Origin of the sequence: Haloarchaeobius sp. FL176, from assembly GCF_024609245.1 — an archaeon.
Classification (GTDB): Archaea; Halobacteriota; Halobacteria; order Halobacteriales; family Natrialbaceae; genus Haloarchaeobius.
Window position 1 is genome coordinate 220,746 of sequence record NZ_JANJYH010000001.1, and the last position, 57,671, is coordinate 278,416.

Annotated in this window: 50 protein-coding genes (2 of these 50 cut by a window edge); 29 read left to right on the top strand and 21 right to left on the bottom strand. The window is 69.8% G+C overall.

Annotated features, from left to right (window positions below):
- The 13 genes from NO978_RS01175 to NO978_RS01235 all read left to right on the top strand — a co-directional run.
- Window positions 1–565: the end of a hypothetical protein gene (locus NO978_RS01175; protein ID WP_257297677.1), read on the top strand. 1,316 nt of this gene lie to the left of the window's left edge; the window shows 565 of its 1,881 coding nt (coding positions 1,317–1,881); its start codon lies off the left edge, out of view; it ends in the stop codon at window positions 563–565.
- A 227-nt stretch (window positions 566–792) separates the two neighbouring features.
- Entirely contained in the window at window positions 793–2,400 is a 1,608-nt protein-coding gene (locus NO978_RS01180; RefSeq protein WP_257297678.1) for a cell division protein FtsZ, read from the top strand.
- 6 nt (window positions 2,401–2,406) lie between these two features.
- Window positions 2,407–4,005: a hypothetical protein gene (locus tag NO978_RS01185; RefSeq protein WP_257297679.1), complete on the top strand. Its 1,599-nt coding sequence runs from the start codon at window positions 2,407–2,409 to the stop codon at window positions 4,003–4,005.
- Window positions 4,006–4,164: 159 nt separating this feature from the next.
- On the top strand, window positions 4,165–5,640 hold the full coding sequence (locus tag NO978_RS01190; RefSeq protein WP_257297680.1) for a cell division protein FtsZ: 1,476 nt from the start codon (window positions 4,165–4,167) through the stop codon (window positions 5,638–5,640).
- The gene (locus NO978_RS01195) at window positions 5,637–5,909 is read left to right on the top strand and encodes a hypothetical protein (RefSeq protein ID WP_257297681.1); all 273 of its coding nucleotides are present in this window, start codon (window positions 5,637–5,639) and stop codon (window positions 5,907–5,909) included. Before NO978_RS01190 ends, NO978_RS01195 begins: the two co-directional genes overlap by 4 nt.
- Window positions 5,906–7,015: a hypothetical protein gene (locus tag NO978_RS01200; RefSeq protein ID WP_257297682.1), complete on the top strand. Its 1,110-nt coding sequence runs from the start codon at window positions 5,906–5,908 to the stop codon at window positions 7,013–7,015. Before NO978_RS01195 ends, NO978_RS01200 begins: the two co-directional genes overlap by 4 nt.
- Window positions 7,012–9,138, top strand: a complete 2,127-nt coding sequence (locus NO978_RS01205; RefSeq protein WP_257297683.1) for a hypothetical protein — start codon at window positions 7,012–7,014, stop codon at window positions 9,136–9,138. The genes NO978_RS01200 and NO978_RS01205 overlap by 4 nt, the downstream gene beginning before the upstream one ends.
- Window positions 9,138–10,337, top strand: a complete 1,200-nt coding sequence (locus NO978_RS01210; RefSeq protein ID WP_257297684.1) for a hypothetical protein — start codon at window positions 9,138–9,140, stop codon at window positions 10,335–10,337. The genes NO978_RS01205 and NO978_RS01210 overlap by 1 nt, the downstream gene beginning before the upstream one ends.
- A gap of 2 nt (window positions 10,338–10,339) precedes the next feature.
- Window positions 10,340–13,408, top strand: a complete 3,069-nt coding sequence (locus NO978_RS01215; protein ID WP_257297685.1) for a carboxypeptidase regulatory-like domain-containing protein — start codon at window positions 10,340–10,342, stop codon at window positions 13,406–13,408.
- A 3-nt stretch (window positions 13,409–13,411) separates the two neighbouring features.
- Window positions 13,412–14,482, top strand: coding sequence for a hypothetical protein (locus NO978_RS01220; RefSeq protein WP_257297686.1), 1,071 nt, complete (start codon window positions 13,412–13,414; stop codon window positions 14,480–14,482).
- The gene (locus NO978_RS01225; protein ID WP_257297687.1) at window positions 14,475–17,258 is read left to right on the top strand and encodes a hypothetical protein; all 2,784 of its coding nucleotides are present in this window, start codon (window positions 14,475–14,477) and stop codon (window positions 17,256–17,258) included. Before NO978_RS01220 ends, NO978_RS01225 begins: the two co-directional genes overlap by 8 nt.
- A gap of 103 nt (window positions 17,259–17,361) precedes the next feature.
- Window positions 17,362–17,742: a hypothetical protein gene (locus NO978_RS01230; protein WP_257297688.1), complete on the top strand. Its 381-nt coding sequence runs from the start codon at window positions 17,362–17,364 to the stop codon at window positions 17,740–17,742.
- A gap of 2 nt (window positions 17,743–17,744) precedes the next feature.
- Window positions 17,745–18,455, top strand: coding sequence for a DICT sensory domain-containing protein (locus tag NO978_RS01235; RefSeq protein WP_257297689.1), 711 nt, complete (start codon window positions 17,745–17,747; stop codon window positions 18,453–18,455).
- A gap of 6 nt (window positions 18,456–18,461) precedes the next feature.
- Here the strand turns inward: NO978_RS01235 and NO978_RS01240 are convergent, their stop codons facing one another.
- From NO978_RS01240 to NO978_RS01270, 7 genes are all read right to left on the bottom strand, one after another.
- On the bottom strand, window positions 18,462–21,308 hold the full coding sequence (locus NO978_RS01240) for a PQQ-binding-like beta-propeller repeat protein (RefSeq protein WP_257297690.1): 2,847 nt from the start codon (window positions 21,306–21,308) through the stop codon (window positions 18,462–18,464).
- Window positions 21,305–22,969: an ATP-binding protein gene (locus NO978_RS01245; RefSeq protein WP_257297691.1), complete on the bottom strand. Its 1,665-nt coding sequence runs from the start codon at window positions 22,967–22,969 to the stop codon at window positions 21,305–21,307. Before NO978_RS01245 ends, NO978_RS01240 begins: the two co-directional genes overlap by 4 nt.
- 82 nt (window positions 22,970–23,051) lie before the next feature.
- Complete coding sequence (locus NO978_RS01250; RefSeq protein WP_257297692.1) at window positions 23,052–23,699, bottom strand: hypothetical protein; 648 nt, start codon at window positions 23,697–23,699, stop codon at window positions 23,052–23,054.
- Between the two features lie 12 nt (window positions 23,700–23,711).
- On the bottom strand, window positions 23,712–24,752 hold the full coding sequence (locus NO978_RS01255; protein ID WP_257297693.1) for a hypothetical protein: 1,041 nt from the start codon (window positions 24,750–24,752) through the stop codon (window positions 23,712–23,714).
- A 21-nt stretch (window positions 24,753–24,773) separates the two neighbouring features.
- On the bottom strand, window positions 24,774–25,892 hold the full coding sequence (locus NO978_RS01260) for a hypothetical protein (protein ID WP_257297694.1): 1,119 nt from the start codon (window positions 25,890–25,892) through the stop codon (window positions 24,774–24,776).
- A 72-nt stretch (window positions 25,893–25,964) separates the two neighbouring features.
- Window positions 25,965–26,636 carry a cob(I)yrinic acid a,c-diamide adenosyltransferase gene (locus NO978_RS01265; RefSeq protein WP_257297695.1) on the bottom strand — a complete coding sequence of 224 codons (672 nt, stop codon included), beginning with the start codon at window positions 26,634–26,636 and terminating at the stop codon, window positions 25,965–25,967.
- A gap of 33 nt (window positions 26,637–26,669) precedes the next feature.
- A complete protein-coding gene (locus tag NO978_RS01270) occupies window positions 26,670–27,443 on the bottom strand; it encodes an MOSC domain-containing protein (protein WP_257297696.1) in 774 nt (257 codons plus the stop codon).
- A gap of 103 nt (window positions 27,444–27,546) precedes the next feature.
- Here NO978_RS01270 and NO978_RS01275 point away from each other — a divergent pair, with 103 nt between their 5' ends.
- The 5 genes from NO978_RS01275 (at window position 27,547) to NO978_RS01295 (ending at window position 32,077) form a co-directional block, all read left to right on the top strand.
- Entirely contained in the window at window positions 27,547–28,575 is a 1,029-nt protein-coding gene (locus tag NO978_RS01275) for a hypothetical protein (protein ID WP_257297697.1), read from the top strand.
- A 52-nt stretch (window positions 28,576–28,627) separates the two neighbouring features.
- On the top strand, window positions 28,628–29,467 hold the full coding sequence (locus tag NO978_RS01280) for an alpha/beta fold hydrolase (protein WP_257297698.1): 840 nt from the start codon (window positions 28,628–28,630) through the stop codon (window positions 29,465–29,467).
- 88 nt (window positions 29,468–29,555) lie between these two features.
- Complete coding sequence (locus NO978_RS01285) at window positions 29,556–30,371, top strand: MarR family transcriptional regulator (protein ID WP_257297699.1); 816 nt, start codon at window positions 29,556–29,558, stop codon at window positions 30,369–30,371.
- An 846-nt stretch (window positions 30,372–31,217) separates the two neighbouring features.
- The gene (locus tag NO978_RS01290) at window positions 31,218–31,538 is read left to right on the top strand and encodes a hypothetical protein (protein ID WP_257297700.1); all 321 of its coding nucleotides are present in this window, start codon (window positions 31,218–31,220) and stop codon (window positions 31,536–31,538) included.
- Between the two features lie 284 nt (window positions 31,539–31,822).
- A complete protein-coding gene (locus NO978_RS01295) occupies window positions 31,823–32,077 on the top strand; it encodes an MTH865 family protein (RefSeq protein WP_257297701.1) in 255 nt (84 codons plus the stop codon).
- A gap of 84 nt (window positions 32,078–32,161) precedes the next feature.
- Here NO978_RS01295 and NO978_RS01300 read toward each other — a convergent pair whose 3' ends face one another.
- Window positions 32,162–33,019 carry a hypothetical protein gene (locus NO978_RS01300; protein ID WP_257297702.1) on the bottom strand — a complete coding sequence of 286 codons (858 nt, stop codon included), beginning with the start codon at window positions 33,017–33,019 and terminating at the stop codon, window positions 32,162–32,164.
- 101 nt (window positions 33,020–33,120) lie between these two features.
- Here NO978_RS01300 and NO978_RS01305 point away from each other — a divergent pair, with 101 nt between their 5' ends.
- From NO978_RS01305 to NO978_RS01325, 5 genes are read left to right on the top strand one after another with little or no spacing between them, the layout of a single operon-like run.
- The gene (locus tag NO978_RS01305; RefSeq protein ID WP_257297703.1) at window positions 33,121–33,972 is read left to right on the top strand and encodes an MBL fold metallo-hydrolase; all 852 of its coding nucleotides are present in this window, start codon (window positions 33,121–33,123) and stop codon (window positions 33,970–33,972) included.
- A 54-nt stretch (window positions 33,973–34,026) separates the two neighbouring features.
- Window positions 34,027–34,353 carry a putative quinol monooxygenase gene (locus NO978_RS01310; RefSeq protein ID WP_257297704.1) on the top strand — a complete coding sequence of 109 codons (327 nt, stop codon included), beginning with the start codon at window positions 34,027–34,029 and terminating at the stop codon, window positions 34,351–34,353.
- Between the two features lie 58 nt (window positions 34,354–34,411).
- On the top strand, window positions 34,412–34,846 hold the full coding sequence (locus NO978_RS01315; protein ID WP_257297705.1) for a universal stress protein: 435 nt from the start codon (window positions 34,412–34,414) through the stop codon (window positions 34,844–34,846).
- Window positions 34,846–35,313 (top strand): pyridoxamine 5'-phosphate oxidase family protein, encoded by a 468-nt coding sequence (locus NO978_RS01320; protein ID WP_257297706.1) that lies wholly within the window; start codon window positions 34,846–34,848, stop codon window positions 35,311–35,313. Before NO978_RS01315 ends, NO978_RS01320 begins: the two co-directional genes overlap by 1 nt.
- A gap of 53 nt (window positions 35,314–35,366) precedes the next feature.
- A complete protein-coding gene (locus NO978_RS01325) occupies window positions 35,367–36,950 on the top strand; it encodes a succinic semialdehyde dehydrogenase (protein ID WP_257297707.1) in 1,584 nt (527 codons plus the stop codon).
- Here the strand turns inward: NO978_RS01325 and NO978_RS01330 are convergent, their stop codons facing one another.
- Genes NO978_RS01330 through NO978_RS19870 form a run of 4 tightly spaced genes read right to left on the bottom strand, consistent with a single transcriptional unit; the run spans window position 36,951 to window position 41,654 of the window.
- Window positions 36,951–38,555: a hypothetical protein gene (locus tag NO978_RS01330; protein WP_257297708.1), complete on the bottom strand. Its 1,605-nt coding sequence runs from the start codon at window positions 38,553–38,555 to the stop codon at window positions 36,951–36,953.
- The gene (locus NO978_RS01335) at window positions 38,552–39,892 is read right to left on the bottom strand and encodes a DUF58 domain-containing protein (RefSeq protein ID WP_257297709.1); all 1,341 of its coding nucleotides are present in this window, start codon (window positions 39,890–39,892) and stop codon (window positions 38,552–38,554) included. The genes NO978_RS01330 and NO978_RS01335 overlap by 4 nt, the downstream gene beginning before the upstream one ends.
- Window positions 39,889–40,542 (bottom strand): hypothetical protein, encoded by a 654-nt coding sequence (locus NO978_RS01340; RefSeq protein WP_257297710.1) that lies wholly within the window; start codon window positions 40,540–40,542, stop codon window positions 39,889–39,891. The genes NO978_RS01335 and NO978_RS01340 overlap by 4 nt, the downstream gene beginning before the upstream one ends.
- Window positions 40,539–41,654: a DUF4129 domain-containing protein gene (locus NO978_RS19870; protein WP_257297711.1), complete on the bottom strand. Its 1,116-nt coding sequence runs from the start codon at window positions 41,652–41,654 to the stop codon at window positions 40,539–40,541. The genes NO978_RS01340 and NO978_RS19870 overlap by 4 nt, the downstream gene beginning before the upstream one ends.
- A 132-nt stretch (window positions 41,655–41,786) precedes the next feature.
- On the opposite strand from NO978_RS19870, the gene NO978_RS01350 reads away from it, so the two are divergent.
- On the top strand, window positions 41,787–42,839 hold the full coding sequence (locus NO978_RS01350) for a M48 family metalloprotease (protein ID WP_257297712.1): 1,053 nt from the start codon (window positions 41,787–41,789) through the stop codon (window positions 42,837–42,839).
- 18 nt (window positions 42,840–42,857) lie between these two features.
- Here NO978_RS01350 and NO978_RS01355 read toward each other — a convergent pair whose 3' ends face one another.
- The 3 genes from NO978_RS01355 to hutH form a co-directional block, all read right to left on the bottom strand.
- Window positions 42,858–43,634, bottom strand: a complete 777-nt coding sequence (locus NO978_RS01355; RefSeq protein ID WP_257297713.1) for an SDR family NAD(P)-dependent oxidoreductase — start codon at window positions 43,632–43,634, stop codon at window positions 42,858–42,860.
- A gap of 217 nt (window positions 43,635–43,851) precedes the next feature.
- Window positions 43,852–45,996 (bottom strand): nuclease-related domain-containing DEAD/DEAH box helicase, encoded by a 2,145-nt coding sequence (locus NO978_RS01360; protein ID WP_257297714.1) that lies wholly within the window; start codon window positions 45,994–45,996, stop codon window positions 43,852–43,854.
- A gap of 273 nt (window positions 45,997–46,269) precedes the next feature.
- Entirely contained in the window at window positions 46,270–47,838 is a 1,569-nt protein-coding gene (hutH, locus tag NO978_RS01365) for a histidine ammonia-lyase (protein ID WP_257297715.1), read from the bottom strand.
- 219 nt (window positions 47,839–48,057) lie between these two features.
- Here hutH and NO978_RS01370 point away from each other — a divergent pair, with 219 nt between their 5' ends.
- Window positions 48,058–48,507 carry a universal stress protein gene (locus NO978_RS01370; RefSeq protein WP_257297716.1) on the top strand — a complete coding sequence of 150 codons (450 nt, stop codon included), beginning with the start codon at window positions 48,058–48,060 and terminating at the stop codon, window positions 48,505–48,507.
- 5 nt (window positions 48,508–48,512) lie between these two features.
- Here the strand turns inward: NO978_RS01370 and NO978_RS01375 are convergent, their stop codons facing one another.
- Window positions 48,513–49,079 (bottom strand): hypothetical protein, encoded by a 567-nt coding sequence (locus NO978_RS01375; protein WP_257297717.1) that lies wholly within the window; start codon window positions 49,077–49,079, stop codon window positions 48,513–48,515.
- An 85-nt stretch (window positions 49,080–49,164) separates the two neighbouring features.
- Between NO978_RS01375 and NO978_RS01380 the strand changes: the two genes are divergently transcribed.
- Together NO978_RS01380 and NO978_RS01385 are read left to right on the top strand one after the other, a co-directional pair.
- The gene (locus NO978_RS01380; protein WP_257297718.1) at window positions 49,165–50,286 is read left to right on the top strand and encodes a Gfo/Idh/MocA family protein; all 1,122 of its coding nucleotides are present in this window, start codon (window positions 49,165–49,167) and stop codon (window positions 50,284–50,286) included.
- Window positions 50,287–50,288: 2 nt separating this feature from the next.
- Window positions 50,289–51,365: a Xaa-Pro peptidase family protein gene (locus NO978_RS01385; protein ID WP_257297719.1), complete on the top strand. Its 1,077-nt coding sequence runs from the start codon at window positions 50,289–50,291 to the stop codon at window positions 51,363–51,365.
- Here the strand turns inward: NO978_RS01385 and NO978_RS01390 are convergent.
- The gene (locus NO978_RS01390; RefSeq protein WP_257297720.1) at window positions 51,357–52,325 is read right to left on the bottom strand and encodes a carbohydrate kinase; all 969 of its coding nucleotides are present in this window, start codon (window positions 52,323–52,325) and stop codon (window positions 51,357–51,359) included. The two genes, NO978_RS01385 and NO978_RS01390, sit on opposite strands and share 9 nt — an antisense overlap.
- 109 nt (window positions 52,326–52,434) lie before the next feature.
- On the opposite strand from NO978_RS01390, the gene NO978_RS01395 reads away from it, so the two are divergent.
- Entirely contained in the window at window positions 52,435–53,469 is a 1,035-nt protein-coding gene (locus NO978_RS01395; protein ID WP_257297721.1) for a YihY/virulence factor BrkB family protein, read from the top strand.
- Between the two features lie 21 nt (window positions 53,470–53,490).
- Here the strand turns inward: NO978_RS01395 and NO978_RS01400 are convergent, their stop codons facing one another.
- On the bottom strand, window positions 53,491–53,772 hold the full coding sequence (locus NO978_RS01400) for a hypothetical protein (protein WP_257297722.1): 282 nt from the start codon (window positions 53,770–53,772) through the stop codon (window positions 53,491–53,493).
- A 130-nt stretch (window positions 53,773–53,902) separates the two neighbouring features.
- Here NO978_RS01400 and NO978_RS01405 point away from each other — a divergent pair, with 130 nt between their 5' ends.
- Complete coding sequence (locus NO978_RS01405) at window positions 53,903–55,087, top strand: MFS transporter (protein WP_257297723.1); 1,185 nt, start codon at window positions 53,903–53,905, stop codon at window positions 55,085–55,087.
- Window positions 55,088–55,102: 15 nt separating this feature from the next.
- Here NO978_RS01405 and hutI read toward each other — a convergent pair whose 3' ends face one another.
- The 3 genes in view from hutI to hutU are tightly spaced (each overlapping or abutting the next) and all read right to left on the bottom strand, a layout consistent with a single transcriptional unit that may run on beyond the window.
- The gene (gene hutI / locus NO978_RS01410) at window positions 55,103–56,320 is read right to left on the bottom strand and encodes an imidazolonepropionase (RefSeq protein ID WP_257297724.1); all 1,218 of its coding nucleotides are present in this window, start codon (window positions 56,318–56,320) and stop codon (window positions 55,103–55,105) included.
- The gene (hutG, locus tag NO978_RS01415; protein WP_257297725.1) at window positions 56,317–57,243 is read right to left on the bottom strand and encodes a formimidoylglutamase; all 927 of its coding nucleotides are present in this window, start codon (window positions 57,241–57,243) and stop codon (window positions 56,317–56,319) included. The genes hutI and hutG overlap by 4 nt, the downstream gene beginning before the upstream one ends.
- Window positions 57,243–57,671: the 3' end of a urocanate hydratase gene (hutU, locus tag NO978_RS01420; RefSeq protein ID WP_257297726.1), read on the bottom strand. The gene runs 1,386 nt beyond the window's last position; 429 of the gene's 1,815 nt are visible here — the last part of the coding sequence; the start codon falls outside the window, past its right edge; its stop codon occupies window positions 57,243–57,245. The genes hutG and hutU overlap by 1 nt, the downstream gene beginning before the upstream one ends.

The window sequence follows — 57,671 nt, forward strand, 5'->3', positions numbered from 1 at the left end:
GCAGTTCTTCGGCAGCCTCGCGGGTGCGCTCGACCACGGGCAGGACCGAGTGAGCCTCCCCGACGAGGTCGACTCCGAGTTCGCTCGCGACCTCGCGCCGGCCTTCGAGAGCGAGTACGGCGTCGAGTACCGCGTCGCGGACGGCCACATCAGCGTCAGCAACCGCGGTGAATCGGTCTCCACGGAGTCGACGAGGGACCGGGACCGTTCGACGGGTCGTTCGTCGTCCGCCGCCGGGGGTTCCAGCAGCGGCCGCGAGGAGTACGTCGACCCTGAGGAGGTCGTAGACGAGGTGTTGCTCCTGTTCGACGAACTGTCCACCGCCGCCGAGGCCGGGTCCGGCACCGTCCACCTGGAGACCGGCGACCTCCCGGACTACGCGGTACAGTCCGAGGCGCTGGCGGCGGTCGAGCGGTTCTGCGGCCGGCAGAACGACCTCGTGGAATCGTTCGCCGTCCCGGCTGGCGCGCCGCCGGGCATCGTAGACGTCCGTTTCACCGACCGAACCGACGCAACTGCTGCGCTGGACACGCTCTACGACCGCTTCAAGGAGCAGTACGTGTAAGTCTGAGCGGACCTCGACTGCAGTCCGGCTGCCCGCGAACGACGGCGCTGACCCGCTCTGCGTCATCTTCACGAAGTTGACTGCCCTCCCGCGGTGGACGTGAGCCCGGCTGGGACCGCCCGTTCGGCTGCCGTCCGCGAAACGTGTCTGTCGTGGTCGTTCTTTCGGCGGGCCAGTACGTTCATATCTCAGGCTACACCAGTTCCCCACAGTGACCGTCGGCTATCATGTCTGAAACATGTAAAATATGTGTCTCGCCGCGTGGGGAGTGGGACCACGACACGCTGGAGAGCCACATCGCACACGAACATCGAGACGAACCGAAGTCGGTAGAGCAGGTGTATCCGGACCTCTACGAACCGATCTTCGTCGAGGAACGCTACTGGGAGGACGAGGTCGAGGAGACGGACGACGACCCGTTCCCGGGCGGCGGCAACGGCAACGGCGCGACGGCCAGCGGCGAGACCGACTTCGGGCTCTCCTCGGTCGGGAAGAAGTGGTACGTCATCGGCGTCGGTGGGGCCGGGAACCACATCGTCGACGCCATCCTGCTGCGCCGGAACACCCTCGCCGACGAGAACGAGGACCGGGTCCGCATCTGGGAGGGTGGGCTCGCCGGGACGGGCGTGCTCAACACGAACGTCGCCGAGATCGAGGAGACGTACTACGCACAGGAGGAGAAAGGGTACAACCGCCACGACATCGTCGCGAACTGCATCATCGGCCAGGGCGTCCACAACTACGCCGGAGCCGGCTATCGCTGGGACCACGGCCGGGACTTCGTCCTCGCGGACTTCGAGGACGGTGGGAACCCGTTCCAGGAGCGCTGGGACACGAACCCGGTCGAGCTGCGCGACTCGCAGGCCGTCATGTTCGTCCACAGTGTGACGAAAGGCACCGGCTGCGGGTCGACTCCGGTCATCGCGGAGAAGCTCCGCGAGGCGGTGCTGGACGACGACAAGGTCGTCGGGAAACCCATCTTCTCGTCGGTCGTCATCCCGAGCGAGTACGCCGACCGCTCCGGACGGGCGATGGTCAACGGGGTCATCGGCATGGCCCGGACGGCGGCGAACGTCGACGCCATCATCCCGTTCGACAACCGCAAGCTGCGGGAGGCGACCCAGGACATCGAGCCACGCATCCACGGCGTCGAGCGATACAACCCGCCGGAGTTCGCCGACCTGAACAAGCCGCTGGTGGCGTTCCTGGAGGCCTTCACGATGTCCTCCATCCCGCAGGTGGTCGAGCAGGACACCGACCTCTCCGTGCGCGGCGAGGTGTTCGACCCGGCGGACAGCTTCCGGCCCGTGCAGGACAAGTACCCGTTCGACCCGGACCGGGCGTACAACCCGGCGGTCGTGCTCGCGCCGGTGCTCGGGAAGATACACGCGAGCTCGTTCGACCGGTCGAAGCTCCAGATGCTCGCCCGGAAGGCGCTGTTCCAGAACAAGCTCGCCGACTTCGACCCGACGACGGCCTGGGGCGGGACGTTCCTCATCTACGGGCCCGAGGAGAAGATGTCCAAGGTCGCGCCCCTGGTCAACGAGGGCGTGTTGACCGAGGTGCTCGCCAGCCCGGATTTCCTCGACCGCGACAACGTCGCCGGCGTCGAGACGGTGGACATCCACACGCACCAGCTGGTGACGCCGTACCTCGACGACGTCTACCTCTGGGGGACGCTCTGGAACCCCGAGATGCCGTCGCTGGAGGAGATGTACGAGCACGCGCTGACGATGAAGCAGGACGGCAACAGCCAGCTCTCGGCCGGCGTGCGTGAGGTGTGGGATCAGGTGGAACCGCTGTTCGACTGCCTCGGCCGGAAGAACATGCCCTGAGGACCCATGAGCACTGTAATCGCGACCGGCCTGCTGCTACAGCAGGTCCAGGAGACGAGCACCGGTCACTCGACGATGGTCCTCGCCGCCGCAGCCGTCGGCGCGCTCGTCGTCGGCCTCGGTGCCGGCGCGCTGGGCATGCGCCTGCTCGGCGGCTCCGACGGCTCAGACGGTTCGAGCGCGGCCGTCGCACGGTTCGCCCAGCCGCTCTCGACCGAGCCGGACGCCGACGCGGTCCACGACGAGCTGCAGACGTTGACGACGACGACCGACGCCATCCTGCGCGCGGCGAGCGACACCCCGGCCGTGGACCGCCGTGACTCCCGCTCGGACGCGCTGCAGTCGCTGGCGCGGGCGCTCTCGGGCGGCGACCTCCGCCTCACCGAACGGCCACCCGACACTGCGGGGCGTGGCGGTGGCGGACAAGAGCCCGCCGGCGGTCTCGCGGTCGACGCCGTCGCCACCGAGCTGCGCTCGGCGTGGTCGCCGGGCTCCCGGACCGCACGGGACCTGCTCGACACGTTGTCGGACCCGAACGCGCGTCGCGGCGACGCCTACGACGCGCTCGACAGGGCCGTCGAGGACCTCGAACACGCCCACCGTGTGACGGAGGCGGCAGAGCGTGCCGGGAGCGTCCGGGGACCGGACCAGGCCCGAACGTTCGACGACAGACTGCACGAGCTGGACGGCCCGCTGGCGTCGTCGCTCCGGCCGGTCTCCTCCCGGTTGGCCGACGCACTGGCGGAACTCGACGCCGAGCGCTCCAGCCGGTCGGCCAACGCGACCGCGCTGGCGGACATCTGCGACCGGGCGGAGCGCGACACGACGCTCTCGCTCCGCGGCAGTGACACGGCTGCCCGCGGCGACGACCTCGTCGAACAGCTCGAACGCGGCGACCTCTCGTTCAGCACGGGCGAGACGGGCGTCGCCGGCGTCGCGGCCACGGTCGAGTCGCGACAGTCACCCGAGAGCGCGGCGGCGGCCCGGCTGCTCGACGAACTGAAGTCGGCCGGAACGACCGACGAGGACAGTCTCAGGGCCGCGCTCCGGACCGCCACGGGCGCACTCGACGAGCACGCCGCGACGAGACAGCTCGTCTCGGGCGTCGACCGCGAGTCGGTGACCGAGCTCGCCAACTCGGTGAAGCGGGACCTCGACCCCGGTGACCCCGTCGAATCGGCGTTGCTGGAGCGTGTCGCCGACCTACAGGGCTCGCTCGACCGCGCAGGGCAGTCCGATCTCGTCCGGCCGTACGTCGTCCGGCACGAGCTCTCGTTCTACCGCGACACGCTGCTCCCGACGCTCGACTCGACCCGTTCGGACGCGGCGGCCGCGGAGACGCCGTCGGGGCTGGTGGCGCGGGTCGGCGACCGTATCGAGGAGGTAGAGGAGTACTACGAACTGCGCGACGACCACAACCACACCATCCCCAGACACTTCGTCTCGGTGGCGCGCTCGCTCCACGACGAGGGCGAGCGCCTCTCGACACGGGAGCCGGAGCGGGCCAGGGGCACGCTGACGGCGGCGCTCGAACTGCTCGATGCGACCGAGCAGCTGTACGAACGCAACCAGTTCTCCATCATGTTGCGCCGACTCCGCGGATAGGACCGGCGTACGTGCCACCGAACTGAGTCAGAGAATCATATCCTTTCTTATGATTTCGCAGGTCGCAGTTTTCCTACGAAATGCGACCGACGTGAAACAATCTGTCGGTGGCCAGTACTGTTTTATTCAAGATAGCGGAACAGACAGTCGAGTGAATCAATGACGTATCTGTTCGTGGGGGCCGGACAGGCAGGGAGTGCTATCGTCGACGCCGTGTTCGAATACACGTCCGACTCGACGCTCGGACTGTTCGGCGGCAACGACATCACAGCGCTCGCCGAACCCATGGTGTTCAATTCGACAATTCGAGACCTGCAGAACCTCTCGAACGTGGCAGAATCGGACCAGTTCGGCATCGCCGAACAGCACGGTCTCGTCGATGGAACCACCGCCGGATTCGAGGAGCGCGTCACCGGCGGTTTCGGACGCGACCCGAAGGAGGCGGACGAGGTGATGGGCGAACACGCGCACGAGGTCGTCGACCTCCTCCGTCGCCGGTTCGGCTCGGGGAGCGGGCTGGCGACCGACGGCGGCGGCCCCGGGTGGGACGAGCGGGACCGGACCGACGAATACGACGACGGCTGGGAAGAGGAGCCGGCCGACAGTCGCGACGACGGCTGGGGCGACGAGCCCGACGACGAGTGGGCCGAGGACACTGGCGGTGGCTGGGAGGACGACGAGGTCGACCGGCAGGTCGAGGACATCGAGTCCGAGATGAACGGTGAGCCACGGGCTGCCACCGAGAGCGAGGAGATCCAGTTCGCGTTCGTCTGCCTCGGTCTCGGCGGCGGGACCGGCTGTGGCATCGCGCCGCACATCGTCGACGCCATCGACGAGTACACCGACGGCCGGGCGAGCATCGTGGCGCTGGCCATCCTCCCGAACACGATGGGCCCGATGGCGAGCGGCGGCGGCGACGATGAGGGCGGCGGCGCGGGCCGACAGGCCTGGAACGCACGGTACGGCCTCGACCGGCTTGAGGACAAGGTCGACGGCATCGTGCTCGTCGACAACCAGCGCATCTCGTACCAGGCCGCGGCCGAGAGCCAGTTCGCTGAGTACAACGAGTACATCGCGGCGGGCATCTACGATCTCGTCGCCGGCCCCGTCCTCTCCGGCATCGACCCGAGCGACTACGCCGACATCGACACGCCCGACATCGACGTGCAGGACATCGTCACGTCTCTCTCGTTCGGCGTCGGGAGCAGCGATTCCAAGGCGGGCTACGCCGCGCTCGGACGGGCGGCGACGATGACGCGCTCGCTCTCGGGCTATCTCGTCCCGTTCATGGGGAAGAAGGCAATCGACAGCGCCGCTCTCGTACGGCTCGCGACGAGCAAGCAGTCCGTCTCCGATCTGGACACCGCCGACGCCCAGAAGGCGATCGGGCTCGTTCGTGCACCGTCGGGCTATCTCGCCGGCGGGAGCAAACGCATCGAGACCTCCACCATCCGCGAGTACCTTCAGGCACAGTGCGCGCTTCAGGAGGTGAACCTCGGCGTCGCACTCAACGACCGCAACCTCGCGACGGTGACGACGCTGCTGACCTACGAGCGCGAGGACATCTCCCGCATCGCTGAGATCGAGGAGAAGGCCGCGGAGTACGAGGAGCGAACCGAGGCGATGGTCCAGTGAGATCGCGTCGGTTCGCACTCGTCGGGCTGGTGCTCGCGTGTCTGTTGACCCTCACGTGGGTCGGAGGGCCAGCCGCTGCGCAGGTCGGCACGGGCGTCACCGACGCCATCGAACGTACCGACCGCGTCGCCGAACTGGAGTCCCTCGCCGAGCAGTCGGTCCTCCAGTACCTCGGCGGTGGCGGCATCGGGCTCGGCCTCGGCATCGTCCTCGGCAGCGTGGTGGTGTACCGGATACAGAAGTCGCGGATCGACGAGACCTACGAATGAACCGACGAGCCCTCCGAACGACTCTCGTCGCGCTGTGTGCGGTCTGGCTCGTTGCCGCACCGCTGGCGGGTGGCGGGGTGGCCGCCCAGCCGGGGGCGACAGCCGGCCCGGGCGACGTGGCCGTCTGCGACTCGGTCGACGCCAGCGACCCCGTCGCGGTGGCGACGGTCGCTGGCAGCGACGAACCGATCCGTGACGACAGCGCGCTCTACGCGGGCACGGTGCTCACGATACGGCTCTGTGACGCCGACGGGGTCGTCACGCCCTACGGCGAGAACGGCGCGTGGTCCATCGCCGACGGTGACGGCTACGAGATACAGAACCGGACGGATTCGAGCGTCACCATCCAACTGACCGAGGACTACGGTCAGCTTGCGGTAGCAGGGCAGCTCCGGCCGGCCGGGAAGACCGACACCGGGCCGACGTTCACCGAACCCACGCCGAACGTCGTCGAGCCGGCGTTCGGCGACGGGACGCTGTTCCTCCCGACCGCAGACGCCGTCGGGACCTACGGCGAGCGCGAGGCCAGCTACCGGACGGCGCTGAACGAGACGACAGCGGCGACCGACCGGCTCGAATCCCTCTCGGCCGCCGTGAACGGGAGCGGGCTGACCGACGCGCGGGCGACGAACGCGACGGAGACGCTCCGGGCGCTCGCCGCGGCGACGAACGCGACAGATCGGACCGCCGCCGAGTACCGCTCGTACCTGTTCCAGGTGGCCGCCGAGTCGCCGACGCCGGGGGTCGCCGTCGACGCCATCGACGCCTCCCGCGAGCGCGAGGGTACGGTCGAACAGGACGCCGACGGGGCGGTCGCGGGCTACGAGTCGGCGCTCGATGCCCGCGCGAGTGACGCACGCTCGACGATGCGGACGAACCTCCTCGTCGGGCTGATCGGCGGGCTGCTGGTCGGCGTCGTCCTCGGCGGGGTCGTCCCCTACGCGGCGGCGTCGCGGACAGAGGGCCGCATTCGGGTCGACTCCTCGGCGGAGTACAGCCGGAAGGCACAGTGGCTCCCGGTCGGCGTCGGCGTCCTCGTCCTGCTGGCGACGGTCGGGCTACTGGTTGCGACGGACGGGCTCTCGATACTCACGGTGATACTATGAAAGGACAGACTCGCGCCGCGCTCGGAATCGGCGCACTGACGGTACTGTTGGCCGCGGTGGGGGCCGGACTGTTCGTGTTCGCGAGCACGCAACTCGGCGTCTACTTCGTGGTCGGTGGCATCCCGGTCGTCCTGCTGGTGGTGGCCGTCGCGTACGTGCGCGGCGTCCTCAGCGGCGAAGACAACACGGGTCAGTACGTGGAACAGCGCACGAAACAGGTCGGTGAGTCACTGCGGGACTTCTGGCGGTCGCTCTCGACCATCGAGGAGTCCTACCCCAGGTTCGACGCGGGTACGCTCCGCTCCCGGGCGGACTCGCTCGTCTCGGACTACGAGGCACAGGGCGGCGAGTTCGACCGGGACTCCGGCTCGTTCAGCGTCGGCAAGGACGCATCGAGCGGCGAACTGCAGGAGCTCGAACGCATCGACGCCGAGGTGACGACGCTCGCCGCCGACCGCGACGACCAGCTGTACGACTTCGTCCGCGACGAACTCGACGCGCTGCACAGCGACATGGGGGCGCTGGCGGATGCCGACATCGCCGCCGAACCGGTCGCACCGCCGGAGCCGCCGACCCCGGACGAGGGGGGGCCCAGCGGGCTCTCGTACTGGGACGCCGTCAGTGAGGACCTCGAGGAGTACCGGACCGAGGCCGACGCGGCCGTCGACGAGGCTATCGCCCGCGTGCGGGACATCCAGCGGAACGCGACCGACCCCTACGACGAGGCCGCCGTCGACCAACACCTCGAGGACGCCGAGGCGGACTGCCGCGACGGCGAGTACGGCCACGCAGTCGATGCGGTCCTCGAAGCCCGGGCCACGCTCGAGAGCGAGCTCTCGGGCTCGTTCGACAAGGACCGCGAGGACCTCGACGCGTTCGTCGACACCATCCTCGACTCCGGGGCCGAGCAGTACGTCGACGCCGAGCTGTTCGACCAGGTGCGGTCGGTCCAGCGCGAACTCGACGCGCTCGACTCGGCGCTCGACGTGGGGTCACTGAGCGAGCACCGACAGACGGTCAGAACGGCGGCCCTCGACACCGTCTCTGCCCTCCAGCGGGAAGTCGACCGTCACGTGGAGCGCCTCGAGGGCGAGGACCTGCCGGCTGGCTACTACAGCCGTCCGGACGTCGCCGACGAGGACCACAGCGAGGAGCTGCGAGCCATCGGCCCCGTCCGCGACCTCGACCGCGAGTGGGCGACTGTCGTGGCCGACCTCGTGGACGCCGTGGGCACCGTGAAGACGAAGGCCACGGTCGTCGAGGCGTACGCGGACGTGAGCGAGACCATCGAGCAGGAGCTCCGACGGAACGGCAGCGTCACCGCGGACGACCTCCCGGTGCGCAACGCCGGCCAGTTCTTCGGGCTCTACTTCCGGCGCAACCCCGACGTGGAGTTCGACCCCGACGGACCTGCGCTCCACCGCGGTGACGTCGAGACGTACACCGTCGACGTGACCGTCTCCTACGACGAGGGCAGCGAGGCCAAGCGGCGAGCGACGGTGACCCTCGACGGCGGCGAGTACGACGGCCGCGAGGTCGTCGAGACACACCTCGTCGGCACCGCCACGTTCGCCGACGTGCCCTTCGGCGAGTACGAACTCGTCGTCGCACCCGGCGAGGACGACTACGGTCGCGTCGAACGGATCGTCACCGTCGAGGGCGACAGCGACCTCTCGGTCGACCTCGAACCCGTCACGCTGGTCGAGCAGCTCGTCGGCGACCGCCGGGACGAGATCGCGGAGCACGTCACCGAGTTCGGGCCACGGCTTCGCGACCGCTTCGACGAGGAGGGGTATCTCAGCACGGAGATGGCGTTCCCCATCACCGACGACTTCGTGCCCGGTCTGCTCGCCGAGTGGGCTGACCAGGAGGGGTACACCGTCACCCGAACGGACGACGGCACCGTCATCGTCTACGACGACTCGCAGCTCTCTCAGGAGATCATGAACGTCATCCAGTACAATCTCGACGAGGGGGACCGACTCAGCTACGAACGCATCCGGTCGAAGTACCTCTCGGTGCCGGTCCCGAATCCGGTCATCGAGGAGCTGGCCGCGGCGACCGGCCTGTCGGTGGAGACGACGCCGGACAGCCTGCTGAAGTCCGCCGGGGGTGAGGCCTGATGTCGCGCGGCCAGTTCACGCGCTGGGCCGTCATCGCCTCCGGTGAGGGGGGCGGTCGCATCGCGTCGCAGTTCTTCAACCGGGCTGAGAACCCCGGCATCGAGGACCGCATCCTGGTGATGAACACGAACCGGAACGACATCCGGAACACCATCGACCGTATCGACGCGAGCATCACCGACACCGGCGATATCGGGGAGAACCACGCGCTCGAGTTCGGCGACAAGCAGGGTGCGGGGAACTCGTACTACTACGGTCGGCAGGCCGCAGAGCAGGACCTCGACCGCATCACGAGCCACATCAAGCAGACGTTCACCACGGCCGATGCGTTCCTCTACGTCGCCACGCTCGGCGGCGGGACCGGCAACGGCTCCATCCCGTTCGTCGCCGACCAGTTCAAGCAGGGCCTCACCGTCAGCGAGAGCGAGCCCTGGATGGACAGCGTCATCCACGTCGCGATGGCGGTCTGGCCGTACTACTGGGAGCCCGACCAGCGACACTTCAACGCCGTGTCGGGGCTCTCTCGCCTCCTCAGGAACCGTGACGGCGGGCAGAACGCCGACATGGTGATGCTCGCGGCGAACTCGCACCTCGACGGCGAGAACGGGAGCGACTACGACCGCGTGAACGAGCTCATCATCGAGGCCGTCGACCTGATGATCGGCGCGGGCCGGGAGACCCACGGGGTCATCGACGTCGAGGACCTGGTGACCATCCCCCGCCAGTACGGCTCCTACCACTTCACGCCGGCCGTCGCCACGGAGATGAACGGCGACATCTACGAGCTGGAGTACATGTTCGACAAGGCGGCGGAGAACCCGTTCGTCCCGATGGACGTCGCCACCTCCCAGATTGTCTTCCCGGTCGTCCGCGCGCCGGAGAGCATGATCGACAACGGCGACATCACCGAGCCGGAGGTGTACCAGGCGTTCAACCAGTGGCAGAACAAGCACGACCTCAGCGTCGCCGGGCAGGCGAGCCTGACGCCGAAGCGCGGCCGCGGCTCGGACGTCGACGTGCTCCTCCTGCTGGGTGGTTTCGACCTGAGCCCGCTGTTGAATCACTCGATGGAGCAGTACGAGCAGGTCCGGGACAACCTGGCCCGTGGGAACACCGCGGGCGCGGAAGGACTGACCGAGCGCGAGGTGCAGTCGGTGCTCGACAACCTCGCCGACTATCGCGACCAGAACGAGGGGTAGCCATGTCGTGGGGAACTCGCGCGACGGCGCTGCTCGCACTCGCGGTCCTCGTCGCCACGGTGGCCGGCGTCGGGGCGGCAGCGACGGCCACCGACGGCACTGCCGCCGCGGAGGCGTCGGTCTCAGTCGAGCGGACGAGCCCGGAGACGCTCGGCGTGACCGTCGCGTTCGAGAACGGAACCGAGAACCTCTCGACGGTCACGCTCGCCATCGTGGGTGCTGACGGGACCGCCGAGACGAACGTGAACGAGACTTCCTCCGACACCTGGGAGGGTAAAATCGGGGTCAGAGACCTCGTGGGCGATTCCGAGACCGCCCCGCTCGGCGGCGCGACGGTCGTGGTCAGCGCCGATGGGACGGAACTCGGCGAGGACACGGCCGACCTCCGGTACGCCTCGCTGAACGGGACGACGGCGCGGTTCGAGGACGGCGCGGTCCACCTCACGCCCGTCGACGTGCGCGGGTTCGCCACCACCGAACCCATCCCGGTGAGCGTCGGTGACGCGACGGTGAACGCGAGCTACGACGCCGAGGTCGGCGCGCTGGTGCTCGATGGCGGCGCGCTCGGAGGCCTCGACCGGGCCGCCCTGTTCGAGGATCGGGAGATTCGCGTCGCCCCCGACGAGGACGTGACGGCGACGCCCACCTCGGTGAACCTGCGTGCCACCGCCGAGGCAGCCACCGAACTCGTGCCGAGCGGGGGCGAGGTCGCCATCTCGAACCCGCTCCTGTCCGTGCTGGACGCGGAAACGTACCATCTCGAGCTGGCGACCGAGTCACCCGACGGGCAGTTCGTCGGCCCGGTCGAGCCGACCGACGCCGGCGTCGAACTTCCCCGAGCCGCACTCGCCGCGAACGTCACCGCGACGCTTTCGGCGAGTGACGCAGACGGTCCGCGACTCCTCGACTCGTGGACGAGCCGGTACGCGAGCGAGTCCGTGACGCTGACGGTGAACCGGAGCTACTTCGCGGCCGACCGCGACGACGTGTCGTCCCTGCTGGTCCAGCACGACGACGACCTGGAGCGGCTCAGCGTCGAGCTCGCGGACGGCTACTACGCCGTCGAGAACGAGACGGGACTCGCAGCCGAGCAGCCGGTCCTGCTCGTCGTCGAATCGGACGGCGAGCGCAGCTTCGTCTCCGCCCGGACGGTCGACGGGACCGTCCCCGGCGCGCCGAGCGCGTCGACGCCCGACGGGTCGAACGGCAGTGACGGCGATACTGCGGCGACGACCACGGCGACGACCGGCACGGCTACCGCGACGAACGCGAGCGCCGGCGGCGGGCTCCTCCCCGGCAGCTACGGGTTGACGGACTGGCTGCTCGTCTTCGGTGTCGCGTTGGCGTGTGGCCTCGGAGCGACGGTCATCCTCACCGGCGTCCGGTTCATGGCCGGCGCGTCCGGCCCGAACGGCGACCCGACAACCCCCAAGGGGGCCGGCGTCGTGTTCGGCGCTGGCGCCGTACTCGGACTCATCGGCTGTGGCGTCGTCGTGTGGCTGACGGTCGCCGGCGATGGGCTGAGCGCCATCGCGCCCGGCCTCGTCGTCGGCGTGCTGGTCGGTGGCCTCGCCGCACTCGGCCTCGCCGTGGTCCTCTCGTGGCTCGACTTCTGGGACTTCGGCGGAGGCGCGGCGACGACCCCGGACCCGGTCGACGTGACGGTCACGCTCGTCGACGGCAACGGGCACCGCATCCGGGAGGGAGCCAACGTCGTCGCCAAACCGACCCGGGGAACCGGCTCGAAGACCACGAAGGCGACCGACTCCGGCAAGGTCGACATGTCGCTGCTCCCCGGAGGTTGGCAGCTCACCGCGGCGGTGGGCACCCAGCAGCGGACCGACCGGCTCGAGGTCGAGGACGGCAGGCACACCGGCGAGCGGGCGCAACTGGCCTTCCCGCGCCCCGGGGTCACGGTGACGATCACCGACAAGCAGGACGGTGAGCCGATCCCCGGCGCCAGCGTCACGGTCGAACCGGACGAGGGCGACACGGGGACGAACGACACCGGTCGGAACGGCCGCGCCGGGGTCACCCTGCCGTACGCCGCGTCCACCGCGACGGTGCACGTCGACCACCCGAAGTACCACGCGGCGAGCAACGACTGCACGCTGGCGGACGACGGCCCGCTCGAACTGAACGTGGGGCTGAGCCGGAAGACGGGGCGACTGTCGGTGACCGCGGAGGTCGACGGCGTCGCGACCGAGGGACTCCCGGTCTCCATCGGCCCCGCCGGCGACAACCGCTACCGCGTCGACGAGCGGCGGGGCTCGCGCCGGACCGACGAGCGCGGCCGGGTCAGAGCCTCGGACGTGTTCGTCGGCGACTACGTCGTCGGGCTGGACGTGGCCGGCTCGCAGTCGGACCTGTTCCGGACCCGGTCGACGGAGGTGACCGTCCGCGAGGACGACCCGACGACCGCCACCGTCCAGGCGTCGTTCGAGTGGAGGCTGCCGGAGGCGACGCGAGACCGTATCCGTCGGCTCAGGCGCGAGGTCGACGGCCTCTCCGAGCAGTCGGGGCGGGACACGGCGTTCCCCGGCTACTACGGGAGCGTCGTCGGCCGTCTGCTCGACCTGGTCGAGGCGCTCCCGCAGTACGGCCACCTGTTCGCGACCGGCGAACACCGGCCCGACGACGTGGCCGACGCGCTGCTGGACGCGGCCGAAGACGGTATCTCGCGGGTGAACACGGCGATGACCACGAAGCGCAACGTCGACATGTTCGCCGCGTGCGCCGACATGGCGAGCGTCGACCCCCAGTGGGAGGGCGACGTGCTCACCCACGAGGCGTACTTCGACTACGTCGACGCGGACGTCGACAGCGAGCTGACGGGGCGGATCGAGCGGACCCGGTCACGCATCGACGACGAACGGGCGGACCTGAGCGAGGTGGAGCCGACGACGGAGATGTGGGAGCACGCCAGGGAGCTGTTCCAGGAGACGAGACGGGAGCGCGAGCCGCTCGCGAAGGCGGCCCGGGCGCTCCTCGTCGCCGGGCTGCTGGACGCGGTCGAGCACAGCTTCGACCGCCGAGAGCTGCGGGAACGGATGAAGCGGACGGTGTTCTGAGAGATGGATGGACTGAAACTCCTCGTCGGGCTGGTCGTGTTGGCGTCTGTGACCGCGTCGCCGGCTGTCGCCGCGAGCGCGGGTGGGACACCCGGCGCACCGGCGACGGCCAGTGACGGGGTCGTGGCGACACACCAACAGCCCGACACGACAGTTGGACAGGCACGGAGCGACCAGCCGCCGGAGACGGCCGACGAGTACCTCGCGGCGTTCAACGAACTGTCGGGGACGCCCGCGTTCGAGCAGTACACGGAGTTCGAGACCATCCGGTCGCTCGCGGTCTCGAAGCTCCAGGTCGTCGAGTTCGACGACGAGACGGAGCGCGAGATGGCGACCGTGCTGTCGCTGCTCCGGTCGTTCAGCGAGAGCTACACCGCGGCCGAGAACGGCTCTGTCAGGGCGAGCCTCGAGACCGCGAACGGGACCGCACGGCAGGTACAGACGCTCGAAGAGCAGGGGCTCACGTACGCGCCGCTGGCCGACCTCGCGCTCAGCCGGTTCTACGAGAACCAGGGGGACGCGCTGCTCCAGTCGGCATCTGAGGTGACGACGACCCCCGAGAAGCTCCGGCTGCTCGAACAGGCCGCGACCGCGTTCCGTGCGGCCGGTGCCTCCCAGAAGTTCTCGCAGGTGAACCTGCGGGTCGAGGAGCTGCGCAGCCAGTACGAGCGCGACGTGGCGCGGATGAACAGCGCGGAGCAGCGGGCGAGCAGCTTCCTCGAACGCTGCTCGTCCTGTGACGGCGTGAGTGCGGTGGCGAGCGGCGAACTGTTCGGGACGTTCGCGCTGTATCTGGATTCGGGCGGCACGCTCGCGGACGTCCGTGATGCCGAAGACCGCGCGGGCGAGAACGCCCTCTCGGACCGGCAGAGCCAGCTCGCTGGTCTGCGAGGCGATGTCTCGTCGGCGCGGACGACGCTCGCGCTCGCCAGCACCGCGTTGCTGGTGGGCTACGGCGCACTCGTCGCACTGTTCGCGATGCTGGTGACCCACCGGCTCGTCGTCTGGCGGCGGACGGTCGACGCGGCGAACGTCGGTGACATCGTCGTCCTCCAGGGTGGTCGGGATGCGTAGGACCGCCGGAACCGCGGTCGTGCTCGCCGTCCTGCTGCTCGCCAGCGCTGCGGTCGCCGTGCCGGCGACGGCTGGCAACGCGGCCCTGGCAGGGCCCGGCGAGGCGGTGCTGAACGACGGGAACCAGACGGCCGACGGGGCGACCGTCGTGCCACAGACGGCCCAGCTCGAACTCCAGCAGGCGTTCCCGGGCGAGACCGACACCGACATCGCGTCTATCGAGTTCACAGCCACGAGCAACGAGACCGTCACCGCTCCGCGGGAACGCACCGACGGCGAGGTGACGTTCGAGTTCGACCGCTGGTCCGGCAACGGCGACGACGGGACGGACAACGAGTTCGACGTGGTCGCTGGCGAGACGTACGAGGTCGAGTACGAGGCGACCGGATCCTCGCAAGGGGAGTCCGGGTACGACACGACGCGCTCCGTCTACATCTCGCGGCGTGGCGGCATGAGCGGGACCCTCGAAGCGAACGTCGAGTACGTCGAACCCCGGTTCGGCGGCACCGATGCCGGGTCGACGCAGGAGGTCCGGTTCGAGGGCACGGACGAGCAGACGCTGAGCGTGACCGTCGAGTTCCGGAACAGCGGGGCCGGCGACATGGACCTCCAGTCGACCTCGGCGTCGGCCGGGGCGGACATCACGGCCTCGACCTCCAGCGAACCGAACCGGGTCGACGCCGGCGAGACCGAGACCGTCACCGTCGACATCGCCGTCGACGAGTCGATCCGGGAGGGAGTCCACTCCATCGATCTCACCCTCGAGGACAGCCTGGGCAACGTCGAGACGGTCCGGTTCGACATCGAGGTGGTGAAGGCGACCTCGGTCGAGTCGGACGAACCCGTCGTCGACCTCGGGAACGTGCTCGTCGGGACCAGCGAGAGCGTCCCGGTGACCATCGCCGAGCAGACCGGGTACGACAGCGTCGACGTGTCGGTGAGCGACCCGAGCGGCGTCAACCGGAACGCCTCCGCCTCGGTCTCCGGCCTGTCCGGCAGGCTCGGTGCCGGCGACAGCAGGACCGGCACTGCGACGGTCAGCATCGACGGCGACGCCGCCCAGCACGCCGAGAAAACCTGGACAGTCCAGCTGGATACGGACGATCCCGACGCGGAACGGAAGTCGTTCCGCATCGACGCCCGCGTCATCTACCCGGCGATGTTCGGTGACTCGACCGGCACCGGGGCCTCGTACACCTTCGACGAGCGGCGTGGCGAGTCGACGTTCACGCGTGAGGTCACGACGACCGTCGAGAACACGGGCGACCTTCCGCTGGCCATCGAGGACGTCAGCGTCGGCTCCCCGACCTTCGACGACGACTACGTCAGCGCCGATCTGACCCGAGCGTCGGACTCCGTCCCCGGGCTGGACAGCCGTGACTACAACCTCGACGTGACCCTCGACAGCGAGGTCCCCGAGGGCGACCACACGCTGGGTGTCCGGTTCACGTCCAGCAACGCCTCCGCCGGCACCCAGACCGTCGAAGTGCCACTCACTGTCGAGCACGAGACCGAGCTGGACACCGATTCCGAGCGCGTCGAGTTCGGACAGCTGGAGATCTCCCGGACGGACACCGCGACGGTGACGGTTTCCGAGGCACTCGGCTACAACGCCATCGAGAACCTCACGCTCCAGCGGGTCGACGGGCCCGACCAGGGATGGCTCACGGTCCAGCGCGACGTGCCGGAGCAACTCGCCGCCGGCTCCGAGAGTCAGACCGTCTTCGGTCTGCAGTTCGACACCGACGCCGAGGTGCTGACTCCCTACGAGTGGACGTACCGGGTCGACGGGGACGACGTCGAGCCTCGGACTATCACCGTGACCGCCGAGCCGGGCATCATCGAGGGCGAGGAGACCCACGAGCGGCTCCAGTCGTTCGGGGACCACCCCGATCTCGGCGAGTCGGCGGGGTCGATGGACGAGATGCTGACCCGGCTGGAGGAGAAGATCGAGGACGGCGACCTCGAATCGGGCCAGGACATCTCCCGCGGATTCACCGCAGCCCAGACGTTCGTCGAGTACCTCGACGCAGCCGAACGCGTCCAGGAGGTCCGCGAGTCCGAGGGGAACGAGGCGGCCCAGGACGAACTGGTCCGGTCGGCCTCGACGTACAACACCGTCGCACTGTACGTCTCCGAGCTCGAGGACCCCGAACTCCGGGACCTCGGCCAGCAGGCACTCGAGGAGGGCAACGTCGTGCTGGACGACGAGATCTCGACCCAGCGGTCGTACTACGAGGAGCGCATCGCGAGCGAGGAGACGTCCCTGCTGGAGGAGGCGATGTTCAAGCGCAGCCTCGCCCGCATCGCCGTCCTCGAGGGTGAGGACGAGCGCGCGACGCAGCTGCAGGCCGAGTCCGACGCCGCGTTCGAGGCCTACTCGGCGAACGTGAGCCAGGGGCAGGCCAGCCTCCAGGAGGCACGGTCCGCCAGAGAGAACCTCAGCGGGTCGATGCTGACCTCGGTGGGAGGGACGCCGCTGCTGTTGAACCCGGCGAACCTCGGGCCGTTCGACAAGCGGAGTGCACATATCGAGGCACAGTACGACGAGGCGATCGCACACTTCGAGGCGGTCGGCGAGCAGGAGACCGCCGACTCCATCCGCGCCGAGCGGGGCCAGCGGCTCTCGGCGCTCTCGACCGCCCGCACCGCGATGTTCGTCGTCACCGCGGGCTACGTGCTCGCGTTCCTCGCCCTGGTGCTCCACCTGATACGGGGGACGCTGGCGTACGTCTCGGACGCCAACGAGGCCGTCAGCGGCGAGTTCCTGGTCTGACCGCTCTGGAACTCGCCCGAACGCCCCGCCGTCGTTGCAGTGTCGTGAATCGGGAGCGCCCGGAACAATGTTTATCATTTTTCGTGAGCAATTTCCAGCTACGATGCCCCGGGACCACTCTGACCACCGTGCTGACGACGCCGGCGGTGAGACCACCGCGGCCGGCCTCGCTGACGACCAGCTCTACCGGGGACTCGCGGCGACCGAACGACGCCGTGTCCTCTACTCGCTGCTGTCGGTCGGCCCGGCGGACGCCCAGCAGCTGGCGACGGTGCTCGCCGGATGGCGGGCCAGCGACAGCGGCCGGTTGGTGACGGCGGAGCAGCGCGAGGAGCTGCTGACCGAACTCGTCCACGTCCACCTCCCGCTGCTCGAGGAAACGGGCCTGGTGGTCCGCGAACGGGCGTCGAGCGACATCGCGGTCGGACCGCTCGACCCGGCGGTCAGACAGCTCGTCCGCGACAGCATCGCCGCCGAGGAGTGAGGATGCTCGACCGCATCATCGAGCGTCTCACGCGGAACGACAGACGGTTCACGGTGTACGGCCGGGAGGAGGAGACCGACATCGAAGCGCAGTTCGCGGCGCACTCGGTGACGGTGGACTACCACCGGCTCCCGCCGGACGGCCCGGATCCCTTCGTGGTCGTCGAGGAGGACGGCGAGTTCGCCGGTGCCGTCCCCGTCACCGAGCTGGAGTGGCTGCTGACTCCGCCAGTCGTCCGGCCGGCCTCCCCGGCGGCGGTCTCGCCGGGCTACCGGGTCCTGTTCGAGGTACTCGACGAGACGGTGTTCACGGCGTTGAACCGTCGCCAGCTCGACGCGGTGAGCAAGGAGATAGAGGACCGTGCTCGTCGCGTGGGAGGCGGACAGCTCCGGGCCAGCTTCCAGCAGCTCTCCACGTTCGCCGACCAGGTCGAGTGGTACTGGACACTCGGCGAGGCTGGGCTGGACATTCACGTCTACGGCGCACCGGACTGGGAACCGCCGGCGATACCCGGGGTGACGTACCACGGCTACGGCGACGCGTCGACGGAACGGTACTGGGTCCTCACGTTCGACGGTGGGCCGAACCCGACGCAGGCGTGTGGGCTGGCCGCGCGAGCCGCGGAGGACTCGTTCGACGGGTTCTGGACGGACGACGCCGAACTCGTCGCGGAGATAGAGGACGCTCTGCAGGCCGCGGCCGGCGTCGACTGACCCCGTTCAGTCTGTCTGTTCGAACGGCGTCGAGATGTGGGCGGGCACGGACAGCTCCTCGGCCGGCTCGTCGCCCTCCCAGGTCGCCGTCCACCCCTCCAGATGCGACCGTTCCCACTGCTCCGGCGTGGCCGCGACCGGCCCGTCGAGTGCGAGCCGGTCCGTCTCCCCCTCGCAGGTGACCAGCAGGTCGACCGCCAGCTCGCGGTCGCTCTCGGCGGGTTTCACGTCGACGTAGTGCTCGACCGTCTCCCCGGGCTGGAGCTCCTGGATGGTCTCCTCGACGTAGATCATCTCGTTCAGTCGCTCGCCGGTTGCCGCGAGCTGGAGCTCCTGGATCGGCTCCTCGGAGGCGTTCCGCAGGTTGCAGACGACCTTGCTGTAGGTGTCGGCGACGTGGGTCTCGCGACCGATACCGGGGTCGAGCCGGTTCGCGACGGCGGTTCCGGTCCCGGCGTCACGTTCGACGGTCGCGAGCGACTGGAACCGCCTGTCGCCCCCGTACTCGATGGTGAGCGGCACCACCTCGTCGGTGTCGGCGAGCTCCGTCTCGGGTGCCGGAACGCTCCCCGACCAGCGGACCGTCTCGCCGGGTGCGACCCCCTCGCCGTGGGGGTCGATGTCCCAGGCCCCGACCCACGTCACGTCGACTCCTTCGACGGAGAGGTAGTCGTCGGTGCCGTTCTCGACGGTGCCGCGGACACGGACCGTCGGCCCGCTCGCGTCCACGCTCGCACGGACCGCGAGCGGGCCGTCGCGTACGTCGACGTCCATCGCGCCGGTCTCCGCGAGGTGACTGCCGCCCGCCGTCGCGGCGACGGGGGAGAGCTGGCTCCGGCCGCGGCGAGCGAGCGCGTGGGCCCGCTGATAGCGGCGCTCCTCGCCCCGGTCGAAAGAGCCGAGCCGGAACTGCTCGCCGTCGGCCGCGAGCGTGAGGTCGTCGATCTGGCCCTCGACCTCGACAGCGAGGTACTCCAGGAACGCCTCCGTCGCGGCCGGCTCGTCGTCGGCCACGGCGCGGCGGAGCGACACGGCCGGTGAAGCGCTGGCCCCAGCCGTGTCGCCCCAGTCCGCCTGTCGACCGTCGTGGGGCTGTCGGCCCTGGCCGCTTCGCCCGCCGGCAGGCTGCCCGCGGTCCGTCCCCGCCGAGGCACCCGCTCGCTGGTCGCGGGCACCGGGGGCGGCCCCTGCCGCGAAACTGCTGTCGAGCGAGAGGTCGTGGGTGTCCTCGACGCCAGCGCCGTCGAGTCGACCCCGGAGCACGTTCCCGTCGAGCCCGGCCGCGACGGCCCCCGGGAGAGCGACGGACAGCGTCCACGTCGCCCCCGGAGCGGCGTCGACAACGCGTTCGACCGGGCCGGCGTCTCCGATGCCCAGCAGGACGACCGAGTCCGCGACCTTCGTCTCGGTCGGGTTCTCCACGGTCACGTCCACGAACAGGAACGACCCCTCGACCGTCGGCTCGACCGACACCGTCACCGAGCCGTCGGTCGCGCTCGTGGACGCGGTCGCGACCGTCGCCCCGGTGTCGTCCACGACGGTCCGTTCGACGGACTCCCCGGGGGTGTACCGCTCGGTCAGCTCGACGCGGCTCGTCTCTCCCGGGGCGACCGCGCCGACGTGGAGATCGTCCTCGCGGACGCGGAGCTCCTGGAGTACCTCGCCCTCGTTGTGGACGAACAGCGTCGCGTGGACCGTCGCGCCCTCGACGCGGTCGACTGTCAGCTCGGCCGCGATGGACTTCTCGGGCGGCTCCGGCCGGTCGATGGCTATCGACTCGCTCGCCAGCTCGACGCCGTCGGCGGAGACACGGACCTCGGCGGTCTCCACGTCGTCGATGTCGGTCACTTCGAACTCCGCCGTCGCGCTGCCGCCCGCCGGCAGGTCGGCCGTCGTGCTCCGGCGAGCCGTCGACGCTCCCTCGACCGCGATGGTCACCGTCGTGCTCCCCGCCGTCTCGGCCTCGTTCGTCAGTTCGACGACGAGCGGCTCGCCCGGTCCGATCGCGTCGACCGGGAGAGTCGCGGTCACCGCGTCAACGTCCGCGCTCCGGCGATGGACCGACAGCGTGTCCTCGCGGTAGACACAGACGAGGTCGCCGTTCCGGGCCGGGTACACCGAGCCCGCCGGCAGGCCGTCGACCGACTCGTAGGTCCCGTCGGGCTGTACCGCGAGCAGGCCGTCGGCGGTCCGCACGAGCAGCGTCTCGTCGCCCCGTGGCGTGACCTGTGTCGGACGTATCTCCGTGCGCCAGTCGACCGTTCCGGACTCGGGGTCAACGCCCACGAGCTGGTCGGACTTCAGCGCGGCGACGACGGTGCCACCGGTGCCGCCGACGCCCGTGAGCGCGCTGCCGAGGTCCGCGTCGAACACCTGCTCCCCCTCGGCGTCGACCCCGGTGACGAACGACCACGCACCGAGCAGGAACCGGCCGTCGGCGGCGACGAACGACACGTCACCGGCCACGTCCGCGTACGGTCTGTCGACCGTCCACCGGCGGGAGCCGCTCTCGCCGTCCACGCCGACGAGGTTCCGTTCCGTGAGCACGCAGACCACGTCCGCCTCCGGGACTGCGGCGACGCCCTCGACGCCCTCGGCCGCGAGGTCGAGCGACCAGACGCGGGAGCCGCGGCCGCCCGGCGAGAGTGCGAGCAGCGCGTCGGCGGCCAGCACGTAGACGCGTTCGCCCAGCGCCACGTCGACCGGCTCGGCGTCGACGCCGAGTGTTGTCCGGTCGGTGCCCCTGACGTAGGTCAGGTCACCGTCGCCGACGAGGGCGACGTCGTCGACACCGCCGTCGCTGGCCGTGACCGACGGCAGCTCGAACGCCGCGACTTCGGCGTAGCCGCTCACGCTGCATCGCCTCCAGCGTCGTCGGCCGTCGCTCCGTCGTCGGCCGGCCCGTCAGCCGCCGTGTCGCCGGCACCGCCGTCCGTCGCGGCGTCACCGCTCGGGCCGCCGTCGCCCGCCGACCCGTCGTCGCTGCCGGGGGCGTCACTGCCGCCGGTCCCGTCGTCGCCCGCACCGAGGAGGGATTCGAGCGCAGTCGGCTCGGTGCCGAGGCGCATTCCCAGCCGCTCGGCCTGGGCCTCGACGTAGCGCTGCATCTCCGGGTAGCCCTCCAGGTCGTCGGTCTTCTCGCGAACGCTGGCGACGTACTGCCGGACCGTCTTGGGCTCCGAGGCCGCGAGCTTCTCGAGCAGGTAGTCGGTGTCGGGGACGATGGGGTCGCCGTCGATGACGCTCTCGACCAGCTCGCGCTGGAACTCGCTGCCGAGGATGCGGTCGGCGACCTCGGCCGGCGTGTAGCCGACCGACGCATCCCCGAGGCGCTCGTAGTCGATCTCGTCGGCCGTCGAGAGCGAGTCGAGCTGCTTGCGCCAGACCTCCGCCATCACCGTCTCGTCCGGCTGCGGGATGAACTGCTGGATGGGGAACCGCCGGGTCGCCGCCGGGTCGATGGTGAAGGGCATGTTCGTCGCGCCGATGACGAGCAGGTTGTCCTCGACCTCGTTCATCTCCTGGAGGAAGGCGTTCGTCAGCGAGCGCTCGTGACGCTGGAGCGAGTCGTCCCCGCGGTCCGGGATCAGCGTCTCCACCTCGTCGAAGAAGAGTACGCAAAAGCCCTCCTGTGCGATGCCGTGGGCCTTCTCGAACACCGCCGAGACGCGCTTCTCGGACTCGCCCGAGTACTTCGAGAGGATGTCGGAGCCCCGAACTTCGAGGAACTTCACCGGCCCGTAGTTGTCCTCGATGCTCGTGTTGTACATCGCCTCGTGCGCGATGGCCTCCGAGACGAGCGTCTTCCCACAGCCCGGCGGGCCGTACAGCAGCATCGAACTGCCACGGGAGGCAAAGGCCTGTCCGTACCGACGTTCGACCTCGTTGCGCGTCTCGGCGTCGAACAGCGCGAGCAGCATCCGGGCCGTCTGCTTGACCGCCGGCAGTCCGGCCACGTCCTCCTCGAAGGAGACGGTCGGCTTCTTCGGTTCGAGGTTCACCTCGACGGCCTCGTCCTCAGCGACCTGCTGGCCGCCCGCCGGGCCGCTACCGTGGGTGGGACCACCGCCTGCGGACGAGCGCGGTGACTCCGTCGCCTTCAGCTCGCGCAGCTCTCCCGCCCCGATGAACTCGATGTCGGTGTCGTCGGTCACCCGGACCGTAGTGTAGCCCGCCGGCTCGACCTTCGCCGCGGTGAACGTGGCGAGGCTGTCACCCTGCTTGACGACCTCCTCGAAGGGATGCAGGAGGTAGTTCGTCGAGCGCAGGAACGACTCCAGCTTCTCCGGGTCGTTGCCGCCGGCGTGGATCTTCACCGCGTCGCACTCGACCACGTCGTGGACCGAGGCGTTCGGGTCGACCCGGAAGTCCCGCGAGGAGTCGATGCCGCCGAACAGCTCCGCGACGTTCCGGTGCATCCGCACCTTGTTCCCGATAGTCTCGCCCGCGAGCGGGCCGTCGTCGACCGGCTTCACGAGGAAATGTGCGGACCGGTTCTTGTGGCGAATCTCCACCACGTCGCTCGCGTTACCGAGCTTCGATTCGCCTATCTTTACGTGTGAGGTCGGCTGATCTTGTCGCAGTATCGGCGTCAGATTAAGCATTGTCTCCTCCGTTCAGTCGCCCGCCGGCCCACTCCGCGAAGGAGAGCGGCCGGTCGTTCTGTCGGTCCATCCGGCGACCCACGAACGCCACGCCCGAACTCGCCCGGACGAGCACGTCCCGCAGCGACGCGAGCATTCGGTACAGGCTCTCGCAGGCGACCCGAGCGTCGGGTGCGTCCACCGCCCGGCTGCGTCGTGCCAGCGTCTCCGCCCGTTCGTGCAGGTCTTCGGTCACCGCCCGCAGCACCGCGAGCGTCGGTTCCCAGTTCCGGGCTGCCGGGCCGCTGTGCGAGAGCGGGACGACCAGCTCGCCCGCGTGGTGCTCCAGCCGCCCTGCGTCGACGAGTGCCTCGACGGAGTCGTCCCCCGTCGACGCCGCGTCGGCGTAGCGCGTCTCGAGCACCCTCGTCAGCGCACCGTCGAGGTCGTCGCCCGTCCGCTCCACCTGCGAGGGGAACGGCGCTGCGGCGACGAACGCCTCGCCCAGCTCGGCCAGCGCGTCCGTCGCCTCGTCCGCGGTCCGGTACACCGACACGTCGTCGTAGGTCGGGACCCCCAGCAACGTCTCCAGCCGCTCGTCCACCCGTCTGAGCGTACCGAAGAACGATTCAGCTCGGAGCACGGTCGACGTGGCCGACACGAGTCGCCCTCCTCACACCTCGAAGTTGACCGCGTCCGCGTCCGTCTCGACCTCCTCGTCGGCCGTCTGCTGTGCACTTTCGGCGGCCTCTTGCACGTCGCCGACGGTGTCATCCACCATCGACGCGAGGTCCGTCGCCGAGGTCTGGTCGATCTTCTCGTCGATGTCGCCGACGCCGCCGAGCTTCGTCGCCAGCGTCCCCATGTTCTCGACGATGTTCGTCGCATCGTTGGGGAACTCCCGCTTCTGGACGGCGACGACCCGAATCTCCTGTTCTTTCGTCACCAGCGCCTCCTTCGCGGAGTTCAGCATCGATATCTGGTGGGCGAGCTCGGAGGTCCCTTCCTCGACCGTCTCGAGCAGGTTCTCCTTGTCGACCTCCTTCATCTGCTTGTGGTAGATGAACTGGCGTTTGAGCTGCTGGTACCGGGTCCGCTCGCTCTCGTCCAGCTGCGACGGGTCGTCCGGCACGCCCGGGCCGTCGCCCAGCGCCTTCAGCTCCTGTGCGGTCTCCTGGATGCGCTCGTCGATGCGGTTCGACCCGGTGTCGATCTCATCCATCTTGTCCTCAAGCTTGTCCCGGGCCCGCTTGACGCGGTCTTTCGTCTCGTCGATCTTGTCGACGCAAGCCTCGATGCCGGCGGCCCAGTTCAGTGCGGCCCGCCCGGATAGTTCGTCGTCGCGCGGGTCCTGGAGCAGCACGACGTCGTTGCCGTCGAACCGGAGGATCTCCTGGTCCTCGAAGTACTCGAGCAGCGCGTCGGCCTGTCGTTCGCTGGAGACAACCTTGCCGTGGTCGTCCTCGGCCGCCGCGAGCGTCTCGATAGCGGTCTGGCGGTCGATCCGCCCGTTGCCCTCCTCCAGGTTCATCTCGCCGAGGAGGTCGCCCTTGATGATTGCCCGTACGGCGCGCTCCCACTCGCCCTCGACGTCGTCGCCGTTGGTCCAGTCCGCCTCCAGGCGCACCATCTCGTCGGTCTCGTTCACCGGGTTTGCGATGACGTAGTCGATGCCATCGACGGTCGTGGTCTCGAACGTGTATTTGCGTGGCATTGTCTGAAATCTGACTGCTGGTTACGTGTCGACGCCTCCGAACTCCTGCTCCGCGACGACATCGGCGTAGCGTTCCTCGACGGCCTCGCGGACGTACCGGTTGACCGCCGGGTCGTTGCTCACCTGCATCTCCTCGACGTGTTCCGTCGCCGCCTCCTCGAACTCCGTCGGCGACGCCGGCAGCACGTCGCGCTCCGTTTTCACGTCCGTCAGCACACGCCGTGCCTCTCCATCGACGTACGCGTCGAAATCGTCACGCATGACGACCATCTCGCGCCCGACTTCGAGGTCGAGCCGGTCGGCGAGTGCGTCTCGTGTCGCATCGACGATCTCGTCCTGCATCCCGTGGGCCTGCGACAGCACCTCGAACCGGGCCTCTATCTCGGAGCGGACGACGCCCGGGAACTCCGCGGTAGGAACCAGGTACTGCGAGTCCTGGAAGTGTGTTTCGACCTCGTCCTCGACCTCGCTCGCGACGTACCGTGCGAACTCGTCGAGCGCGCTCTTGACGAGGTACTCGCCGTCGAGGTCCACGATGAACCCCTCCTGTTCGAGATAGCGGATGACGTCGGTCGTCGCCGCCACGTCGATGACCTTCTCCAGGTCGCTGTGGCTTATCTTCCCCCGAGCGGCCTTGCGTTCGAGCTGGGAGTCCAGCCCGACGTTGCCGGCCTGCTCTTTGAGCCGTGGCCCGATGGTGTAGTAGTCGCGCTCCCCCGCCGTGATACGCGCCACGAGGTCCCGGGATTCCAGCTCGCTGGCGAAGTAGTCCACGTCGTCGATCGCCAGGTCGAACCGCGACCGGAGGGTCTCCGACGTGATAACGATTCGTTGGCTGAACACGCTCGTCAGTTCGTTGGTCACGGCGTCGGAGCTCCCCACGCTGAACGTGTCGACGTAGTAGACGCCGTCGCGGATCTGCTCCAGGTCGGAGAATTCGTCCTCCGTCAGATCACGGAGTGCCTTCTTGAGGTCCGACGTGGACAGGTTGCTCGCGTTGAGCGTGCCGGTGTCCGCGCTCTCGTACCGCTTCTGTATCTTCCCCCGCTTGTCCGTCACGTAGAGAAACCCGTAGTTGGACATCGCAACGGACCGACATATGTCTTCGAGGGCGTCGGTGTCGACCGGCAGCAGTGACATACACACGTCTATATCTATCCGAGACAAAATACTTCGGGCCGTGTGCCCCCGCACGCGCACGAGCCGAGGCGCTCAGAACTCGGTGCCCTTCCGTGCGCGCTGGCCGGCCTCGATGGGGTGGCGCTCCTTCCGGACGTTCGTGACGAGGTCGGCCACGCCGTCCAGCCAGTCCGGCCGCTCGTGCCCGCCGGTCAACACCAGCTCGAGGTCGTCGGGCCTGTCCTCCACGAGCGCCACCACCTCGTCCACGTCGAGCAGCCCGCGATTCGCCGCGTAACACACCTCGTCGAGGACGAGCATGTGGACGCCGTCGGTCGGGTCGCCGTCGAGAGCGAGCGGGGCCGTCAGGTCGGCCGCCTCGCAGCCCGCCAGTATCTCCCGGGTCCGGGCCAGCCCGCCGGCTGCCTGGGCCGCGTGCTCGTCGTCCTCAGAGCCGTCCATGAAGCCGTGCCAGCCGTAGTGGCCGGTGTTCTCGTAGGAGATACCCGGCATCGCGTCGATGGCGTTGTACTCGCCGCGGATATCCTCGACGCTGTCCGCGCCGCCCTTCATGAACTGGAGCACGTGGACGCGGTAGCCGTGGCCCGCGGCCCGGAACGCCATCCCGAGCGCCGCCGTCGTCTTCCCCTTCCCGTCGCCCCAGAACCCCTGGACGAGGCCGAACTCTTCGGGAGCGGACGGCTCGATAGCTGTCGATACCGGTCCCGCAACGTCCCGCTCGCCGCCGTGTTCGCTGTCGGTCATCGTGGTGGACTACGGCGCTTCCGTACTTGAACCTCACAGGTCGACGGCGTCGCCGACTCGAACCGTCTTCCCCCAGCTCGCCTCGGGAATCCGCGTGTTCACCATCACCCGGAAGAAGTGGTCGAACCAGTCCCGGTTCGCCCAGTCGGGCAGCGTCGCCTCGCGCCGTTCCACGAACAGCTCCCGAAAGCCGGGCGTTTCCGCGCCGGTGTCGGGGTTCCGCGTCGGGACGACACAGCGCTGGCAGGGCTGGACGCCCTCGACCCCGACGTCGCCCACGGAGAAGCTCTGCACCGAGTCCCGGTCGGCGTACAGCCGGTCCTCCCAGAACGGTTCGTCCGCCTCGACGACGACGTTCGGGCGCAGTCGGCGGAGCATCTCCTCGGTGTCGATGCCGTCGTACCAGCCTGCGATCTCCGCTGCCGTCTCGCGTGCGATGACCGTCGGGCCGTCGGCCTCGGTGTCGTCCGGCATCCCGCCCGAGGCGTCGCGGACGACGCTGACCGGGTAGTCGAGGAACTCGCTCAGCCACGCGTTCAGCTCGCCGCGCTCGGCGTCCATGCTGAACGTCGCCCACTCGTCGTCGCCGCGCTCGCGGACGGAGAACTCGCGGCGCTCGGGGTCGTAGTCGGAGGCGAGCCGGTGGAGGGCGGGCTCGCGCTTGCCGTTGACGAACTCGCGGTCGCCGTCGACGATGGCGAACTCGCGGTCGTGCCGGAGCGCGCCGGCGTTGACGTCGACGGCGTCGAGTTCCAGCGGGTCGAGTGACTTGACGGGGTAGACGCGGAGACTCGTGACGGTCGGCATGCGGGTTGGTTGGGAGCAAGGGGCATCAACGGTTCCGGTTCGTACCAGTGATGCCCGAGGATGAGGGCACCGTTTACGGTCCTCGTGAACGATGGGCTACACGATGCCCTCCCGCCAACTCTCGACGACTCGCCGTGGCGCACTGGCCGCCGTGACCGGCGTTCTCGGTTCGCTCGCGGGGTGCTCCAGCAGCCGCAGCGACGACGGCGACCGGCCGGACACTACCCGGCAGACGACACGTTCGACTGACACCACGGCACGGCGCGCCGAGGACGACCTCCTCGTGGTGCACGCAGACGGCTCGCTCTACCGGGTCGTCCGCGACCTCGCGGGCGTCTGGAACCGGAATCCCGTACCGGGAACGCCGGGCTACTGGACGCCCGGAGACCACGACATCGACACCGACGCGCGGCTCGCGGACTACTTCGCGTCACATCGCGGGCTGGCGCCGACGGGTGACTCGGGGCGACCACCGGTCCGTGTCGCCGCTGCCCCGGTTGCGGAGGAGCCCGCCTCGCGGGACCTGGTTGCCGGTCGCATCGACCTCGCGGGGGTCGGCTCGGAATCACTGGACGAGCTCTTCCGCGGCGAGGCTCCCTCCCAGTACGAGCCAGGCGTCGTCGCCCGGCATGGAAGCTGCTTCGCGGTGAGCCCGGCACTGCTGGAAGACGGGCTCGGGCCACTCACACCGGACGAGGTCCGGTCGATCTACGCTGGCGAGGTCGGAAACTGGCGTGCCGTCGGTGGGCCGGACCGCGACATCTACGTGCTCACCGGCGCCGACGTGACGCCGAGCCGGCAGATACGTCGAGGGTTCTTCGGCGGCGTCGAGCTCTCGCTGGACCGCCGGCTCAGCCGCCCCGAACACCGGCTCGACGCGGTCCGGGACCGCCGGGACGCGATAACGGACCTGCCGGCCGGTGGGACGGACCCCGAGTGGACGCTGCCTCTCGTCGTGGATGGACGGACCGTGGGGCCCAGGGATGCCCCGTATCCGACCACGTACGCCCAGCGACTGGTGGCGTGGGGACGGCTCGAACCGGCAGAGGCTGCGTTCGTCGACGCACTCCAGTCGCGTCACGCCCGGGCGTTCTTCGACAGTGAGGACTGGCTCGTCGGGGTCGCGGACTGAGCCTCCGCAGTCGCCGCCGGACGTTTATACGCTCCGGGTGTGAACCCCGGGCATGGCGACGGTCGCGGTCGACGGCCACGACATCAGGTACGAGGCAGCGGGCGAGGGACCACCGCTAGTGCTACTACACGGCGGCATCATCGACGCTGGCCCGGTCTCGTGGGGCGAGGTCATCGACCCCCTCTCGGAACAGTTCACCGTCTACGCGCCGGACATGCTCGGCTACGGCGACAGCGACGTGCCCGACGTCGACTACACCATCGACCGGCACGTCCGGACGATGGCAGGGTTCTGCGACGCGCTGGACATCGAAGAGCCGTCGGTGTGTGGGCTCTCGCTCGGTGGCGCGGTAGCGCTCGGCCTCGCACTCGACACCGACGTGGACGTCCGCAGGCTCGTCCCGACGAGCTGTTTCGGCCTCGGGACGGAGCTCCCGCGCGGGACTCTCTCGTACGCGCTCTCGCGACTTCCAGTGCTCAACCGCATCGCGGTCGCGCTGTTCCGACGGAGCCGCGGGTTCACGAAGGCGAGCCTGGGCGGTATCGTCGACGACACCGACAGCCTGTCCGAGGAGTGCGTCGACACGGTCTGGGAGTACGCCCGGAAGCCCAGCGCCTGCGTCGCGTTCCGGAACTTCAGGAAGCACGAGATGACGCGGGACGGCTACGTGACGAACTTCGCGCCCCGGCTCGGCGAGCTCGACGTCCCGACGCTGTTCGTCCACGGACGACACGACGAGGTCGTCCCCGTGGAGCTGGCCGAGCAGGCAGCGGCACGGGCGCCGAACGCCGAGCTGACCGTACTGGAGAGCTGTGCGCACTGGCCGCCGCGGGAGGCGCCCGAACGGATGGTCGAGCTCCTGACCGAGTTCTGTGCCGCGGTGGACACCTGAACCGCTCGCGGCGGTCCCGGCGACAGTAACCCAACCCAGGTGGCCGTTAGTGCAAAGCTACTTGTCATCGACAGCCCAAGCTCCGACAATGGCCCCCGACGCCGACCCGGAGGAGGAGCAGAGCGTCCTCCAGAGCAAGCGCAACGCGACGCGCTACCAGATTCTCTCGGAGATCGCAGAGCGGCAGCCGGCGGTCAGCCAGCAGGAGATCGCGGACGAGATCGGTGTCACGGCACAGGCAGTCAGCGACTACCTCCAAGACCTCGTCGAACGGGACTACGTCCGCAAGCTCGGCCGTGGCCGCTACGAGGTGACGAAGGAGGGTGTGGACTGGCTCATCTCGCGTACCGAGGACCTCCGCGAGTACGTCACCCACGTCTCCGAGGAGGTCATCGGACAGGTGGACGCGGAGACCGCAATCGCGGACGACCCCATCGAGGAGGGACAGACGGTGACGATGTCGATGCGCGACGGCGTCATGCGGGCATCGACCGACGGCGACGGCAGCGCGACGGCTGTCGCAGTCACGAGCGCAGCCCCCGGCCAGGACGTGGGCGTGACCGACTTCGAGGGTGTGCTCGACTACGAGCTCGGGACCGTCACGGTCGTCTCGGTCCCGCGGGTCGCGAAGAACGGTTCGTCAACGGTGGCACCGGCCGGCCTCGCGGACCACGCCGGGACACACGACCTGTTGGCGGTCTCCGGAACGGAGTCACTGGTCGCCTGTACCGAAGCCGACCTCGAACCCGACATCCGCTTCGGTTCCGCCGAGGCCGTCACGGAGGCGGCAACGAAAGGCCTGACCGTGCTGCTGGTGGTCGTCACGGACGAGCTCTCGCGGCACACCGACAGACTCCGCGACGGGAACATCGGCTACGAGGTCGTCGACGCGGCCGACCTCTGAGGAGGACTCCTCCCGAGAAGATTACTGTGGCGTATTCAACAGATGATGTCTACGCACTGCCACTCATACCGGTAATTTTAAGTATCAGTTCATTCCACAATCTGACACCTCAATCCCGACTCTCGACCGGGTACGGGGTACCCACTGACGATGACCCGCTCGATGCTTACCATCTCGGCGTCCGCCACCGTGGTCACTGGCGAGGCCGTCCCGTCCGGCGTGGAGGGTTCCTCCCCTGCCGGCTGCCAGCGCGGCGCTGGGGATGGTGAACCGAGCGGGATTCGTAACCCGAAGGGGTATCCCGCCGTTCGGTTCGTCTCTGCCGGCGCCGCGTGACGGTGTTGACGCGGCCCGGCGGTGTTTCTGCCGCTCCCTACGGCTCCTAGGCACCGCCGCTCGCGCCGGCAGTCGGGTTCTCCGAACCGAACTGGTTCCATCCTGACTGACCGGCGGGGTCGCGTCTCCACCTCGACCGCAGCGCCGACACACGAACCGAGCATCGACTGCAGCGTCCGCTCGCACACTCGGTGTGACGGACGCTACCGTCGACCACGCTCGCCCGTGCGGTTCGTTGCCGCCGGAGCCGGCCACCGCGGTCGGTGGGGTTCGACTCCTCGCGGGCGGCTCGCCCCAACGGGGGCACGATGTTCGCTGCCGGGGCACTCGCCTCGTCGCAGAGAGGCATCGCTGGAGATCGGGGTGTCAGTCCGACGGACTGGCACTCCCGTGAGTCACCGCAGGCCAACCTGCCACGGCTCGCACGCACGCCACACGGGCCTCGCACCCTCGCGGACGGCGCCCACCGACCTCGCGTCGGCGGCCGCGTTCGACTCGCGGCGAGGGAGTATGGCCCAGACCAGTCTCGGCCGAGAGACAGAAGCGACAGTCCACCTGCGCGTCCGCGTCCCCGACGGCGCGTCCGGCGACCTGCTCGCCGGCGCAGCGACCGTCGTCGCACGGATCGACGCGCTGGCCGACGTCGACGTCGCGGAGATCACCGGCATCACGCCGAACCTCAACGCGATCGTCGTCGACGTCCGTGCGACCGTCACGCTTCACTCGCAGGGCACCGACGACAGCACCGTTCGGGCCGACCTCGAGGACGGCACCGGCATCGAAGCCGTCCACGAGGTCGCGCTCGCGAACAGGACCGCAGCAACGGCGTAACGCGCCCACGACGCTCCGCTGCGTGCGCCTCCCGCGGTCCCCACCGCGACTGCCGACGCCGTCCCCGCCGACGACGGCCCTCCGACGGTAGCGTGCGGCCACACCGACGTGGCCGTCTCCGTCATCCCACCGCAGTCGTGCTTCTGCGGGCAATTCTGACGCCCGTGTCCGACTCACCAGCAGGGTCAAGTCCGGTCCACGCGAAGACGAGGGAGGACCGAATCAGGGGCGATCAGGAACCAACTACCCCATGATTTATTATTTATCCGTTCGAACGGGTGCCTATGGCAGATGCAGATGACCTTCGCGAGCAGATGATCGACGCCTTCGGTGGCGCTGACTACCCAATCTCCAGCCCGATGGACCTCGTGCCGGCGCTCCCGGACGGCCCGGGCACCCGCTTCGAGTCCGGTGACTTCTCCATGACCGCGATGGAGCTCCAGACGAAGCTCCCCGGCGGCGACTTCCCGTACGACGACGTGGAGTCGTTCGTCGACGACGTCATGGAGAACCTCGAAGACGCCGGTCACCTCGACTGACCGCCCCGCTACTCACTTCTTTCGACGCCACCGGTCAACAGCGACGGTGTCTGCGCGTTCGACTGCGACGAGTGAAGCGCGCCGTCAGTCGTCGCTCGCGACGTATCTGACCTGTCGGCTCTCCTGGCCGAGTATCGAATCCAGGTGGTAGGTCACGTCGTGCAGGCCGTCGCCGAGCTCGTCGTCCCCCAGCGGGGTCGTATCGAAGCCGCCGGTGTGGTCCCACGTCTCCGACGCACCCGCGGGGACGACGAACGACGCGTCGGTGACCGGGGTGTAGGCGATCCGCGGGCCGACCCGGTTCAGGCCGGCGACGAACCGGGCGTCCACGTCGCCCTCGTTCTGGACTGTGAGGGTGACCGTCGGATGGTCCCCCTGGGGGACCTTCTCGGGGACGGTGAACGACATCGACAGCTCCGGATACTCGGCGGCGAGTCTGCTTCGCAACGGCTCGCCCGGCCGCCACTCGCCGCCGGGCCAGCCGACGCGGACGTCGTCGCCGGTCACGACTTCCGGGAGTTCGAACAGCAGCCAGCCGCTCTCGTTGCCGTCGCCGTAGCTGTCGTCCTCGTGGTACTGCCGCCAGAGCTGGCTCTTTCCGGGTTCGACCGGAGAGTACGCCTCGTCGCCGTGAACGAAGGTGAACTCGTCCCGTCCGGCCGGCTCGTCGGCTGCGGACGCGTCGACCGAGAGGAACAGGTACCCACCGTCGTCGTCGTTGACGTGGATGGAGTCCGTCGCCAGCTGGACGACGGCGGGCTGGTACGACAGCAGGGACACCTCGGCCGGCGATTCCGCGGGCTGGGACGTGTCCGTCGGGTCGCTCGGTGTGTCGGTGCCGTTCGTCGTGTCCGTTCCGTCTGTCGGCTCGTCGCCGGACAGACAGCCGGCGAGTCCGGCGAGCATCGCGCCAGTCGTGGAGAGGAGGGCTCTGCGTCGCATGCAAGAGCGGGTCCCGCGTTCACGGGCATATGTCTTCTGTCGCCCCCGCCAGGCCACCACGTCGACGACCGACTTTTGCCCTCCCCACCCGAACGACGCCCATGGTCACGCAGGTCGCCCGCGACACGTACGCCCTCGACGCTCGGATGATGGGCATCCCGGACGCGATGTCGCCCTACGTCGTCGACGCCGCCGAGCCGGTCGTCGTCGACCCGGGCCCCGCCGCCGGTATCGAACACGTCATCGACGACATGGAGGCGGCCGGCGTCGACCCAGCCGAGGTCGCACACATCCTCCCGACGCACGTCCACCTCGACCACGCCGGGGCGACAGGCGCGCTGGCCGAGCACTGCCCGAACGCGACGGTCGTCGTCCACGAGCGCGGGGTCGACTACCTCGTCGACGCCGCGAAGCGCGACCGACTGTACGAGAGCGCCCGCGCCGCCGTCGGCGACGAGATCGCGACGGGCTACGGCCGGCCAGAACTCGTCGACCGCGAGCGCTGCCGCGTCGTCTCTGGCGGCGAGACGGTCGACTGCGGGGACCGCTCGCTCGAACTCGTGTCCGCACCGGGGCACGCACCCCATCAGGTGGCCATCCTCGACGGCCGGACCGGCGCGCTGTTTGCCGGGGACGCCGCCGGCATGAGCCTGTTCGGCGAGCTGCTCCCGACGACGCCCGCACCGGACTTCGACCTCGAACTGAGCCTCGAGACGGTGGCGCGGCTGCGCGAGCTCGACGTCGAAACGCTCTGCTACGGGCACTACGGCGCCCGCGACGACCCCGACGACGCGCTCGCCGCGTACGCCGAGTTGCTGCCAGAGTGGGTCGCCGCGGTCGAGGAGACCGCGGCGGCACACGAGGACCGCGACGCCATCGTCGCCGCCCTGTCGAACGAGTGGTCCTCGCCGACCATCGAACGTGACGTGGCCGGCGTGTTGCAGACCCTGTGAAGGCTACCCACGCCAGCCCAACCGACTTTGTGACTCCGTTCGTCGGTCCGGCCGATGTACGTCGTCCTGACCAGCATCCCGATCGACCCGGCACGTCGCACCGAAGCCCTCGAACTGGTCGCGGAGCTCGCCGAGCAGTCCCGCGCAGAGCCCGGCGTCGTCGCCTACCACGCAACGACCGACGTCGTCGACCCGAACGTCGTCCGGTTCGTCGAGCGCTACGAGGACGTCGCGGCGCTGGAGACCCACACCGAGACCGGGCACTACGAGCGATTCACCGACCGCCTCCCCGCGTTCGTCGACGGCGAGATGGAGACGACACAGCTGCGGGTCGACGACGAGGTGCTCAGCGCCAGCTTCGGCGTCGACGACCTCGACTGATTCCCACCGACGGAAAGTCGGGGGACGTTTTAAGCGCCTGACGGGTGTCGGTTCAGGTATGGTCGACAGAATCCTGGTCCCCTTCGACGAGTCCGAACAGGCACGGTCGGCGCTGGAGCACGCGCTGGCGACCCACCCCGACGTCGAGATCGTCGTCCTGAACGTCATCGACCTCATGGAAGCGGGCTACAGCGCGCCCTTCGACGGCGGGCTGCCCGGCTACTGGGAGGAGTGGTACGAGCAGGAGGAGGAGGTGGCCGAGGACCTGCTCGCGCAGGCCCAGAAGCTAGCAGACGAGTACGACACCGAACTGGAGACCGACGTCGTCGTCGGTCGGCCCGCTCGCGCCATCAACGAGTACGCCGACGAGCACGACATCGACCAGATACTCATCGGGAGCCACGGTCGCACCGGCGTCAGCCGCATCCTCCTCGGTAGCGTCGCCGAGGCGGTCGTCCGGCGTGCGCACTGCCCCGTGACGGTCGTCCGCTGATGTTCCCACTGAGCGGGGCGTGGAGCCACGAGGACGTGACCGCGTTCCTCGACGACGCCCGCATCCCGGTCAGGCTGGCGTGTCGCACCCCGAAGGGCGGGCTCTGGATGCTCTCGCTCTGGTTCGAGTACGACCCGGACACGGGCCAGCTGGCCTGCGCTACCGCCGCCTCGGCCGACATCGTCCGCTACCTCCGCGAGGACGACACCGTCGCCTTCGAGATATCGACGAACCGGCCGCCGTATCGCGGTATCCGCGGGCAGGGCATCGCGACAATCACGCCGGACGACGAGAAGGCACTGCTGCGCCGGCTGCTCGACCGCTACCTCGGCGGCACCGACTCCGGCCTCGCACAGTCGTTGCTCGACCCCGACCGGGAGGAGGTCCGCATCGAGCTCGACGTGACGAAGGCGTACACCTGGGACTACTCCGACCGGATGCCGTCGGACGCGCCCGCCGAGCAGTAACGTCGGCTGCAGCCTCGGACACGGTTTTACACCCCCATCCCGTAGCATCGGGCATGACCGACCTGCTGGCTGACGACGCACTCCCGTCGACGCTGAGCCGCGACCGGTTCGAACGGCTCGAGGGACTCGTTACGACGGCCGACGGCGGGCGTGACCGCCGTGCAGTCACCGAGACGTTCACCGGCGAGACCGCGGCGACCGTGACCGAGTGCGAGCCCGCGGACGTCGAGTACGCCGTCGAGCGAGCCGCCGCGGCCCAAGAGCGATGGGCAGACCGCGCCCCCGAGGAGCGCGCCGCCGTCGTGAAGCGACTGCACGACATCGTGCTCGACCGGCAGGACGAGCTGCTCGACCTCGCACAGGTCGAGAGCGGCAAGTCCCGCGCCCACGCCTTCGAGGAGGTGCTCGACGTGGCGATGACGAGCCGGTACTACGGCTACCGCGCTCCCGAGATGCTTGCGACGGAGCGACGCGACGCCGCGGTGCCGTTCCTCTCCTCGAAGGCCGAGGTCGTCCACCATCCCGTCGGGGTCGTCGGTATCATCGCGCCGTGGAACTACCCCATCACGCTCGCCATCTCCGACGCGCTCCCCGCGCTGCTGGCGGGGAACGCTGTCGTCCTCAAGCCCGCGGAGACGACCCCGTACACCGCGCTGGCACTCGTCGAACTCCTTCGCGAAGCGGGGCTGCCGCACGACCTCGTCCAGGTCGTCACGGGCGACGGTGCGGAGCTCGGCCCCTCACTGGTCGACAACGTGGACTACGTCAGCTTCACCGGCTCGACGGCGGCCGGACGCGAGGTCGCCGCCGCCGCTGGCCGGAACCTCGTCGACTGCTCGCTCGAACTCGGCGGGAAGAACTCCGTCCTCGTGCTCGACGATGCGGACCTCGACGAGGCCGTCGAGGGTGCCATCGGTGCCTGTTTCACCAACGCCGGGCAGCTCTGTATCGGCACGGAGCGCGTCTTCGTCGACGAGTCGCTGTACGACGAGTTCCTCTCGCGGTTCGTCGCCGCCGTCTCCGACCTCTCGCTCGGCGCGAGCTACGAGTACGGCGTCGACGTGGGGTCGCTCGCCTCCGGCGACCAACTCGAGACCGTCACGGAACACGTCGCCGACGCCCGCGAGCGCGGCGCGACGGTCCACGTCGGCGGCGACCATCGCCCCGACATCGGCCCGTACTTCTTCGAACCGACCGTGGTGACCGGTCTACCGGACGACGCCCGGGCCGCCTGTGAGGAGACGTTCGGTCCGGTCGTGAGCGTCGCACCCGTCGCCGGCGAGGGCGAAGCCATCGACCGCACCAACGACACCGACTACGGCCTGAACGCGAGCGTCTGGACGACGAACCGCGACCGAGGGCGGGCTGTCGCTCGCGAGATCGACTGCGGTACCGTCACCATCAACGGCGGCTACCTGGAGACCTGGGCAGCCGTCGACGCGCCGATGGGCGGCCGGAAGGACTCGGGGCTCGGCCGTCGCCACGGGAGAGAGGGACTCATGCGGTACACGGAGTCACAGACGATCGCGGCGAGGAACTACCCGGTCGTGCCGCCCATCGGCATCGAATCCGAGCTGTACGCCCGCGCCCTCAGTACGTCGCTCCGACTCTGGCGGAAGGTGCCGTTCCTCCGGTAGTCAGAGGTCGTCGAACTGGGTGAACCAGGGGTCGCGGTCGACGCGCTGTTCCGGCTCGCTACTGTCGTCACCGTCGCTCTCCTCGTCGTCGCCCGACGCGAGCGCGGCGAAGCAGACGAGCGCGAGGAGCAACAGCGCCAGTGCGCCGACAGCACGCCACCTGGGCACGTCGACGACGAGTGCGGCAGCGCCGATGAACTCGACGCCGAGCAGCGTGACGAGGACGGCGACAGCACCGACCGCGAGCACGCCCGCCGCGTGGATGACCTCACCGCGGCGGGTCTCGGCATCGCGGCCGACCTCGCGACCGACCAGGGACGCGTTCACCGAGAGGTCCCACGTCGCCAGCGCGGCGGCCACGCCGACGAACACGACGGGTGCCGGGGCGTCCCCGAACCCGGCGGCGATGGCGCTGAGAAGCAACAGCCCCGCGCCGGCGGTCGAGCCGTTCTCGGCCGAGGCGGTCGACTCGTCCCACACCAGGAACATGAACACGGGGAGCGAGACGAGGACCGCACACAGGGCCGCGACGACGAGCGCGAGGAACGTCGTTCCCATTCCGTAGGTGGCGAAGGCGACGTCGAGCGTCGACCCATCGGTGACGGGCCACTCGACGAGCCAGGCGACCGGCGGCAGCGCCGTCAGGACGCCCACGAGCACGGAGACGACGACACCGCCCGCGGCGTAGCCCAGCGTCTTCGGCGGTTCCCGGCCGATCCAGTTGACGACCACCAGCTGGCAGAGCCGGGCGACGACGACGCTCCCGAACAGCAGGATACCCGTGCCGAGCAGCGCGTGTGGCACCCACGACTGGAGGAACCATCGCACGACCGTCCCGAAGGGACCGGTCTGTGCCAGCAGGCGGGTGAACAGCGCCCGACCAGTCCCGGTGGTCGCCAGCACGAACTGGAGCCCGAGCAGGACGTAGACGCCCTTCGGCACGTCGCCGGCACGCACCCCGAGTTCGCGAAGCGCGGTCTCCCGGCGGTCGAACCGACGACGGGGGACCCACGCGTCGACGACAGCGAGTGCGCGCTCTACGAGGACGACGAGGACGAGCACCTCGACCTGGAGCACGAGGAAGCTGACGAGTGGGCCAGCTCCGACGAGGGCACCGTAGCTCGCGACGGTCACGACCGCGACCGACCGGAACAGCGCCACGTGAATCCCGGCCAGCAGGACTGTCCCGGCCACGACGACCACCAGCGACCGCGAGAGCGTGCCACCGAGCGACCGGACGAGTCCCTCGTCGATGCCGACGGTGACCGAGAGCCCGAGCAACACCAGGGAGAGCGTGCCGAACGTCGTCACGGCTGCCGCCGCGAGCGACGGCTTGTACGCCACGATGGCGCCGAGGACGCCGAGGACGCCGAAGACGAACCAGACGCTCCCGACGGCCCGCTGCCGGCTCTCGTCCTCCGTGACGCCGGTCGCGCCGCGAACGAGCGCCCCGGCACCGAGCAGCCCGAGCAGCAGCTCGGGGGTCTGCCCGAGCAGCCCAGGGCCGGTGCCGAGTCCGAGCAGGAGTGCCGCGACGGCCGCGACGGCAAGCGCGAGTCGGCTGCTGAACCGGGCCGGCTCGTCGTCGAACTCGTAGGGCGTCATCGCTGCCACCTCCGCGTCGCGCGCTCGATGGCGGCGTACAGCGGCTCGTCCGGCGACCACTCGATGACGTCGGTCGTCCGGCTCCGGAGCTGGGAGACGCGGCCCTGGCGCTTGATGGCCTCGACGACGCTCCCCGGCGTCTCCGTCGAGGTGACGTCCGGCGAGACGACCCTGAGTGCGTGGCCCGACGCCCGAAGTCGTTTCAGCAGGTCGAGCGGGGCGTCGTCGAGCAGCGGCGAGACGAACACCACCTGCGCGCCGTTGGGGACGCGACGGCGGAGCCAGTCCACCCGCCAGCCCCCGTCCGTGGCGGCCAGTCCGCCGCCGTCGGCGTCACCCGGCGACGGGTCGGGGTCGGCGGAGTCCGCAGAATCGGCGTTCGTCGCGGTTCCCGTCCCGCGAACCGGGATAGAAGTCGCGGACTGTACGTCCAGGTTGTTCCGGATGCGGGCCGCCTGTCCGTCCCCGGTGCCGGGCCGCAGGTAGCCGAGCGAGCTGCCGTACTGGGCCAGCCCGACACGGTTGCCGGCGTCGAGCAGGTGGCCGGCGATGCGCCCGGCGGCGTAGGTACCGAGCTCGACGCCGTCGGGCTCCTCGGGGCGGCGTGATACGCGCGCAGCCCGTCGCGTGTCGACCACGACGACGATGGTCGCCGCCTGGTCGGTGCGGAACTCGATGGTCCGAAGGTCGCCGCTGCGGGCGAACTCCCGCCAGTCGATGCGGTTCATCGGGTCCGAGTGGTGGTACTGCCGGATGGAGTGGAACTCGATGCCCGACCCGGTCGAGTCCGTCTCGACGCGACCCGGGTACGGGATGGTCTGGTCGGCGAGGTGCATGTCGTCGACCGGCGCGTTACACGACAGCCGGCTCTCGACCGGGAGCGTCTCGGTGACCTCGACGCCACCGCTGACGTTGCGCGCGACGACTGTCGGCTCGCCGAACGCGTGGACGCCACGGCGGACCTTCACCGAGTAGGTGAACGACTCGGTCTCGTCGGGCTGGAGCCCCGTCATGAACCGCGGTGACCCCTCGACGACCCCCAGCGTCGTGGGGACGCCGTCGACGAGTCGCAGGTCGGCCAGGGGCTCGTCCGCGGCGTTCCGGACGGTGACCGTCACCTCGACCTCGTCGCCGGGCATGGGCGACGTGTCCGAGAGCGACCGGTCGACGTCCAGGTCGAGCGTCGGTGGCCGGCTCGCGTAGCCGTACACCGCGTAGCCGAGGCCGATAGCGGCCGCGCTGAACACGACCGTGTTCTGGGCCAGCAGACCCAGCGTCCCGGTGACGAGGGCGACGGTCAAGCCGATGTTCCACCGGCCGGTATCCCGCCGTCTCATTCCGTCTCGACCTCCGTGAGGTCGGCTCGCGCAGCTATCTCGTCGACCGTGTGTTCGACGTGGCGGTCGTACGCTTCGCCGGAGAGCCAGTCGTAGAACTGCATCTTGAGGGGTGGTTCGGGTGCGTCAGCGCCACCGAGGAAGCTGCGTGCACGGGGGTCGGTCGTCCAGGTGCCCGCCTCGAGCATCGCCGCGGCTTCCTCGGGGCTGCAGTCGTGGTTGCGGGCGAGCACGCTGACGGCGGCCGCCCGTATCTCGTCCTCGACGTTGTTGCGCTCGCGAGCTTCCCACCACTCCGTCGGCCCGGGTTCGCGGAGCGTGCCGTCGACGCTCTCGATGGTCTCGTCGAGGTCGTGCCCGGTCTCGCCGACCGAGTCGTAGTTCGCCGCCTCCGGCGTCCCGAGCGATGGCGGCTCGGGGCTGGGGTCGTCCCGTCCCTGGACGATGCGGACGACGCCGAGGACGGCCGCGGCGAGGCCGAGCAACGCGATGGTGGTCCCGTTGGCGAGCGCCGTGACGGGGCCACGAAGCGACGTGAGCGGCACCGGGAGGAACGCGAGCACGAGCGCGCCGAGCAGCGACGCGCTCCCGATGGCCGTCAGAAGCTGCCGGACCGAGAGACCGAGCCAGTCGAGGATGCGCGGCGTCATCCGTCTCCCTCCAGGCGCTCCCGAATCTCGGCGAGCGCCTCGCGTGCCGTGCGCTTGCGTTCGTCGCTCCGCGGGTAGCGTCCGTACCGGACGTCGCGGAACACGGCCGTCAGCCGTTCGACAGCCGACTGCGGGAGGCCCTCGTCCACGGCAGCCCGGGCGACCTCCGCGGGGGTCTTCGATTCGTCGCGGCGGAGCGGCACGTATTCGACCATCGTCTGCCAGGCCTCGTCGATGCTCACCGGGCCCTGGTCCACGGGTTCTCCGTCGTCGGTGTCGGTCCGCGCAGCGTCGCGCGGGTCGTCCGGTTTGTCGCCGCCCCCAGAGAGCCAGTCGCGGGCCGACATCCCGGCTGTCAGCGAGGAGAGGCCGAGCGAGAGCGAGCCGAGCCCGCTCCCGATTCCCCGTGGTATCGCGACGAGGCCTTTCCCCATCGCTGTCGGGACGGCGACGAGCGCCGTCCCCACGCCGGACGCGAGGTCGTCGAGGCCGGCGAACAGGCCGCCGACAGTCCGGCCGAGGCCGTCGAGCACCTGCGGTGCCGACGCCGTCAGTCCGACGAGAACGGACATCGTCCCCTGCGGAATCGCGAGGAACGAGGCCCGCACGCGGAACGTCGGTAGCATCGGGAGATCGACGACGTACCCGTCGAAATCGCCCGTCTGCTGCCGTTGAACGTCGCCGACGACCGCGAGCACCGCCACGACGACGACGCCACCGAGGAGCAGCACGAGCAGCTGCAGGAGGAAGCTGAAGATCGGGAACCCGTCACCGCGGTCAGGCTCGGTGGCCCCGCCGCCGTCCTGCTGTTCGGTGGTCGCGGTCGGGTCCGCCGTCTGTGAATCGGTGGACTCCCCGGACGAGTCCGTGCCGACGGTGGTCTCGGTCGCCGTCGGTTCCTGCGCGGTCCTCGTGGCGGTGTCCGGGTTCTCGACCGTCCCGGCCGGGCCGTCTGGGCCAGCCGGCGCGTCCGAGTCCGACGGGCCTGCGACGCCGTCCCCGACGGTGCCGGGGTACGTGCCGTACCCCGACGCCGGGAACAGCGACGCCGCGAGGAGGACCGTCAGGACGGAGACCACGACGAGGACCGCGCGACTCAGGTCGTATCCCACACGGACAGGAATATGTCTAAGCGTTTAAATATATTGCCATTCAATCGTCCGCAAGAGAGGTGAAATAAGGTTTCGCATCGTCTCACATCAATCCACGAATGTTTTTGTTTCTTCAGAAACGAACTGGGACTAATGGAACGCGACACCGCCCTCACGTGGCGTATCCTCCTCGCTCTCGTGGCGATACTCGTCGTCGACGTGGTCCTCGTCGCAGCCGCCGCCTATCTGGTCGGTCCCTGGCTCGCGCCGCTCCAGGTCGCGGTCGCGGACGCCGTCGGGCTCTCCGGAACCTCGCCCCTCGTATGGGGTGGTGTCGTCGTCATCCCGGTCGCGCTCGCGTTCGGCTGGGCACAGCTCCGGTACAGCCGCCGGGAGCTGCTCGACGAGGTCGACGCCCCCCTCGAATCCGGTGCGTCGTACCCGGAGGTGCAGGGCCGAGTCCAGCGCCTCGCCGTCGGCGCGGACATGGCCACGCCCTCGCTCGCCGTCGCACAGACCGACGTCCCCAACAGCTTCGCCGTCGGCGGCATCACGGACGGCACCGTCGTGGTGAGCACCGGCCTGCTCGACGCGCTCGACGAGGACGAACTCGACGCCGTGCTCGCCCACGAGCTCACACACCTCCGGAACCGCGACGCGCTCGTGCTCACGCTCGCCTCGTTCGTCCCCGCGCTCATCAGCGACGACTTCAGTCCGTTCGGGTCCCGCGCGACGAGCACCGCGGTCTGGACCGGGCTGGTCGTGCTGGCCTACGTCCTGAGCGCGCCGTTCATCGATGCGACCCCGTTCACGCTCGGCTACACCGTCTCGTTCGTGTTCACGCTGCTGGTCACCGTCGTCCTCGGGGGCATCTTCCTCGGTATCGCGGGTGCCGTCGTCCTCGGCCTGAGCCAGCACCTCTCGACGTACCGCGAGTACGTCGCCGACCACTCGGGGGCTCTCCTCGCCGGCCAGCCGACCGCCATGGCGACCGCGCTCAGGAAGCTCGACCAGTCCGTCGAGACCCCGACCGCCGACAAGCGACGCGAGTACGCGGGCGTCGCCGGCCTCTGTTTCCTCCCCCACGGCTTCTCGACCGACGACGAACCCGCTGAAGAAGGCAACTTCACCGTGGAGACACGCTCGCACCCCGCGACCGAACAGCGCATCGAACGCCTCCAGCAGCTAGAGCGCGAGCAGTTCTGAGAACGGTCCGCCGCGGGTCTACGTCGACAGCAGGTCCGCACCGCCCGTGATGCCGATGACCTGCCCGGTCATGTAGCGGGCCTGCTCGCTGGCGAGGTAGCAGACCATCGGGGCCACGTCGTCTTCGCGGCCCAGCTCCTTCATCGGCGTCGCCTGGCGCAGCCGCTCGAACGACGGCTGGAACTGCTCCAGCGTCTCCGGGTCCATCTCCGCCAGCTCCTTGACGACGATGCTCGGCGCGAGCACGTTCGAGGTGACGCCGTCGGTCGCGCCCTCCAGCGCGAGCGTCTTCCCGAAGCCGACCAGCCCCGACTTCGTCGTCGAGTACGACAGCTGGCCGAAGCTCCCGTGGGTGCCCGCGATGGACGCCATCGTGATGACACGCCCCCAGCCCCGCTCGCGCATCCCGGGGAAGATCTCCTTCGTGATGTTGTACGCCCCGGTGAGGTTCAACTCGATGTCGCGGTCCCAGAGCTCGTCGTCGAACTCCCCGGTCCGCGAGACGGCGTCCACGAACCCGGCGTTGTTCACGAGGATGTCGACGCCGCCCGTCGCCTCGCGCACCGTTTCGACGGTCTCGCGCACGTCCTCGCGGTCGGTCAGGTCGCAGGTGACCGCCATCGCGTCGCCGCCGTCCGCCTCGATCTCGTCGACGACGCGCTCCGCCCCGTCGGTGTCAACGTCGAGGACGACGACTTCGGCCCCCTCTGCTGCGAGATGTCGTGCGTCCTCGCTGCCGAGACGGCCTGCCCCGCCCGTCACCAGTGCTGTCCTGTCGTCGAGTCCGAGGTCCATAGGCGCGGAAACGGACCCGGGATTGTTAGTTGTTCGCATCGGACGTGCGCTATTCCGGTACTGACCGTTCCAGTCCCCGGCAGGTATCGGGGGTGATGGAAACATAAGCGACCCGAGAAGTCTCCTGCGGGCTCGACTCCCACGACTGGCGCGACCCCGTCGTCCTGCTGCCCTCCGTTCGTAGGGCCACAGAGAAGCAAACCCGGCAGCAGAAAGCTCAGAACGCGTCCAGCGTCGCGTCCACCATCGTCCGCTGGAGGTCCGCGGGCTCGGGTGCGGGGAAGGTGACGACCGGCGGCCGTCCGGTGGCCCCGGCGACTGCCTCGTCGAGTTCGTCGAACAGCCGGTCGGTCGCGGCGTCGTCGCGGTCGACGCCGGTGACGGTACACCACGCCGTGGTCCGGGTGAGCGCGACGAACGCTTCGTTCCGCCGCTGGACGACGTCGGACCGACGACCAGCGTCGGCGACGGTGTCGAGACCGACGACGTACACCTGGGCGGCCTGGTTTCCCTTCGCGCGGTTGACCCGGGAGACGGTGACCTGCCCCTCGCGGTCGAACACGTCGGGGTCGCTCTCCCAGACCAGATTGGGCGGAATGTCGCGACGGCGGAGGCGGTCGGCCAGCGACTCGCCCCAGTCCCGCGAGTCGTGGACGGGGCCGAGGACGACGACCGCGATGCGCTCGGGCGCGAGGCCGTGGCGGGTCACGTCGCGCTGGACCGCGTCGGCGACGGCGTCGAGCTCCGCGCCGCGGTCGGCGAACGTCTCCGTGACGACGAACGGCCGCGCGGCCTCGACACCGGAGAGCGGGTGCGGGGAGTGCTCGGGTGGCCGTCGGAGCGTGACGGGGGAGCCGTACTGTCTGAAGTCACCGTCGACCTCGTAGCCGATGTCCTGCCAGCCCGACTGCGTGGTGAGTGCCTGGACCGCGCCGCCGTCGCGGAGCAGCCCCATGCCGAACACGTGTGCGAGCACGAGCACCGGGCGCGGCATGCGGTACGCCGTCCGCATCACCTGACTCTTCTGTACCCCGCCCTCGTAACTGCCCTGCAGGGCCACCCGTGGCGTGCCGTCCGCCGCCGTGCCGAACACGTCCGTCGGCCGCGGTGCGGACAGCGTCTGGAGGCTCTGTGCCTCGTCGTACGCCCAGACGAGCCGCTTCGGCGGGCGAAGTGCGGCGTGGCAGAGCCGGAAGAACGGCGGCTCGAAGTCCTGTGCCTCGTCGATGAGGATGGCGTCGTACCGCTCCGGAATCGGGTCGTCCGCGAGCACCTCGGCACAGCACTGCGCGAGCAGGTCGCCGTCGTCGCGGTCGAACGTCGAGCGCGCGTCGCCGAACGTCCGCGGTTCGGCGCCGGCAGCCTGTGCGACCTCGTAGTAGAGGCCGCGACGGGTGCGGCCACCCCAGCCGTGGAGCACCTCGAGACGGTCCCAGTCCGGCTCGGTGCCGGCGTAGTGTTCGTGGTACCGGCGGATGGTCTCGATGACCGTCGGGTACAGCGAGCGCGTCTGGAACGTTACGACGACCCGCCAGTCCGGGTGCCGGGCGTGCATCTGGGCGGCCTTCTGGGCGAGTAGCACCGACTTGCCCGAGCCGGCGATGCCACGAATCTGCTGTGGGCCGTCGGGAATCTGCAGGCCGATCTCCTCCTGTTTGCCGTCGAGCCGTTTCAGTCCGCCCGCGACGTGCTCGTACAGCTCGGCCTTCGTGCTGGCGGCCTCCGGTGACGGCCCGTCGCCGGTCGCCGGACGCGACCCGCCGCTGATCGGCTGCCCGCCGCTCAACACCGCCCGTGCCGCCTCGTACGTCGTGGTGTCGAGCGGTTCGCCGGCCGTGCCTTCGAGTGCCTCGCGCAACGAGCCGGGCGTCAACTCGTCGGCGGTCAGCACCGGCGGGGCCGACGGCAGCGACCCGAACCGGTCGTCCCAGGCGTCGCGGTCGACGTTCGGGAGCGCGACGAAGAAGTTGGCGGGCACGGTCGGGTTCCCGCGGTCGTCGGTCAGCGCGGGCTCGTCGTCGAGGTGGTTCAGCAGCCGGAATCCGTGGTCGCGGGCCTGCGTGTACGGGGTCGCCGTCGACTGGCGGGTCCCCTGCAGCCGCCACTGGTCGCCTTCGATGGCGGCGACGTGGTCCAGCCGGTAGCCCTTGCACTCGACGACAACCAGCCCGAATGTCTCGTGCAGCAGGACGAAGTCGGCCTCCCGGTCGAACGCGTCGCGGTCGGGAGAGACGATGGGGTACCGCCAGTAGGCGACACCGCGGTCGCCGGGGCCGAACGCCCGGGTGACCGCCCGCCAGACCGTTCGTTCGGCGTCGACGCCGGCGTGGTCACCGCCCTCGCCGGACGCGATGAACTCCATGCCGGCGACTGGTTCCGGCCCGGGTATAAGCGTGTCGGGCCCGCGCAGTCGGGCACTCGCCTGGACCACACCGCGAAACTGGAACCCCGTGAGAGCGGCCGAGAAACACTAGTTGAGTGGTCTCGAGTTTTGGGGAATTTAAGTACTGGCCGTCTATAACCGTAGGTCGCGACGTGGCGTGCAGAGCCGGCAGCGGTTCACCACCCAACCCCCCAACCCCCTCTGATGTCCCGGTGGGCCGATGGCGACGCCGTCTGCGTCCATCCGTGCCTCCTACTCCAGCGCCGCCGAGAGCGACTCGGAGACGGCGTCGTCGAGCAGTCCCGAACTGACCAGCGCCGCGACCCGGTCCATCTCGGGCGCGAGCTCGCGGTCGTCATCGAGCGGGTCGACCAGTTCTCGGACCGCGTCGTAGGCCGCTGCGGTCCCCGCGCCGGGTGTGAGACCGTCGTCCACGAACTCCATGGCCTGCGCGCCACAGAGGAGTTCGACCCCGACCACGGCCGTCGCGTTGTCGACGGCGGTGCGAGCGTGGTGAGCCGCCTGCGCCGACATGCTCACGTGGTCCTCCTGCCCACCTGAGACGGGCGTGTTGTCGGTTGCGGCGCGGCCGAGCGACCGGCACTCGTTGACGAGCGAGGCCGCGGTGTACTGGGCGATCATGTAGCCCGAGCGCAGGCCGCTCTCGGGAGTGAGGAACGGCGGGAGATGTGGCTCCTGCAGGTTGGGGTTGACCAGCCGGTCGACGCGGCGCTCGCAGATTGCCGCGAGGTCGGTCATCGCCGCGGTCAGGTAGTCGAGTCGGTGCGCCAGCGGCGCGCCGTGGAAGTTCCCACCCGAGAGCACCGCGGCCGCCTCCGTGCCGGAGGCCCGGGCGTGGGTCGCGTCGGCGTCGAAGACGAGCGGGTTGTCGGTCGCGCTGTTCAGCTCGACCTCGACCGCCTCGCGGAGGTGCGAGACGGCGTCGCGGACCGCGCCGTGGACCTGTGGGAGACAGCGGATGCTGTAGGCGTCCTGCACGCGGTCGCAGTTCCGGTGCGACTCGACGATCTCCGAGTCGTCACAGCAGCGCCGGACGTTCCGGGCACTCGCCGTCTGGCCCTCGTGTGGCCGCACGTCGTGGATGACCGGGGCGCTGCTGGCCGTGGTCCCCATCGTCACCTCGGTGGTGAGCGCGCCAGCCACGTCGGCCGCGCGGACCACGCGCTCGGCGTCGACGACCGCGAGTGCGGCCTTCCCGACGGTGAGCTGGGTGCCGTTGATGAGCGCGAGGCCCTCCTTGGCCGCGAGCGAGAGCGGTTCGAGGCCGACGGCCGCGAGCGCCTCGTCGCCCGACAGCCGCTCGCCGTCGTGCTCCGCTTCGCCCTCGCCGATGAGCACGAGCGCCATGTGGGCCAGCGGCGCGAGATCGCCGCTCGCACCGAGGCTCCCGCGCGAGCGGACGACGGGGTGGACGCCCTCGTTCAGCATCGTCACGAGGTGGTCGACGACCCGTTCGCGGATGCCCGAGTGGCCCTTCACGAGCGCGTTGACCCGGGTGACGAGCATCGCGCGGACCTCCTCGGTCGTACATTCGCGACCGGAGCCGGCGGCGTGGCTCCGTAGCAGGTTCGTCTGGAGGTCGGCCACGCGTTCGGGCGGGATGCGCTCGTTGACGAGTTCCCCGAAGCCCGTGTTGAGGCCGTAGACGGCCTCGCCGGAGTCGAGGACGTCCTCGACGCGTTCGCGTGCAGTGCGCACCCGCTCGCGAGCGTCGTCCGCGACCGCGACCGGTTCGTGGTCGCGGACGACCGCGACGACGTCCGCCGGCGTCAGCGTCTCCCCGTCGAGGGTGACCGTCACGGCTGACCACCGCCATTCGGTTCGCGTTCTCGGTGTTCGTGCATAGCGTTCCCAACGACCGCCAGCCCGAAGGCACCTGCACCAGCTATGAGAGGGCTATTCAAGTAGTAACGTCCGGGACGACGCGACAGACCCCACGGAGCCCCCAGAGAAATTTTCATACGGAACCGAGTAAACGACCCTGCGATTTTATGTCTGGTCGGGTCGTACGCGGCGCAAATGCCACTCCAAACCGTACTGCTCGCGGTCGGACGCGGGGACAAGGACCGAATCGGCGCGCTGGCGGAGACCGTGACTGACATCGCCGGGCCGGCGGGTGCGACCGTCGTGCTCGCACACGTCTTCGGCGACGACGAGTACGCCGACGTGCGCGAGAAGCTAGGCATCGCCCCTACCGCCGAGGTGACCGCCGACGACGTGGCCGAGCGGTACTCGACGGTGCGGGAGATCCGCGCGACACTCGACGACGCCGGGCTCGACGTCGTCGTCAGGGGTAGCGTCGGCGACTACGGCGACGAGGTCGTCGACCTGGCGGACGAGGACTCGGCCGACCTGGTCGTCGTCGGCGGCCGTGGTCGCTCCCCGACCGGCAAGGCGGTGTTCGGCTCGACCGCACAGTCGGTCATGTTGAACTCCCCCTGCCCCGTGACGTTCGTCCGCGAGGACTGAGACGGTCAGCGCGGCTCGCCGAAGTGGGCCCCGCAGGTCGGGCACGTGACGACGGGTTCGCCGTCGTCCCCCGACTCGACCAGGCTCGCCTCACAGTCCGGGCACTCCTCGAGGTGACGCCGGAGCACGGGGAGACATGCGAGCCGGTCGGGTGGGGCGATATCGGAGCCGGCGAGCGTGTTGACTGCCGCCACGTCGGCGATGGCGGCCGCACGGGACAGTTCCAGCGTCACACCGTCCCAGGCGTCGGAGACGACGATCGTCTGCCCGTCCTCGCGGTCCTCGACAGTGACCGTCGCGTCCTGCCGGACGCCGCGGACGCCGTCGGCTACCTGCTCGGCGGTCGCTGCACGGAACGGGGCCATCGAGTCGAGCCAGCGCGCACCGAACTCGTCGGCGAGTACGTAGCCGTCGTCGACGGGACGCAACACGCCGGCGTCGACGAGCGTCTCGGTCGGGCTGTCGTCGTCGCCAGCTGTCCCGAGAGTCGCGTCGGCGCCCGTCCGAACGCCGCCGCCGCTGGAGAGCCCGAGTCTGGCCGTCAGCTGCCGAACCGAGTCGCGCAGTGTCACGTCCGGAACTGGTGGGTCGGCGGGCCTAAACCTGTCGTCGCCGGCGCGGGCGAAGGTTTTACACAGCGTCGGTCGTTGCCCCGGTATGGACGAAGCTCTCTCCGTCGGCTTCCTCGGCTACCGGTTCATGGGGAAAGCCCACGCGAACGCTATCGCCCGGCTGCCGATGTTCTTCCCGGACGCGCCGGCGGTCGACCGCGACGTGCTCGTCGGCACCGACGAGGACGCCCTCGACGAGGCGAAGGACCGCCTCGGCTTCGCCCGCACCGCGACCGACTGGCGCGACGTGGTCGACGACGTCGACGTGTTCTACAACCTCGGCCCGAACTTCCTGCACGTCGAGCCGACCGTCGCCGCGCTCGAAGCCGGCACCCACGTCCTCTGCGAGAAGCCGCTCGCGCCGACGACCGGGGGTGCCGAGCGAATGGTCCAGGCGGCCCGAGACAGCGACGCCACGGCGGGCTGTGCGTTCAACTACCGGTTCGTGCCGGCGCTGCAGTACGCGAAGAACCTCGTCGAAGCCGGCGAGCTGGGCGAGATACACCAGTTCCGCGGCCGCTACCTCCAGGACTGGCTGGTCGACCCCGAGGCACCGTGGAGCTGGCGCAACGACGCCGAGCTCGCGGGCTCCGGCGCGCTGGGCGACCTCGGCGCGCACACGGTCGACCTCGCGCACTTCCTCGTCGGCGAGCGGACCGGCCCCATCGAGCGCGTGAGCGGCCACCTGCAGACGTTCGTCGAGGAGCGCCCCGACCCGGAGACGGGCGAGCCGAAACCGGTCACGGTCGACGACGCCTACAGCGCACAGGCCGAGTTCGCGAGCGGCGCGATGGGCACCTTCGAGGCCTCCCGCTTTGCGACCGGGCACAAGAACGACCACCACGTCGCCGTCCACGGCTCGAAGGGGAGTCTGCGGTTCTCGCTGGAGCGCCTGAACGAACTGGAGGTTCGCCGCGAAGGCGACCGGGGCTACGAGACGGTGCTCGTCACGGACGAGGACGACCCCTACGTCGACCACTGGTGGCCGCCGGGCCACGTCGTCGGCTGGGAGCACACGTTCGTCCACGAGAACGCCGAGTTCCTGCGAAGCGTCGCCGATGGCACCGCCTACGAGCCGGACTTCGAGGACGCGATGTCCGTCCAGCGGGTGCTCGACGCCATCGCCGAGAGCGACGAGACCGGGGCCTGGGTGAGCGCCGACGGATGATGATGGACTCGAAGCTGGGTCGACTGGACGACCTCCGGGCGGAGCGCGGACTCGCGTCCGTCTGGTTCGCCCGCCCGAACAGCTTCGCCTGGCTCACCGGCGGCGATAACGTGGTCGACCGGGCCACCGACGTCGGCGTCGCGGCGGTTGGCTACGACGGCACCGGTCTCCGCGTCGTCACGAACGACATCGAAGCGGACCGGCTGGCCGACGAGGAACTCGACGACGTGCCGGTCGAGGCGTTCCCGTGGCACGCGAGCGACCTCGCCGCGGCCGTCGCCGACCACGCCGCGACCCCCGCCGCCGCGGACTTCGACGTGCCGGGCTTCGAGTCGGTCGACGCCGCGACGCTGCGACAACCGCTGACCGACGGCGACGTCGAACGGTACCGCGAACTCGGAGGTGACGTCGCCGCGGCCGTCGAGGCGGTCTGTCGCGACTGCGGACCGTCGGACACCGAGCGGGCCGTCGCAGCCCGGCTTCGGGGCGCGCTGACCGCAGGTGGCATCGACTCGCCAGTCGTCCTCGTCGGCGGCGAGCGCCGGGCGAGGGCGTACCGGCACTACACGCCAACCGACGCCACACTCGACGGCTACGCGCTCGTGTCGGTGACGACGACGCGGGGCGGCCTCGCGGCGAGTTGCACCCGGACAGTCGCGTTCGACGAGCCCGAGTGGCTGGCCGAGCGTCACGCGGCCGCCGCCCGGGTCGAGACGACCGCACTGGCCGCCACGCAGGCGGTGGCTCACGACGGCGGTACTGCGGGCGACGTGTTCGCCGAGATTCGGGCGGCGTACGACGCAGTCGGCTTCCCCGACGAGTGGCGCGAACACCACCAGGGCGGGGCCGCCGGCTTCGCCGGGCGGGAGTGGATCGCGACGCCGGAGAGTGGGGCCCGGGTCCACCTCCCGCAGGGGTACGCCTGGAACCCGACCGTCCGCGGCGCGAAGAGCGAGGACACCGTCCTCGTCACCGCGGACGGCCTCGAGGTGCTGACGACGACCGACGACTGGCCGACGAGGACCCACGACGCGGTCGGCCACGAGGTCAGCCTGCCACGGCCGGACCCGTTACGCTGAATCCTGTACCCCTACCACAGTCTCGTGTGACGGGAGAGCGGCCATCGCCCCGGTGGCGGTGGTCGCCACGGCCGCCACCGCGTTCGCGTAGGAGAGGATATTTTCGAGGGAGCAATCGCCCGCGGTCGCCCGGGCGATGGCACCCGCGAGGAACGCGTCGCCGGCCCCCGTCGTGTCCACCACGTCGACGTCGTAGCCGGCGTGTTCGACCGTCGCCGGTCCCCACGGTGCGTCGGCGGTCGCGTGGGCGAGCGCGCCGTCCCCGCCGAGGGTCACGAGCACCGTGTGGGGGCCCCGTTCGGTCGCGGCTTCGGCCAGCTCCGTCGGCGTCTCCCCTGTGAGGCCGAGTTCGCGGAGCTCACCCGTCGTCGCCTTCAGCACGCCCACGTGGGCGAGCGCGTCGCCGGCGACAGCGCCGAAGTCGTCGTCGCGCCAGAGCTCGGGCCGGTAGTTGGGGTCGAACCACGTTTCGGAACCGGCTGCCCTGGCCCGTTCGAGCAGGTCCCGAGTCGCCTCACGCGACCGGCCCGCAGCGAGCGGCACACCGCCACAGACGACACGGTCCACGGCCGCGAGGGTGGCGTCGGGGACCGTTCCGGGTTCGAGCCGCGTATCGGCGGTGCCGTCCCGGTAGAAGCTGAACGTGCGGTCCCCGGACGCGTCGTGGGTGACGAACGCGAGCGTCGTCTTCGCGTCGGAGTCTCGCTCGACGAACCGTTCGGGGATGCCCTCCTCGGCGAGTGTGTCGGCGAGGAACTCCCCGAACGGGTCGGCACCGACGCGCGTCCAGAACAGCGGCGCGTGTCCGAGCCTGGCGAGCCCGACGGCGACGTTCGCGGGCGCGCCGCCCGGCCGGCGGTCGAACGTCTCCACCGCGGACAGCGGGCCCGGACGCGCCGGGAGGAGGTCGACCAGCGTCTCGCCCGCGACGAGTACGCGGTGGTCGCGATGGTCGGTCATGGTACCGGCTTCGCCGGTAGGGCACCTAAACGCACCTCTCGTGACAGCGCCAGTCCAGCCGCTCGTCTGCGCCACGAGCTATATCCCCCCGGCACGCCTCCGTCCCGCCATGCGAATCAGTCGACGCCGGGTCCGCGAGATCGTCACGGCCGTGGTCCACGAGATCAGGGCCGAGAAGCTGACGTTCATGGCCGGCTCCATCGCCTACCACGCGTTCATCTCCATCCTCCCGCTGCTGTTGCTCGTGCTGACGCTCGTCCAGCAGCTGCAGAACGTCGCGCTGGAGGACTCGGTGGTGTCGGTGATGCAGGCCGTCCTCACCGAGCAGTCGAGCGACATCATCCAGCAGGGCCTCGCCGACGCCGACGCGTCGGTCTCGCTGCTCGGGGTCGCGTTCCTCGTCTGGGGGACGCTGCGCATCTTCCGCGGGCTCGACACCGCCTTCTCGGACATCTACGAAACCGAGCGCGAGAACACGTTCGCCGACCAGATCGGCGACGGGCTGCTACTGCTCGTCACCGTCGCGCTGGCCATCCTGCTCGCGAGCGCCGCCGGCAGCCTCGTCACGGTACAGGGCGACGGTGCCCTGGCGCTGGTGCTCCGTTCCATCGCAACCGCCGCCGGTTTGTTCATCGTGCTCTACCCGATGTACTACGTCTTCCCGGACGCGGACGTCTCCCTCGTGGAGGTGGTCCCCGGCACCGCGCTCGCGTCGGTCGGTATCACCGTCGCGCAGGTGGTCTTTACGGCGTTCAAGTCCGGCGGCAGCGGCGCGAACCTCGTCGCGAGCATCCTCGTCCTGCTGACCTGGCTCTACGTCGCCGGCCTGCTCATCCTGGTCGGCGCGGCTGTCAACGCCGTGCTCTCGAACCGCTCGCGCGACGTCGACATCGACCCGGTGTTCGGCGGCGTCGCCCGGGACCGGACCGACCGTGTGACCGACGCTGGCCGCGACGAGCTGCTGGCCGACCTCGAGGCGCTCGCGACCAGCCTCGAAGGCGAGGACGCGACGCTCTCGGTGACTGTGAACGGCGAGACCGTCGCGGTCGAGGCACCCGAGTCGGCCGTCGTCGACGAGGAGGACGGGCTGTTCGGCGTCGGCGGCTCGGTCGGCCTGGAGCTGCGCTGGTGGCCGGAGGACTGACTCCTTTCGCACGCGCTCGGTTCAGTTCTGGTGCTGTTCGATGGCAGCCTCGGTCAGTGTCTTCGCCCGTTCGACCAGCTCGTCCGCCTCGGCGGAGCCGGTGCCGTCGACGTTCGAGAGCAGGTGTTCGACGTGGCCCAGTCGCTCGTGGACGACCTCGTCCGGCAGGTCCGCCGCCGCGAGGTCCCCGGCGACGGCTGTGGCCTCCCCGAGCCAGCGGTTGGCCACGCGGTCGACGGGGTACGACTCGGTCTCACGCAGCGCCGCGGCGAGGTCGGCGAGTGGGTCGTCGTCGTCGCTCATGACGGTCCGTACGACCTGACGGGAGTTGAACGCACCGCCGCGGCCGCGCCCACCGGTGACACGGTGCGCGCTCACCGGCGACCGCGGCCGCTTCCAAAACCGGCTTTCCCGACGACCCGCTATCTAATCCGTGAACTGGCGGTACGCGTACACCGCACTCGTCGCCTGCACGCTGGCGTTCGCCGCGACGATGGTCGCCCGACTGGCGATCAGCCCGGTGCTCCCACTCGTTGTCGACGACTTCGGGGTCTCCTACGGCGTCCTCGGGCTCGCACTCTCCGGCATGTGGGCGGCGTACGCGCTGACGCAGTTCCCCTCGGGCGTGCTCGGCGACCGCTACGGCGAGCGCCGAGTCATTCTCGCAGCCGTCGGCTCGACCGGCGTCACTGCCGCCCTGCTCGCACTCTCGCCGACGGTTCCGGTGTTCATCCTCGGTGCAGTGCTACTCGGTGCCGGTGCCGGACTGCACTACTCGGTCGCGACGACGTTCCTCGCGAAGCAGTTCGACGACGTGGGTCGAGCCATCGGCGTCCACGTCGCCGGTGGGCCGATGGCCGGGCTGGTCGTCCCGCCGGTCGCCGCGCTCGTCGGTGCCCAGTTCGGCTGGCGCTGGGCCATCGCGCTCGGCATCCTGACCGCCGTCCCGGTCTTCGTCCTGTTCGCGACGCAGGTCCGGCCGACCGAACCGACGCGGCCCGACCAGCCGATGCGCGAGCGGTTCGCGCTGGAACCACTGGTCGAGCTGCTCTCGCGGCCGCCCATCGCGTACACGACGCTGCTGGCGTTCCTCGGTGCGTTCACGTGGCAGGCGACGGCGTCGTTCCTCCCGTCGTTCCTCGACGAGGCCGGGAGACTGTCGACGACGCAGGCGAGCCTGCTCTTTTCCCTGTACTTCCTCGTCCACGGCGCGACGCAGCCGCTGACGGGCTCGCTCTCCGACCGCGTGGGACGCGACACGACGGCGATGGTGACGATGAGTGCCGGCATCGTCGGCTACTCGCTGCTCGTGGTCGGCGCGAGCCGGGGCGCTGGCCTCCCAACGTTTACCGTCGCGTCCGTACTCGTCGGGCTCTCGATGTCGTGGGGTGCGCCCATCCAGTCCCGGTTCATCGACCTGCTCGGGGCCGAGGAGCGCGGGGTCGGCTTCGGGCTCGTCCGTACCGCCTACATGCTGCTCGGCGCGACCGGGAGCGTCGTCGTCGGCGGCGTCTCCGACGCCACGACGTGGCTGACCGCGTTCTCGTTGCTGGCGGTCGTGATGGCCGTCGGGCTGCTGACGCTGCTCGCGAACCGGACGCTCCGGCTGGGGCTGTGAGGACAGTCGGGCCGCTCAGCCCTGCACCCGCTCGCCGTCCTTCCAGACCGTCTCGACGACGTTGACGCCGTACTGGTACGGCACGTGGACGAACGACGGCGCGTCGAGCACGACCAGGTCGGCGGGCGCACCCTCCCGAAGCGTCCCGTGTCGGGCCGGGAGGTCCAGCGCCTCGGCGGCGTTGTGCGTGCTCGCCAGCAGCGCCTCGGCGGGCGTCATCCCCATGCCGACGCAGGCGAGCGACTGGGCGAACCCCATGCTGTGGCTGTGGCAGTTCGGGTTGAAGTCGGTCGCGATGGCGACCGGCGCGTCGCGGTCGAGCATCATCCCGGCGTCGGCGTACTCCGCGCCGAGGCCGAACGCGGTGCCGGGGAGCAACACGGGGACGACACCGGCCTCGACGAGCCCGTCGACGTCGTCCTCGGTCGAGTGGAGCAGGTGGTCCGCGCTGGTCGCACCGACCTCCGCGGCGAGCTGGGTGCCGCCGATGTGGGCCAGCTCCTCGGCGTGGACCTTCGGCGTGAGCCCGTGGGCCATCCCGGTCTCCAGCACGCGCCGGGACTGGGCGACGGAGAACACGTCCTCCTCGCAGAACACGTCGCAGAAGCTCGCGATGCCCTGCTCGGCGACCGCGGGGATCTGTTCCTCGACCACGTGGTCGACGTACTCGTCGGTGTCCATCCCCTGCGGGACGGCGTGGGCACCCATGAACGTCGGCACCACGTCGACCGGGTGCTGTTCGTCGGCGCGGCCGATGACCCGGAGCATCCGGAGTTCGGTCTCGGTGTCGAGCCCGTAGCCGGACTTCACCTCGACCGTCGTCGTGCCGTGTTCGAGCATCACGTCGAGCTGGGAGCGCAGGTTCGCGAGCAGCGTGTCCTCGTCTGCGGTCCGGACGGCGTCGACGGTCCGGAGGATGCCGCCGCCCCCCGACAGAATTTCCTGGTAGGACTTCCCCCGGAGCTTGGCCTCGAACTCGTCCGATCGGTCGCCCGCGAACAGGGCGTGGGTGTGCGGGTCGACGAAGCCCGGGAGGACGGCCCGTCCGGCGGCGTCGTGCGCTTCGTCGGCCGCCGATGGCGGATGCTCCTCGGTCACGTCGTCGGTGTCACCGACCGAGACGACGGTGCCGTCCTCGACTGCAACCGCCGCGTTCTCGATGGTCTCCATCGGTTCGTCCGTGCCGGGTCCGACCGCCAGCTCCGCGATGTTGTACACGACGAGGTCCGTCACGCGGACCACCCCGCGAGGAAGTGGGCGACGGCGCGGGCCGCGGCGTCGACGGTTCGGCCGTCGTCGGCGTCGAGCGGGGGTGCGGTCTCGACGACCTCGAACCCCGCGACGCGGTCGTCGCTGGCGACGAGTCGGAGCGTGCGGTACAGCTCCCGAGTCGTCAGCCCACCAGGCGTCGGGGCGCTGGCGCCCGGCGCGGCCGTCACGTCCAGCACGTCGATGTCCACGGAGACGTACACGTGGTCGACGTCGCCGAGGCCGTCGAGCGCCCGGTCCGCCGCCGCGACCGCATCCGCGCCGACCTCTTCGGCCGTGACGACCTCGCTGCCCCGCTCGCGGAGGTAGTCGTGATAGGCCGTGGAGGTCTCGAAGTGCCGCACACCCACCGGTGCGTAGCCGTCCAGTCCCGCATCGAACAGCTGACGGTACGGCGTCCCGCTCGTCGGACCACCCTCCGGAACCGCACGACAGTCGAGGTGCGCGTCGAAGTTCACGACGCCGACGCTTCCGGTGTCGAGCAACGGCCGGACGTTCGCCGCCGTCAGCGAGTTGTCACCGCCGAGAAAGACGGGGAGTGCGTCGGTCTCGTGGACTGCAGCCGCGGTATCGGCGACCGCGTCCTGCACCGCTGCGACATCCCCTGCCGCCGGGAGCGTCACGTCGCCGAGGTCGGCGGTGCGCGAGACCGGGCCGGCGTCGAAGTGGTGGCTCTTGACGCCCGCCAGCGATTCGCGGATAGCCTCCGGGCCGTCAGCAGCGCCCGTGCGGCCGATGACCGCGCCGTCGTACGGCTCGCCGACGAGGACGGCGTCGTACTCGCCCGCCGACGGGAGCGTCGTCGCCTCGACGAGGTGACCGAGCTGCTCGTCGTTCGAGTCCGACGAGGTGCCCGACCACTCCGGTGGGCCGGTAAAGGCCGTCATCAGTTGGACTCACCGCGGTCACGCATCGGCACCCGGACGTCGGACTCGCGGGCCTCCGCCAGGGCCTCCTCGTAGCCCGCGTCCGCGTGGCGGATGACACCCATACCGGGGTCGGTGGTGAACACGCGCTCTGCCGTCTCGACGGCCTGTTCGGTCCCGTCGAGGACGACGTGGTTGTTCGTGTGCAGCGAGTTACCGATGCCGACGCCACCGCCGTCGTGGACCGAGACGATGTCCGCGCCAGCAGCGGTGTTCAGCAGTGCGTTCAGGATGGGCCAGTCCGCGACCGCGTCGGAGCCGTCGCGCATCGCCTCGGTCTCCCGGTTCGGGCTGGCGACGGAGCCGGCGTCGAGGTGGTCACGCGTCACGACGACCGGCGCGGATATCTCGCCCTCGGCGACGAGCTCGTTGATGCGGAGGGCGAAGCG

Bases quoted from the DNA above. Each gene is read 5' to 3' on its own strand.
- NO978_RS01280 (WP_257297698.1), top strand. From the start codon at position 28,628: ATGGCGACGGTCGCGGTCGACGGCCACGACATCAGGTACGAGGCAGCG.
- NO978_RS01185 (WP_257297679.1), top strand. From the start codon at position 2,407: ATGAGCACTGTAATCGCGACCGGCCTGCTGCTACAGCAGGTCCAGGAG.
- NO978_RS01295 (WP_257297701.1), top strand. From the start codon at position 31,823: ATGGCAGATGCAGATGACCTTCGCGAGCAGATGATCGACGCCTTCGGT.
- NO978_RS01190 (WP_257297680.1), top strand. From the start codon at position 4,165: ATGACGTATCTGTTCGTGGGGGCCGGACAGGCAGGGAGTGCTATCGTC.
- NO978_RS01275 (WP_257297697.1), top strand. From the start codon at position 27,547: ATGCCCTCCCGCCAACTCTCGACGACTCGCCGTGGCGCACTGGCCGCC.
- NO978_RS01340 (WP_257297710.1), bottom strand. From the start codon at position 40,542: ATGACGCCGCGCATCCTCGACTGGCTCGGTCTCTCGGTCCGGCAGCTT.
- NO978_RS01260 (WP_257297694.1), bottom strand. From the start codon at position 25,892: ATGTCACTGCTGCCGGTCGACACCGACGCCCTCGAAGACATATGTCGG.
- NO978_RS01290 (WP_257297700.1), top strand. From the start codon at position 31,218: ATGGCCCAGACCAGTCTCGGCCGAGAGACAGAAGCGACAGTCCACCTG.
- NO978_RS01330 (WP_257297708.1), bottom strand. From the start codon at position 38,555: ATGACGCCCTACGAGTTCGACGACGAGCCGGCCCGGTTCAGCAGCCGA.
- NO978_RS01220 (WP_257297686.1), top strand. From the start codon at position 13,412: ATGGATGGACTGAAACTCCTCGTCGGGCTGGTCGTGTTGGCGTCTGTG.
- NO978_RS01390 (WP_257297720.1), bottom strand. From the start codon at position 52,325: ATGACCGACCATCGCGACCACCGCGTACTCGTCGCGGGCGAGACGCTG.
- hutG (WP_257297725.1), bottom strand. From the start codon at position 57,243: ATGACGGCCTTTACCGGCCCACCGGAGTGGTCGGGCACCTCGTCGGAC.
- NO978_RS01285 (WP_257297699.1), top strand. From the start codon at position 29,556: ATGGCCCCCGACGCCGACCCGGAGGAGGAGCAGAGCGTCCTCCAGAGC.
- NO978_RS01255 (WP_257297693.1), bottom strand. From the start codon at position 24,752: ATGCCACGCAAATACACGTTCGAGACCACGACCGTCGATGGCATCGAC.
- NO978_RS01305 (WP_257297703.1), top strand. From the start codon at position 33,121: ATGGTCACGCAGGTCGCCCGCGACACGTACGCCCTCGACGCTCGGATG.
- NO978_RS01265 (WP_257297695.1), bottom strand. From the start codon at position 26,636: ATGACCGACAGCGAACACGGCGGCGAGCGGGACGTTGCGGGACCGGTA.
- NO978_RS01210 (WP_257297684.1), top strand. From the start codon at position 9,138: ATGTCGCGCGGCCAGTTCACGCGCTGGGCCGTCATCGCCTCCGGTGAG.
- NO978_RS01370 (WP_257297716.1), top strand. From the start codon at position 48,058: ATGCCACTCCAAACCGTACTGCTCGCGGTCGGACGCGGGGACAAGGAC.
- NO978_RS01335 (WP_257297709.1), bottom strand. From the start codon at position 39,892: ATGAGACGGCGGGATACCGGCCGGTGGAACATCGGCTTGACCGTCGCC.
- NO978_RS01270 (WP_257297696.1), bottom strand. From the start codon at position 27,443: ATGCCGACCGTCACGAGTCTCCGCGTCTACCCCGTCAAGTCACTCGAC.
- NO978_RS01205 (WP_257297683.1), top strand. From the start codon at position 7,012: ATGAAAGGACAGACTCGCGCCGCGCTCGGAATCGGCGCACTGACGGTA.
- NO978_RS01180 (WP_257297678.1), top strand. From the start codon at position 793: ATGTCTGAAACATGTAAAATATGTGTCTCGCCGCGTGGGGAGTGGGAC.
- NO978_RS01315 (WP_257297705.1), top strand. From the start codon at position 34,412: ATGGTCGACAGAATCCTGGTCCCCTTCGACGAGTCCGAACAGGCACGG.
- NO978_RS01380 (WP_257297718.1), top strand. From the start codon at position 49,165: ATGGACGAAGCTCTCTCCGTCGGCTTCCTCGGCTACCGGTTCATGGGG.
- NO978_RS01215 (WP_257297685.1), top strand. From the start codon at position 10,340: ATGTCGTGGGGAACTCGCGCGACGGCGCTGCTCGCACTCGCGGTCCTC.
- NO978_RS01400 (WP_257297722.1), bottom strand. From the start codon at position 53,772: ATGAGCGACGACGACGACCCACTCGCCGACCTCGCCGCGGCGCTGCGT.
- NO978_RS01395 (WP_257297721.1), top strand. From the start codon at position 52,435: ATGCGAATCAGTCGACGCCGGGTCCGCGAGATCGTCACGGCCGTGGTC.
- NO978_RS01310 (WP_257297704.1), top strand. From the start codon at position 34,027: ATGTACGTCGTCCTGACCAGCATCCCGATCGACCCGGCACGTCGCACC.
- NO978_RS01325 (WP_257297707.1), top strand. From the start codon at position 35,367: ATGACCGACCTGCTGGCTGACGACGCACTCCCGTCGACGCTGAGCCGC.
- NO978_RS01355 (WP_257297713.1), bottom strand. From the start codon at position 43,634: ATGGACCTCGGACTCGACGACAGGACAGCACTGGTGACGGGCGGGGCA.
- NO978_RS01225 (WP_257297687.1), top strand. From the start codon at position 14,475: ATGCGTAGGACCGCCGGAACCGCGGTCGTGCTCGCCGTCCTGCTGCTC.
- NO978_RS01300 (WP_257297702.1), bottom strand. From the start codon at position 33,019: ATGCGACGCAGAGCCCTCCTCTCCACGACTGGCGCGATGCTCGCCGGA.
- NO978_RS01360 (WP_257297714.1), bottom strand. From the start codon at position 45,996: ATGGAGTTCATCGCGTCCGGCGAGGGCGGTGACCACGCCGGCGTCGAC.
- NO978_RS01200 (WP_257297682.1), top strand. From the start codon at position 5,906: ATGAACCGACGAGCCCTCCGAACGACTCTCGTCGCGCTGTGTGCGGTC.
- NO978_RS01235 (WP_257297689.1), top strand. From the start codon at position 17,745: ATGCTCGACCGCATCATCGAGCGTCTCACGCGGAACGACAGACGGTTC.
- NO978_RS01230 (WP_257297688.1), top strand. From the start codon at position 17,362: ATGCCCCGGGACCACTCTGACCACCGTGCTGACGACGCCGGCGGTGAG.
- NO978_RS01320 (WP_257297706.1), top strand. From the start codon at position 34,846: ATGTTCCCACTGAGCGGGGCGTGGAGCCACGAGGACGTGACCGCGTTC.
- NO978_RS01385 (WP_257297719.1), top strand. From the start codon at position 50,289: ATGGACTCGAAGCTGGGTCGACTGGACGACCTCCGGGCGGAGCGCGGA.
- NO978_RS01350 (WP_257297712.1), top strand. From the start codon at position 41,787: ATGGAACGCGACACCGCCCTCACGTGGCGTATCCTCCTCGCTCTCGTG.